Consider the following 55614-nt stretch of genomic DNA (forward strand, 5'->3'; position numbering starts at 1 on the left):
CACCCGCGTGACGGAAAACACCAGCACGAGCGCCAGCGACAACAATGCATAAATGGCGCCGGTCGTGATGCCGTCTTGCGCGAGGATCGCCGCAATCGAGAGATCCATACGTTTCGTGTATCGAGAGAATGCTGCGGAGAAACGAAAGGCGGAAACGGCCGTGGCGCGCGGCGGGCCCCGGCCGTTCCAGGCGGCACGGATGCGGCCGTGACGCGCGCCGCCCTGCCGACGGCATGCGCGGCGCCGTTCGCGCCCCGCGTGCCGGTTTCACGTGATGCTTACTCGCCCTGCAACTTCCACTTGCCGTCGACGATCTGCACCATCACGCGTGCACGCGTATCGAAGCCATTGTGATCGGTCGCCGTCATGTTGATCACGCCGTGCGAGACGGGCAGGTCCTTCACGCTTTCGATCGACGCGCGCAGCGCTTCGCGGAACGCCTCGGTGCCCGGCTGGCCCTTCTTCAGCGCGTCCGGGATCGCCCGCTGCAGCAGCAGACCCGCATCCCACGCATGGCCGCCGAAGGTCGACAGCGAACCCGCGCCGTAAGCCTTCTCGTACGCGGCCTTGTAGCCGAGCGCCGGCTTCTTCACCGGATTCGAATCGGGCAGCTGGTCGGTCACGAGCACGGGGCCGGCCGGCAGGATCTCGCCTTCGCAATCCTTGCCGCACACGCGCAGGAAATCGTTGTTGGCGACGCCGTGCGTCTGGTAGACCTTGCCCTTGTAGCCGCGCTCCTTCAGCGTCTTGGCCGGCAGCGCCGCCGGCGTGCCGGAGCCGGCGATCAGCACCGCATCCGGGTTCGAGCCCAGCAGCTTCAGCACCTGTCCCATCACCGACGCGTCGGTCCGGTTGTAACGTTCGTTCGACACGAGCTTCAGCCCGTTCTTCGCGGCCGCCGCGTCGAACGTCTTGTACCAGCTGTCGCCGTACGCATCGGCGAAGCCGATGAAGCCGACCGTCTTCACGCCGTGCTTCGCCATGTAGCCGGCGATCGCATCGGCCATCAACTGGTCGTTCTGCGGCACCTTGAACATCCATGCGCGCTTCGCGTCCATCGGCGCGATGATCTGCGCGCTCGCCGCGAGCGAGATCGTCGGCGTCTTGCCCTGCGACACCGGATCGAGCATCGCGAGCGAGTTCGGCGTGACGGACGAGCCGATGATCGCGTCGACGTGGTCCTCGTCGATGAGCTTGCGCACGTTCTGCACCGCACGGCTCGTGTCGGACGCGTCGTCCAGCACGATGTATTGCACGCTCTTGCCCGCGATCTCCTTTGGCAGCAGCGCGATCGTGTTCTTTTCCGGAATCCCGAGCGACGCGGCCGGCCCGGTGGCCGACAGCGTCACGCCGATCTTCACCTGCGCCGACGCCGTGGCCGCCGCACACACGAGGCCCGCGGCAAGCAGGGCCTCCATCCATCGATTCATCTTCATTTACGTTGTCTCCAAACGCTGCTCGAAAAAGCCACGGGTCGCTCGGGCGGCTCCCGGTTCCCAAAACAAGTTAATAATTTAACTATCTCGCCTGACCGCGCCTACGCTCGTTTTCCCGCGACACGCCACCATGCGCGGCGCGCCGATTGAAACGGCCGTTCGACCGTCACGATGCGCAGCAGCGGTGTCGTCAGGATGAAGAAAGCGAAGAAATGAGGAAGCGCGCGGAAGCTCGTTGCGCGCGCATCGATGGTCGGCACGCGCGGCAAGCGATGACATATCGGAAAGCCGGCCGCTCATGCGATTGCGCATACGGATGCAGAGACGGACACGAGCGCAACGGCCCGCGATGGCGCCGGGACGCGCATACAGGCCGCGGAACGGCTCGGAAATGCCCCGATGACCCGTCGGGCAACCCATGACCAACGAACGGCGCCCGCCGCGTCTCCTGCCCCGGTCCACCGTGCTGCGCTGCTCATCCAACCGTACTCCCTCTTCTGCATTTTGCTTGTAGGAGAACTGCCGACCGATTTTCCCGACCGCACGGTCGGCGAAAGCCGAGTGTAACGGACGCCTTTCGCGCACGCCAACCGGGTAAGCCCGGAGCGCCTGTGCAGGATTGCGCATCATCTGCGAACGGATCGCGGGAAACGGAACAACAGGAACGCGGCGAAGCGCGGAAAGACGCGGTGCGAATGCAAACGCGGAAGGCAGCCCCATCGGCCGGCATGCGGGCCGATGCACCATCGAGGGAATTCGTGCACGCAAATGAAAAAGCGCTGTTGGATTCCGTCCAACAGCGCTTTGGGGTCCGGGCACTTTGTGCCTCGATTGTCTCCTCGTTCTCCACCTGCAAATTCATTTCGCGGTGCATCAGAACTAGGGTGAATCTTAAAGAGGCTTAAGCACCACGACAACTTAGCATTTACCCCTATGGTGCATTGCCGCACGAAAATGGGGCACCAGCCTGCCGCGCGGCGATGGCCCGAGCCCGCGGCGACGCCCTTCCGACGTGCGCCGGATGGTGCTTCGCATCAACGCGGGCGACGCGCACGGCATGCTCACGACGACGCCCTGAGCGGCTTGATCCTCGCGACCATCTCGCCGACGATGCCGCGCCGGAACGCCAGCACGCATGCGATGAAGATCAGGCCGGTGACGATCGTCGTCGATTCGCCCAGCGAATGAAACCACGCGACGCCGGTCGTCGACGCGAGCCATTCGCCGATGTCGCCGAGCCGGTCTTCCAGCGCGACGATCAGCGCGGCGCCGAGCAGCGGCCCGAACAGCGTGCCCATCCCGCCGACGAGCGTCATCAGCACGACGAGGCCCGACATCGTCCAGTACGCATCCGACAGCGTCTCGAAGCCGAGCACCAGTACCTTCAACGAGCCGGCCAGCCCCGCGAGCGCGGCCGACAGGACGAACGCGAGCAGCTTGAAGCGGTCGGTGTCGTAGCCGAGCGAGATCGCGCGCGCTTCGTTCTCCTTGATGGCGACGAGCACCTGGCCGAACGGCGAATGGACGACCCGCACGATGAACGCGCACGCGGCCACGACCGCCGCCAGCACGACGTAGTACAGCGTGACGTCGTTCGACAGGTCGAGCAGCCCGAACAGGCGGCCGCGCGGCACGCCCTGCAGGCCGTCCTCGCCGTGCGTGAACGGCGCCTGCAGATAGATGAAGTAGACCATCTGCGCGAACGCGAGCGTGATCATCGCGAAGTAGATGCCCTGCCGGCGGATCGCGAACAGCCCGACGACGAGCCCGAGCAGCGTCGCGGCGACGGTGCCGGCCAGCACGCCGAGTTCCGGCGTGAAACCGAGCGTCTGCATCGAATAGCCGGTCGCATAGCCGGCCGTCGCGAGGAACATCGCATGGCCGAACGACAGCAGCCCCGTATAGCCGATCAGCAGGTTGAACGCGGCCGCGAACAGCGCGAACGCGAGCACCTTCATCACGAACACCGGATACGCGCCGATGAACGGCGCGGCGAGCAGTGCGGCGAGCAGTACGCCGTAGAGCACTTTTCTCTGCATCATTTTTCCCTGCCGAAGAGGCCCGCCGGGCGGAACAGCAGCACGATCGCCATGATCACGAACACGACGGTGGCCGACGCTTCGGGATAGAACACGCGCGTGAAGCCCTCGATCACGCCGAGCAGCAGGCCCGTGACGATCGATCCGAGGATCGAGCCCATTCCGCCGATCACCACCACCGCGAACACGGTGATGATCATCGGCTGGCCCATCAGCGGCGACACCTGGATCACCGGCGCCGCCAGCACGCCCGCGAACGCGGCGAGCGCGACGCCGAAGCCGTAGGTGAGCGTGATCATCATCGGCACGTTCACGCCGAACGCCTCGACGAGCTTCGGGTTCTCGGTACCCGCGCGCAGGTACGCGCCGAGGCGCGTCTTCTCGATCACGAACCACGTCGCGAGGCACACCGCGAGCGACGCGATGACGACCCACGCGCGATAGTTCGGCAGGAACATGAAGCCGAGGTTGGTCGCGCCGGACAGCTGCGACGGCACGTCGTACGGCTGGCCGGATGCGCCGTAGATCGAGCGGAACACGCCTTCGACGACGAGCGTCAGGCCGAACGTGAGCAGCAGCCCGTACAGGTGATCGAGCTTGTACAGCCAGCGCAGCATCGAGCGCTCGATCGCGATCCCGAACGCGCCGACGATCAACGGCGCGAGCACGAGCATCGCCCAGTACGGCAGCGCGAAATACGACAGCCCCATCCACGCGAGCATCGCGCCCAGCATGAACAGCGCGCCGTGCGCGAAGTTGATCACGTTGAGCAGCCCGAAGATCACCGCGAGCCCGAGGCTCAGGATCGCGTAGAACGAGCCGTTGACGAGCCCGAGCAGCAACTGGCTCAGCATCGCCGGCAACGGAATGCCAAAGATTTCCATCGACTTAGCCGTCAGAATGAGTTTCGTTGCGTACGCAACTTTGAGCCACCCGCAAGCGGACGGCGCAGCGGGCACATCGCTGCCACCGCCACCGTGCGGCGCGCCGGAGCGCGCCGCTATCCGATGCTTACTTCCACAACGCGCAGCGCGTTTCCTGCTTGGTGCCGAACGCCTGCTCGCCCGGAATCGTCGCGAGCACCTTGTAGTAGTCCCACGGCTCCTTCGATTCCGACGGCTTCTTCACTTCCATCAGGTACATGTCGTGGATCATGCTGCCGTCCTGGCGGATATAGCCCTTTGCATAGAAGTCGCTGATCTTGATCTTCTTCAGCTCGGCCATCACCTTGTCGGAGTCGGTCGTCCCGGCGGCCTGCACGGCCTTCAGGTAGGTCGTCACCGACGAGTAGTCGGCCGCCTGCAGGCTCGACGGCATCTTCTTCATCTTGCCGAAGTAGCGCTGCGCCCACTGGCGCGATGCCGCATCGCGGTTCCAGTACCAGCTGTCGGTCAGCACGAGGCCCTGCGTCGTCTCGAGGCCGAGGCTGTGCACGTCATTGATGAACATCAGCAGCCCGGCGAGCTTCATCGTCTTCGTGATGCCGAATTCCTTCGCGGCCTTGATCGAGTTGATCGTGTCGCCGCCCGCGTTCGCGAGGCCGAGAATCTGCGCCTTCGACGATTGCGCCTGCAGCAGGAACGACGAGAAATCCGACGCGGACAGCGGATGCCGCACCGCCCCCAGCACCTGTCCGCCGCTCGCCTTCACGACATCCGACGTGTTCTTCTCGAGCGCCTTGCCGAACGCGTAGTCCGCGGTCAGGAAGAACCACGTCTTGCCGCCCTGCTTCACCACCGCCGAGCCGGTGCCTTTCGCGAGCGCCATCGTGTCGTACGCATAGTGCACCGTGTACGGCGTGCACTCCTCGTTCGTCAGCGTGTCCGCGCCCGCGCCGATGTTGATGTAGACCTTCTTCTTCTCCGCGGCGAGCTTGGCCATCGCCAGCGCCGTCCCCGAATTCGTGCCGCCGACGAGCAGGTCGAGCCCGCCGCGGTCGATCCATTCGCGCGCCTTCGACGCGGCAATGTCCGCCTTGTTCTGGTGATCCGCGTACACGACCTCGATCGGCTTGCCGAGCACCTTGCCGCCGAAGTCGGCGACCGCCATGCGGATCGCCTCGAGACCGCCCTGGCCGTCGATGTCCGCATAAAGCCCCGACATGTCGGTAACGAAACCGATCTTCACGGTATCCGCGGCGTGCGCGGCGCCGGCGGCGAACGCGGCGGTCGCGAGCGCGACACAGGCCTGTGCGAGGGTCTTCATTTTCATTGACGTCTCCTGTTGTTCTGATGCGTTGTGGTTGTTCGAGGGCCGCCACGGCTAGCGGCAAGGGAAACGACGCGGCGTCACACTCCGAGCAGGTCGTGCAGGGTCGGCATCTTGCCTTCCAGTTCGGATGCGCGGAAATGCTCGACGATGCTGCCGTGCTCCATCACGTAGAAGCGGTCGGCGAGCGGCGCGGCGAAGCGGAAATTCTGTTCGACCATCACGATCGTGTAGCCGCGCGCCTTCAGCGCGACGATCATCCGTGCGAGCGCCTGTACGATCACCGGCGCGAGGCCTTCGGAGATCTCGTCGAGCAGCAGCAGGTTCGCGCCGGTGCGCAAAATTCGCGCGACCGCGAGCATCTGCTGCTCGCCGCCGGACAGCCGCGTGCCCTGGCTCTGCCGGCGCGACGCGAGGTTCGGGAACATCGCGTAGATCTCGTCGAGCGACATCGAATGCTCGCGCGGCCCGATCAGCGGCGGCAGCATCAGGTTCTCCTCGCACGACAGGCTCGAGAAGATCCCGCGCTCCTCCGGGCAATAGCCGATGCCGTAATGCGCGATGCGATGCGTCGCGAGGCCGATCGTCTCGTGCCCGGCGACCTTGATCGACCCGCTGCGGCGGCCCGTGAGGCCCATGATCGCGCGCAGCGTCGTCGTGCGGCCCGCGCCGTTGCGGCCGAGCAGCGTGACGACCTCGCCGCGATGCACGGTCAGGTCGACGCCGTGCAATATGTGGGATTCCCCGTACCAGGCCTCCAGGCCCGTGATTTCCAGCGCAGGCGTACCGCTCTCGACGCCGCTCAATTCGCGTTCCTCCCGTTCGCTGTGCTTCATGCGTGCGCCCCCGCGAGCGCCGCGTCGGCGCTGCCCATGTAGGCTTCGATGACGAGCGGATTCTTCGACACTTCCGCATACGAGCCTTCGGCCAGCACCTCGCCGCGTTGCAGGACGGTGATCGTGTCGGAGATCCCCGCGATCACGTTCATGTTGTGTTCCACCATCAGGATCGTGCGGCCGCTCGCGACCTTCTTGATCAGCGCGGTCACGCGGTCGACGTCCTCGTGGCCCATCCCCTGCGTGGGCTCGTCGAGCAGCATCAGTTCGGGCTCCATCGCCAGCGTCGTCGCGATCTCGAGCGCGCGCTTGCGGCCGTAGGCCAGCTCGACGGTCGGCACGTGCGCGAAATCGGTGAGGCCGACCTGCGTGAGCAGGTCCATCGCGCGATCGTCGAGCCGCTTCAGCGTGCGTTCGCTGCGCCAGAAATGGAATTCGGTGCCGAGCGCGCGTTGCAGGCCGATGCGCACGTTCTGCAGCGCGGTCAGGTGCGGAAACACGGCCGAGATCTGGAACGAGCGGATGATGCCGCGCCGCGCGACCTGCGCGGGCCGCTCGTCGGTAATGTCGATGCCGTTGAAGACGATCTGGCCGGCCGTCGGCGTCAGAAATTTGGTGAGGAGGTTGAAACAGGTGGTCTTGCCCGCGCCGTTCGGCCCGATCAATGCGTGGATCGCGCCGCGACGCACACGCAGGTTGACGCCGTTCACGGCGGTAAAGCCCCTGAATTCCTTCGTCAGTCCGCGTGTTTCCAGAATCGTGTCGCCGAGAATCATGTTCCCTTCCGTACGAAGTCAGGCGAAGCACCGGGAAGCCTGGCGCAAGCGGCCGCGAACAGGTCAGCGGATCAGCGGGCTGCCCCGGGCGCCGTGGTACGCCTCGAGGGTGGTCTCCCGCGCCGACGCGTATGCACATTGCGCAACATTGTCGCGCCGTTGGTGCAGTGCAATCATCGGGATTTGCACTTATAGGGGTCGCCGCCCTATCGGACCCGACGGCGCGCGGTCATTCACCGTGCTTTTTTGATACGTGCATCATCACGCGTTGACTGCTGCATGGCCTGGCACGCGCGCGATGAAAAAAGCCGCGCGACGGCGCGGCTTGCACGGATCTTGCCGTTCGAGCGGACGCGCCGGCAGCTTGTTTCGCATAGCGAATCAGCGGGCATTCGCGTCGCGGCCCGCTGGCGCGCGGGTCAGCGAGCCGTCATGCAGCCGTCGCCGCGGCCTCGGTTCGCACCGACGTCGTTTCGCGCGCCGCACGGCGGTCGGCACGAATCATGTCGCTCGCGCGCTCGGCGATCATCAGCGTCGGCGAATTGGTGTTGCCCGACGTGATGAACGGCATCACCGACGCATCGACGATCCGCAACCCCGCGATGCCGCGCACGCGCAGCCGGCTGTCGACCACCGCGCGTTCATCCTCCGCCTGCCCCATACGGCACGTGCCGACCGGATGGAAGATCGTCGTGCCGACGACGCCGGCCGCGTCGATCAGCTCGGCCTCGGTCCGGTACTGCAGGCCCGGCAGGATTTCCTCGGGGCGATAGCGCGCGAGCGCCGGCGCGGATGCGATCCGGCGCGTGAGGCGCAGCGCGTTCGCGGCGACGTGACGATCGTGATCGGTCGACAGATAGTTCGGCGCGATCGTCGGTGCGCTGCCCGGATCGGCGCTCGTGACGTGCACGCTGCCGCGCGAGGTCGGCCGCAAATGGCAGACCGACGCCGTAAACGCGTTGAAGCCGTGCAGCGGCTCGCCAAAGCGTTCGAGCGACAGCGGCTGCACGTGGTACTGGAGATCGGGGCGCGTGAGCGCGGGATCGTCCGGATCCGATTTCGCGAACGCGCCGAGCTGCGACGGCGCCATCGACATCGGACCGCGCTGCAGCAGCGCATATTCGGCGCCGATCATCAGCTTGCCCCACCAGTGCGCGGACAGGGTGTTGAGCGTGCGCACGCCGTCGACGCGAAACGCCATCCGCAATTGCAGGTGATCCTGCAGGTTCTCGCCGACGCCCGGCAGATCCTGCACGACGTCGATGCCGAGCGCCTGCAGCCGCCGGCCGTCGCCGACACCCGACAGTTCGAGCAGTTGCGGCGAGTTCACCGCGCCCGACGTCAGCAGCACTTCCGAACGTGCCCGCGCGACGTAATCGGCGCCGCCGCCGCGGTACTCGACGCCGACCGCGCGCCGCCCGTCGAAGATCACGCGCTGCGCATGCGCGCCGGTGATCACGGTCAGGTTCGGGCGCGCCATCGCGGGCCGCAGGAACGCCTTCGACGTATTCCAGCGCACGCCGCGCTTCTGGTTCACTTCGAAGTAGCCGACCCCGGCATTGTCGCCGCGGTTGAAATCGTCGGTGGCGGGAATGCCCGTCTGCTGCGCGGCCTGCGCGAACGATTCGAGGATCTCCCAGCGCAGCCGCTGCTTCTCGACGCGCCAGTAGCCGCCCGCGCCGTGCGCATCGCTCGCGCCCGCATGGTGATCCTCGCTGCGCTTGAAGATCGGCAGTACGCTGTCCCACGACCAGCCGGCGTCGCCGGTTTCGTGCGCCCAGTTGTCGTAATCCTCGCGCTGGCCGCGCATGTAGATCATCCCGTTGATCGACGAGCAGCCGCCGAGCACGCGGCCGCGCGGATACGACAGTGCGCGGCCGTTGAGCGCCGCCTCCGGCTGCGTCTTGTACAGCCAGTCGGTGCGCGGGTTGCCGATGCAGTACAGATAGCCGACCGGGATATGGATCCAGTGATAGTCGTCCTTGCCGCCCGCTTCGAGCAGCAGCACGCTGATGTCGGGATCCTCCGTCAGGCGGTTCGCAAGCACGCAGCCCGCGGTGCCCGCGCCGACGATCACATAGTCGAATTCGCCCTCGAGCGTGCGTTGAGTACTCACGGCGTGTCTCCTGATTTGTTGTGTACCGCGCATCGATTCCGCGCGTCGCTTTCAGCATAGTGCGTCGCGGACGACGCGATCGAAGCAGCGTACTCCCGCGCCCGGCCGCCGATCCAATGAGTTATGCTGAACTGCGTTATAAGCCACGCTCATATCACGACGATGGATCTCACCCTGCTTCGCGCGTTCGCGACGGTCGCCCGCGAAGGCAACCTGACGCGCGCCGCCGTGCAGCTGCATCTGACGCAGCCGGCCGTCAGCCTGCAGATCAAGCATCTGCAGGAAACGCTCGGCGTCGTGCTGTTCACGCGCACGTCGCGCGGGCTCGCGCTCACGCGCGACGGGCAGACGCTGCTGCCGCACGCGGAGCGCGCGCTCGCCGCAGCGGCAGACGTGCAGCGGGCCGCTGCCGCGCTGCGGCACGAGGTGCGCGGCCGGCTGCGGATCGGCACGATCCTCGATCCGGGCTTCCTGCGGCTCGGCGGCTTCCTGCGCGCGCTGGTCGAGACCCATCCGCAGATCGAAACGGCGCTGCGCCACGGGATGTCGGGCTGGGTGCTCGAACAGGTGCGCGCGCAGGCGCTCGACGTCGGCTACTACATCGGCCGGCCCGACGACGATTCGCCGCGCGACGGCGCGCTGTTCCACACGGTCACGCTCACGCGCTTCGAATACCGCGTGCTCGCGCCGGCCGGCTGGAAGGAGCGCGTACAGCGCGCGCGCGACTGGCGCGCGCTCGCCGCGCTGCCGTGGATCTGGACGCCACCCGCGTCCGCGCACCACCGGCTGCTGTCGCGCCTCTTCGCGACGGCCGGCGCGCAGCCGGTGAAGGTCGCCGAGGTCGACCAGGAGCAATCGATGCTCGATCTCGTCAAATCGGGGATCGGGTTGACGCTCGCGCGGGATTCGACCGCGCTGGCCGAGGCGCACGCGCATGCGCTGACGATCGTCGAACGCGTGACGGTGCCGACCGAGCTGACGTTCGTGACGCTCGCCGAGCGGCGCGACGAGCCGGCGATCGCGGCCGCGCTGCGGTTGATCGACGCGCAGTGGGCGATATGAGCGTGGCTGATGTCGATGCGGCCGGTTACGCAGCGGATTTCGGCACCTGACGCATACGGCGGATCGCCGTCGGGAGCGGAATCGCGTGCCCCGCGTCGTGTCGCCGCGTCCCGTCCGCGCGTCACGCCACCACCGCAGGCTTTTTGCTAGATTGTGCGTTCGCACACCGCGAGACCCCGATTAAAGGAGACCCGCATGGCCCGCAACATCGAGATCAAAGCCCGCGCCCGCGAATTCGACCGCCTGCGCGAACGGGCGGCCCAGCTCGCGACCGAAGCCCCGCTCTTCTACCGCCAGCAGGATTTCTTCTATGACGTGCCGCGCGGCCGGCTCAAGCTGCGCCGCTTCGAGGACGGCACGCCGGCCGAGCTGATCTTCTACCAGCGCGACGATCGCGACGGCCCGAAGGCGTCGTACTACACGCGCAGCCCGGTGACGAACCCCGACGCGATGCATTCGCTGCTCGCGACCGCGCTGACCACCCGCGGGATCGTGACGAAGGAGCGGCACGTATACCTCGCCGGCCGCACGCGCATCCACCTCGACCGCGTTGACGGCCTCGGCGATTTCATCGAACTCGAAGTCGTGCTCGGCCCCGACGACGATGAAGCGGGCGGCGAAGCCGAAGCGCACGAGGTGTTCGCGAAACTCGGCGTCGCGCAGGACGATCTCGTCGCGGTCGCGTACGTCGATCTGTTGAACGCCGACGCCCAGCCCGAAACGGCCTGATCCGGCCCCGTCGAAGGTGGTACCGCGCGTGCCGCCTTCAGCGCCGATGCCGTGGCCGCCTCCCCGTCACGCGGCGCCCGGCGCCAGATGCGCGAGCGGCAACGCACCGTTGCGCTTGAAGGTCGTCAGTACGATGTTCGAGCGCACGCTGTCGACGCCCGGCACGCGCATCAGCTTCTTCATCACGAACTGCGACAGCGCGTTCAGATCCGGCGCGACGATCCGCAGCAGGTAGTCGGCATCGCCCACCACCGCATGGCATTCGAGCACTTCGGGCAGCACGTCGATCTGCTGCTGGAACTGCTCGATGATCGAATCGCCGTGATGCTTGAGCTTCAGGCTCGTGAACGCGGTCACGCCGAGCCCGAGTTTTTCGGGCCGCAGCATCACGCGGTAGCCTTCGATCACGCCGGCCGCTTCCAGCCGCTGCAGCCGCCGACCGATCTGCGACGGCGACAGCGGCACCTCCTCGCCCAACTGCTGATGCGTCGCGCGACCGAAGCGCTGCAGCACGTCCAGCAGCGCGAGATCGAAGTGATCGAGTTCCAGCATGAGCATTCTCCGCATTGATCCATTATTTGATGCGCAATTATCGCATCACCAAGCAAATTTATGCCAACTATGCGCTCAATCCGCGCGTCGTCCGCTCTACACTTGCATGGTCCCAACCACAGCGTGCCGAGCCTGATCATGTCCACCGTCGTCACCGCGAAACTGCAGGAGCAGTTCGACGCGGGCCTCGAAACCCGCGCCGATATCACCATCGACCAGCCGCTGCAGCGCTACGGCCAGGTCGACCACGCGGTGTGGAAGCAGCTCTATGCGCGCCAGTCGGCGCTGCTGCGCGGCCGCGCGTGCGACGCGTTCGTCGCCGGGCTCGGCAAGATCGAGCTGCCGGCCGATCGCGTGCCGTCGTTCGCCGACGTGAATCGCCAGTTGAAGCCCGCGACCGGCTGGGAAATCGTCGCGGTGCCCGGCCTCGTGCCAGACCGCGTGTTCTTCGCGCATCTCGCGAACCGGCGTTTCCCGGTCACCTGGTGGATGCGCCGTCCCGACCAGCTCGACTACCTGCAGGAACCCGACTGCTTCCACGACCTGTTCGGCCACGTGCCGCTGCTGATCGATCCGGTGTTCGCCGACTACATGCAGGCGTACGGCCGCACCGCGCTCGCGGTCGCCGACGACGAAGCGGCGCTGGCGCGGCTCGCGCGCCTCTATTGGTATACGGTGGAATTCGGGCTGATCCGCGACCCGCGCGGCACGAACGGGCTGTCGATCTACGGCGCCGGGATCGTGTCGAGCAAGGGCGAAAGCCTGTACAGCCTCGAAAGCGCGGCGCCGAACCGGCTCGGGTTCGACCTGGAGCGCGTGATGCGCACGAAGTACCGGATCGACACGTTCCAGAAGACCTACTTCGTGATCGACGATTTCGCGCAGCTGTTCGCGCTCGCCGACGTCGATGGCCGCGCGCTGGCCGACCGGCTCGCGGGGTTGCCCGAATTCGCGGCCGGCGCGGTGCTCGACACCGATCGTGTGCTGCATCGCGGCACGGGCGAAGGGTGGCCCGACGACGCCGACGCGTAACGCGCGGGGCGCCGCGGCACGGGGTGCCGACGACCGTCGGCCGGCCGCCCGTCGCCCTTTCCGCAACTATGGAACAATGAACGATGCCGGCTTCGCCGCGCGGCGCAGCCGCGCGCGAGCGCCGTTACCGAACGAGAGGTGCAAGATGATCCACAAGCTCACATCCGAAGAACGCAAGACCCGGCTCGAAGGCCTGCCGCAGTGGACGGCCGTGCCGGGCCGCGACGCGATCCAGCGCCGCCTGCGCTTCGCCGATTTCAACGAGGCATTCGGCTTCATGACGCGTGTCGCGATCAAGGCGCAGGAGATGAACCACCATCCGGAATGGTTCAACGTGTACAACCGCGTCGACGTCACGCTGTCGACCCACGACGCCGACGGCCTGACCGAACGCGACATCGAACTCGCGCGGTTCATCGACGGCGCCGCCGCGCACGCGCAACCGGGCGCCTGAGTCCCGCCTCCGCCGCCGCGCGCCTTCCGGTGCGCGGCGCGTCAACTTTTCATTTCGCTGAACGTTTTCTAGGATGTACTCAGCGAAAGCCTTCAGCTTTCCAAGCCATCCTTAAGGCGCACGTAAGTCTCGTACGCTTTCCTCGCCTTGGGGTCCAATCCTTCCAGTTGCAGCGCGCTTTCGCGCTGTACAATCAGCAGCGCATACGGCTTGGAGAGCGCGCTGGCCTCTTCGCAGAGTTTGAGTTCGTCGCCGCTCGACGGCGAGCGGGCGCGCCAGAAATTGATCGCGGCTTCGAGGTCGTGGATCGAAATATCGGACATGATTGGATTTAATCGTTCGCTGGCCGCCATGCTTGATGTCAGGCGATGCGGCGTTCCTGTGGAAACGGCTTCGTGCTGTCCGCGTGCCTGAACCGCCAACCCATTGTACTTGAGCGAACTTCATGCGACTCCTTCTGATCGAAGACGACCGCCCCATCGCACGCGGTATCCAGAGCAGCCTCGAGCAGGCTGGCTTCACCGTCGACATGGTGCATGACGGCATCTTTGCCGAACAGGCGCTGGCACAGAACCGCCACGAACTCGTGATCCTCGACCTCGGCCTGCCGGGCATCGACGGCATGACGCTGCTCACGCGCTTTCGCCAGACCAACCGCCACACGCCCGTGATCGTGCTGACCGCCCGCGACGAGTTGAACGACCGGATCCAGGGCCTGAACTCCGGCGCCGACGATTACATGCTCAAGCCGTTCGAGCCGGCCGAGCTCGAGGCGCGCATCCGCGCGGTGATGCGCCGCAGCGGCCCGCACAGCGACATGCCGCGTCCCGAAGTGTCGCTCGGCGGCGTCCGCCTGTCGGGCGTCGACCGCCGCATCTTCAACGACGACAAGCCGCTCGAACTGTCGCCGCGCGAATTCGCGGTGCTGGAAATGCTGCTGCTGCGTCACGGCCGCGTCGTCAGCAAGGCGCAGTTGCAGGATCACCTCACGCACTTCGGCGGCGATCTCGGCGACACCGCGATCGAAGTCTACGTACACCGCGTCCGCAAGAAACTCGAGCAGTGCCGCGTCGAAATCGTCACGGTCCGCGGCTTCGGCTACCTGCTGCAGGAAATCCGCCAGACGGCGAGCGTCTGAGCTGAGCGACGCCGCGCCGGCCGGCCGCGTGCCGCCGGCGCCATGCATGCCGCTTCGCGTTGCCGTTCCCGGCGCACGACCGCGCCGCTCCCCGTGAGCGGCGCTTATCCCTTTGCCCGTCGAAATGTCTTCTGATCCGGCTGTGACCACCAGCCTGCGCCGCTCGCTGCTCCGGCGCCTCGCCGCCCCGCTGTCGATGCTCGCGCTGATGAGCGGCCTGATCGCCTACTGGCTCGCGTGGCAATACACGCAGCACGTGATCGACCGCTCGCTCGCCGACCTCGCGACCGCCATCTCCAAGCAGATCCAGATCGCCGGCCCCGACGCGCCGTTCACGGTGCCGCCGCTCGCGCAGGCGATGTTCTCGGATCCGGCCGAAGCGCTGATCTACCGGATCAGCGACGGCGAGGAGGAACTCGCCGGCGATCCGAAGCTGCCGCTGCAGGGCATCAACGTGCGCCGGATGCATCACGCGTACGTGTTCGAGGCCGAATACGACAACCGCGCGGTGCGGGTCGCGCAGGTGCGCGTCGACAACGTCGAGGGCGGCCGGCCGATGGTCGTCGAAGTCGCGCAGCCGGTGCGGCACCGCTACCGGATCGCGGCCGAATTCCTCGTCGCGATCATGATGCCGCTCCTCTTGCTGCTGCTCGCGGGCTGGGGCATCGTGTGGCGCGTCGTGAACCAGCAGCTGGGCCCGCTCACGCATCTCGCCGATTCGCTGAACCGGCAAACCCACACGTCGCTGGAACCGGTCGACGAAACCGATGTGCCGCTGGAGATCCGGCCGCTGACAAGCGCGATGAACGCGCTGCTCGGCCGCCTGAAAACCGCGCTCGACGCACAGCGCAAGTTCATCGCCGATGCCGCCCACCAGTTGCGCACGCCGCTCACCGCGGTGAAGCTGCATGCCGAGCAGGCGGCCGTCGCGCGCGACCCGCAGCAGACCTTCGCCGCGGTGCGCGAGTTGCGCGCGGCCGCCGACCGCGCGGTACGGTTGTCCAATCAGTTGCTGTCGCTCGCGCGGGCCGAGCCGGGCGAACAGGCCGCGCGCTTCGTCGACGTCGATCTCGCGGCGATGGCGTTCGAGACCGGCGCCGAATGGGTGCCGCGCGCGCTCGCATCGCACGTCGACCTCGGCTTCCAGCGCAGCGACGAGCCGGGCGACGACGAGAAGCTGATCGTGCGCGGCAACCCGGTGCTGCTGCGCGAGGTGATCGCGAACCTGCTCGACAATGCGCTGAAGTACGTGCCGCTCGCGCGGCCGGACGGCGCGCGGATCACGGTGAACGTCGCGCGCGCCGCGCTCGAGGACCGCCAGCCGGCCGCCGAGATCGTCGTCGAGGACAACGGCCCCGGCGTGCCCGCGAACCAGCAGGCCGACCTGTTCAAGCGCTTCTTCCGCGGCGACGCGCAAAGCGGCAACGGTGTCGAAACAGGCGCCGGGCTGGGACTCGCGATCGTGCACGACATCATCGCGATGCACGGCGGCACCGTGTCGTACGAGGATGCACCGGAAGGCGGCTCGCGCTTCGTAGTGCGCGTGCCGCTCGCTACGCGTACGGAAAAGCCGGCCAGCGAAACGCCGGCTGCGGCGCCGACGCACTGAACGGCCACCGACCGAGTCGCGGCGGGCAATCGCTGGCCCGTCGACCCGAGGCGCCCCACCAGAACAGGAACGGAAAGACGGAAAGCGAATGACGGCCGCCACGACGCGGCAGCCGTCGGCTGAGCGACAGCGGCAGCGCGCGATGCGCTGCCGCCTGCATCACTTCTTGTTCTTCTTGTCCTTCGAACCGGACGCAGGCTTGCCGTCCTTCTTGTCCTTCTTCTTTTTCTTCTTCCCGCCTTCGTCGGACGTCGCGAGCAACGTGCCGCGGCACGACGCCGCACCGCAGTGGCACGCGTATTCGCGCTTGAGCTTCTTCGTCAGCTTCGCGTCGATCACGAGGCCGTAGTCGTAGAACAGCTCTTCTTCCGGGCTGATGTCGCGCAGCGCGTGGATGTACACGCGGCCTTTGACCTCCTCGGCCTCGCAGTTCGGCGCGCACGAATGGTTGATCCAGCGCGCGCTGTTGCCGTCGACCTTGCCGTCGATCACGCCGCCTTCGTCGAGTGCGAAGTAGAACGTATGATTCGGCTCGCTCGGGTCGTGCGGATGGCGGCGCAGCGCTTCCTTCCACGAGATTCGCTCGCCCTTGTATTCCACTACGCGTTCGCCGGCCTTGATCGGCGCCACGGCGAACACGCCCTTGCCGTGTACTCCCGAGCGGCGCACCGCGATCCTGCGTGAACTCATCGAACCAATCCTTGTGAAGACGACTTGAACGGAAGCGACCGCGATCGCGGCCGGGCGCCGCGCCAAACGAAAACGCGGCACCGGTCGGTGCCGCGTCGGGTCATGCGGCGAATCATCCGCATCCTACACGTTCAAGATTGCTTCGTTCAACATCGCGCGCAATATTGCGCGATGCGCTCAGCGCTGGCCGAACGAGACGTCGCCGAACAGCGCCTTGTGCTCGCGCGGCTGCGAACGCCAGTACTGCGGCGGCGCCGTCACCTGCGCGCCCAGCTCGGCCGCCGCATGCCACGGCCAGCGCGGGTCGTACAGCATCGCGCGCGCCATCGCGACGAAATCGGCATCGCCGGCCTCGATTAGCCGGTTCGCATGCTCGGGTTCGTTGATCAGGCCGACCGCGATCGTCGGCATGCCGACCGCCCGCTTCACGGCCTGCGCGAACGGCACCTGGTAGCCGGGCGACAACGGAATCTTCTGCAGCGGCGACACGCCGCCGGACGACACGTCGATCCAGTCGCAGCCGCGGCGCTTCAGTTCGTGCGCGAACGCAATCGTATCGTCGAGCTCCCACCCGCCTTCGACCCAGTCGGTCGCGGACACGCGCACGCCGACCGGCCGATCCTCCGGAAACGCGGCGCGCACGATCTCGAAGATCTCGAGCGGAAACCGCATCCGGTTCTCGCGCGAGCCGCCGTATTCGTCGGTGCGCCGGTTCGCGAGCGGCGACAGGAACTGATGCAGCAGGTAGCCGTGCGCCGCGTGCACTTCGATCGCATCGATACCGAGCCGTGCGGCCCGTCGGGCCGACGCCGCGAACGCTTCGCGGATGCGGTTCAGGCCCGCCGCATCGAGCGCGAGCGGCGGCGTCTCGCCGTCCTTGTGCGGCACGGGCGACGGGCCATGCGGCAGCCAGCCGCCGTCGGCAACCGGCACCAGCTGGCCACCCTCCCACGGCGCCGCGCTCGACGCCTTGCGCCCCGCATGCGACAACTGCATCGCGATGCGGATCGGCGAATGCTTGCGGATCGCGGCCAGCACCGGCTTCAGCGCGGCTTCGGTCACGTCGTCCCACAGGCCGAGGTCGCCCTGCGTGATGCGTCCGTCGGGTTCCACCGCGGTCGCTTCGATGCACAGCAGCCCGGCGCCCGACAGCGCGAGATGGCCGAGATGAATCATGTGCCAGTCGGTCGCTTCGCCGCGTTCGGCCGAGTACTGGCACATCGGGGAAATCACGATCCGGTTCGGAAGGGTCACGCCGCGCAGCGTGAACGGAGAAAACAGCGCAGTCATGGAAGCCGCTCGCCAGGAAAGGGAAAGAGCGGACGAGCGTAGCACGCACGCCTGAAGCGTGCAGACGGCGCGCTCGGCAGTAAGCGGATGGTCAGGTATGGCCGGCCGGACTCAGGCGGGGTGTGGAACAAACGAAATGGGCGATGGACGGCGATGCGCCGGCACGCGACGGACGCAGGCAGGCCCGCCTTTGCGGCGGGGCGGGGCCGCCCGCGACGTCAGAGTCCGACGCCGCCGAGCCACTCCGCGAACATGCTCCGGGCGGCCGTCTCGAGCGCGGGGCCGTGCTGCGCGGTATCGGTGCGCAACTGGCGCGCGTCGATACCGGGCGTCGCGGCGATTTCGCCGGCGTTCGCGATCAGCCACGGTTCGAAGCGATCGGTACGGATCTCGGGATGACATTGCAGCGCCAGCACGTGCTGCCCCCATGCGAATGCCTGATGGCGGCAAGCCGGCGTCGACGCGAGATGGATCGCACCGCCCGGCAGGTCGAACGTATCGCCATGCCAGTGCAGCATCGACGTCGTCGCGCCGTCGAGATGGCGCAGCGGCGACGCGCGGCCGGCGTCGGTGAGCGTCAGCGGCGCCCAGCCGAGCTCGTGCCGCGCGGCCGGATAGACGCGCGCGCCGAGGGCCCGCGCGATGAACTGCGCGCCGAGGCAGATGCCGAGGATCGGCAGCCCCGCGTCGATGCGCTGGCGCACGAGCGCCAGGAGCGGCGCGATCGTCGGATACTGCGCGTCGTCGTACACGCTGAGCGGCCCGCCGAGCACGACGAGCAGCGACGGCTCGAGCACGTCGAGGACTTCGACCCGCGACGATCCGACATCGACATAGCGCACCCGTCGACCGCGTTCGCCGAGCACCTGCTCGAAGCTTCCGAGATCCTCGAAATGCACGTGGCGGATCGCCACGACTTCAGCGTTCATCATCGGCCTCCCGGTCGATCGACGGACGTCAGCCTGCGAAAATCTTCCAGGTCTTCTTCTGCGTCGCCGCGTCGGCTTCTTCCTGCACCGAGCAGTCGAGACGCAGATCGCTGTCGGACATCGCGATGTCGAGCACCGCGCAGTGATGCACGGTCTTCTTCGACGGCTTGCCCGGCTGGAAATGCGTGCACGTCAGGCACATGCGCTGCGGCGGCGTCGCGCCGGCCACCTGCAGCTCGCGCAGCGTCTTCAGCAGCGCGCGATACAGCGTGCCCTGCTCGTCCGCGCCGAGCTTGCCGACCGCTTTCGTCAGGAATTCAGGCCATTGCAGCGCCTTCTTCGCGGCCGTGCGGCCACGCGCCGACAGGCGGACGGCCAGTGCCCTGCCGTCGTCCAGCGCACGGCGCTTCTCGACGAGCCCCTTCGTCTCGAGCGTGCTGACCGCATCGCTCGTGGTGGCCGCGGTGAGCTGCGTCTCGCGCGCGATCTCGCCGAGCCGCATCGGACCCTTGCGCTGCAGCAGCAGCACGAGAATCTCGCCTTGCGTCGGCGTGAGGCCAGCGCCTTCCGCCCAATCCCATGCCTCGCTCCGCATGGCCGTGCTCAACCGCAGCAGGCTGTGGGTCACACGTCCCGCAGCCTGGTTCCCGTAAACGCCTTCGCTCATAGTCTTTTCGCTTTGCCGCCGCCCGGATGGCCGAGCGGCCGTAGTGTGGAGATCGAATCTATCTCAAAACAGACGCCCTCTCTCGAGTGCGTCAGCACGGCCGTCGCGAGGCACACGCGGCGGTCGCGTTCGCGGCGACCGGAGAGACACGCATCGTTCCGGTGTCCGCAAAGCCGACATTCTAAGCGAGAGCGGAAAATCGCACAGCTAAGTTATCCCCCGCATGCTGTGGAAAATCGCTGGATAACCGGAATTTTTCGTTGTGCGCGCAATGTCGCGCGCCCGCGAAACGGGGTGTGCCGGTATTTTCCTGTTCGGATCGGCCATCGGCCGCGCGGGAATGATCCACCGGGTTATCCTGCCTGCAGAGCATTGACTTTGCAGCGGAATATCGGGTTATCCACAGATTTCGACGGCGCCTGCCAACGATTTCGGCGCGACAGGGCGCCGATAATCGTTCAGCGAATCGCGACGCGGTCGATCCTGCAATCTGCAAAACATTTTTTCACTCGCGCCAACGTAAGCACTGCTGCCGGACCGTCTCGTTCAGCGATTTTTCCTGTTTGAAAACGGTTCTCAACCACGATGCGTCGTTCACGCGCGCCTTCGCGAGCGCACCGATCTCGTCGAGCGCCGCGCGCGACCCGAGCGCGGCCGCATGCGGCGCGATCCGGTCGAGCGTATCGAGGATGTCCTCCGCGATCGTGCGGCGCTCGCCCGTCTGAGGATTCACGCAGGTACCCTCGAGCCCGAAACGGCACGCTTCGAAACGGTTGAACGTGTAGACCAGGTAATCGTCCTCCGACAGCTTCAGCGGCCGGTCGGTCAGCAGGTAGCGTGCGAGCGTCTGGATGTAGCAGGCGATCGCCGCCGCGCGGTCGACCGACAGCGGCGTGTCCATCACGCGCACCTCGATCGTGCCGTAGCCGGGCTTCGGCCGGATGTCCCAGTAGAAGTCCTTCATCGAGTTGACGACGCCGGTGTTCACCATCTTCGTGAAGTACTCCTCGAACGAGTCCCAGGTCAGCACGAACGGCGCGCGGCCCGACAGCGGGAACGCGAACACCGAATTCAGGCGTGCCGAATGGAAGCCCGTGTCGACGTTCTGCACGAACGGCGACGACGCGGACAGCGCGATGAAGTGCGGAATGAAGCGCGACATCGAGTGCAGCAGGAACAGCGCGCTGTCGGGATCGGGGCAGCCGATGTGCACGTGCTGGCCGAACACGGTGAACTGCTTCGCGAGATAGCCGTACAGCTCGGAGATGTACTGGAAGCGCGGCGCATCGTAGATCTGCCGGTCGCTCCATTGCTGGAACGCATGCGTGCCGCCGCCGGCCAGCCCGACGTTGAGCTGGTCGGCCGCCTTCACGAGCACGTCGCGGATCGCATGCAGTTCGCTAACGGCCTGCTCGTGCGAATGGCAGATGCCGGTCGACAGTTCGATCATGCTTTCGGTGATTTCCGGCGTGATGTTGCCGGGAAAGGTCTCGCCCTGGATCAGGCGCATCAGGTCGGACGCCGCTTTGGTCAGGTCGTAGTTGTGCGTGTTGACGACCTGGATCTCCAGTTCGACGCCGAACGTGAACGGTTCGGAATTGACGAAGGTTTCGAGTGCCATGGCAGGTTCCGGAATCAGTTGCCGTCGCTGCGTTCGCCGACCGCCGACAGGCAGCGATAGACGACGAACGGGGTGACGAGCTGCAGGATCACGATCGAGCACATCACGATCGCGCGCAGGTGCGGGTCGAAATTGGGATAGAGCTGGTAGGTATCGTCGACGAGCAGGTACGACAGCGCGGACATCGGCGTGAGCGCGATGCCGAGCGCGATGCCCTGCTTCATCCCGAGGCCGCTCGGCTTCGCGAACGCGACGACGCCGGCCAGCTTCGCGGCGAGCCGCGTGATGATCAGCACGATCGCGAGCAGCCCGCCGAGCGCGATGTCGCCCCACGTGAACGACGTGAGCGTCAGCACGAACAGCACCACCGTCAGCAGCCAGCCGGCCGTGCCGAAGTGCTCGGGCCACAGCTGCGGCCGCGCTTCGAGGTTCTTCACGATGATGCCGGCGAGCAGCAGCGTGAGCAGCGTCGACAGCTTCAGCGCCTGCGCGACGGCGATCGCGAGCATCACGAGCCCGAACAGCGCGACGAACGAATGCTCGTCGCGCATCGTCGCGGTCATGTGACGGAACAGGTAGTTGCACGAACGCGCGACGAGATACGCGACGATGAACGAACCGGCGAGCAGGTAGAGCGGTTGCAGGATCGTCGCGAAAACGTTGCCGTACGCTTCCTGGTGCAGCCAGCTCGTCACGAGCTTGGTCAGCACGATCGCGTACACGCTGTTGAGCGCGGTGAGCGTGATCAGGCGTTGCGACACCTGCCCTTCCGCGCGCAGTTCGGTCTTGAGCTGGATCACCATCGACGGCGACGTCGCGATCGCAATCGCCGACAGCACCAGCGCGACCATCCCCGATACGCCGAGCGCGAGCATCACGAACAGCACGAGCACGAACGTGAGCGTGGCTTCCGCGAGGCTGGACGCAACGAGCCACGGATTGCGCCGGATCCAGCGCAGGTCGAGGCGACTGCCGAGTTCGAACAGCAGCAGGCCGAGCGCGACGTCCATCAGCAGCCGCGAGGTTTCGTCGGTGCTGGTGTCGATCACGCCGAATCCGAACGAACCGGCGATCAGGCCGATCACGGCATAGCCGGTGATGCGCGGCAGGCGCCACGCGCGATAGCACAGCTCCCCGCACAGGCCGGCTGCGAACAGCGCGAGCCCGGCCCAGAACACGGCATCCGGCGCGAGCGGCCAGTTGGGCAGGAATGAGAACGCCGACTTCATCGTGGTGACTTCTCCTTTGGAAGCAACCGCCAGCGACGCGGGTCAAGCGACAGGAATGGATGCGCGCCGGCTGGGTATTGCCCCGAATGTGATTGTTGTGCTCGACGATGGCGGTACATGGGGTCCGCCTGTTCCGCCACAAGGCGGAACGTCGTTCAGGTTGCCGATCTGGATTGTCGGCCTGGTGTGTGAACGGACTGCGCAGTCTCGAAGATTCAGATTCGAAATCGTGCCGACCGTTCCATTGAAGCATGCCCGGCGCTTGGCCGAACGAACGCGAAGGAAACCGATTGTGCCACAGCTTTTTCGCTCCGGAACCGATTGAATCCACTCGAGGTGCTGTGCGGCACGGCAGGCCTTTGGTTTCAAAGGTTTACTTGTATATATACGTAGTAGAAGTTAACAAAGGGCGCACAGTTCTGTGGATAACTCCGGTTTACGCTGGCAGATCAAGGTGTTGGCGAAACCATAACCGGTTGCACAGGCTGTTCGCGCACAGCGGTTTGAGTTGAGCAACTTTCGGGCCGCATCACAGCCGTGCCGAGTTGCCCAGTTTACGTCCACTGTGATTGCACACGAAGTGCGCGCGGATTCCGCGCGGTTATCCACAGCGTCGCGTGGATAACCTTGCGCGGAACAATCGGGAGACTGTGACGGATGCGCGCGGCCGGTCAGCCGGTCGAACCGACGCGGCGGGCGCGCAGGGCGCGGATCAGGAAGCGGGCGGGATCGACCGCGTCGGCGAGTTCGCGCTCGAGCGGCCACGGCTCGCCTTCGAGTTGCGACGCGATCAGCTCGGCGCCGAGCGCAGCCCATACGAGGCCGCGCGAACCGAAGCCGAATGCGCCGTAGAGGCCCGGCGTGCGCGGCAGGTCGCGCGCCTGCGCACCGCCCAGCGCGCGTGCGTTCGCGGTGGCCTGCGCTTCGTCGGCGAGCGGGCCGACGAGCGGCAGACGGTCGCCGACGACCCAGCGGAACGCCACGCGGCCGCGCAGCGTGGCCGGATCCGGCAGCTCGCCGATCAGGCCCGGCAGCAGGTGCCGCACGCGCTCGAGGTTTTCGGCGTGGCCGGCCGCGCGCATCGCGGGATCAGTGTCGTCGGGTTCGAACGTGGCGCCGATCAGCAGCGTGCCGTCTTCGAGTGGCACCGCGTAACCGTCGCCGATCGCCGGGCACGGCAGCGGCGCCGTCGTGCCCGGCGGCAGCAGCGTGAGCTGGCCGCGTACCGGTTGCAGCGCGACATGCCGCAGCCCGGCAAGACGCGCGGCGTCGCCCGCGTTCGCGAGCACGACGACGGGTGCCTCGGCGAGCGTGGCGCCCGTATCGTCGAGCGCATGCCAGGTGTCGCCCCGCCGTTCGAGCCGTGCGACGCAGGTGGACGCGAGCAGGCGCACGCGCTCGCCGGCCGCCGCATATTGCGCGGCGCACAGCCCGGCCGGCCAGACGGCGCCGCCGTGCGGGAACAGCAGGCCGCCGTGTGCGACCGGCAGATTCAGATGCGCGCGCGCGGCATCGGCATCGAGCAGCGCCACGTAGTCGGACGGCGCGCCGAACGCATCGAAGGCGTCGCGCATTCGCGCGAAATCGTCGGCCGATTCGGCGAGATGGATCATCCCGCGCGTGCTGCGTGCGAATGCATGTCCTGCGTGTTCGAGTGCACGCCAGCGTGCGATCGCGTGCAGGAAGCCGCCGCGCGTGAGCCGGCTCGCGACGTTGTCGTCGCGCGTCATCAGCGGATGGAAAACCCCGGCCGGATTGCCCGACGCTTCGCTCGCGATCCGTTCGTGCCGCTCGATCAGCGTGACGTCCCAGCCGCGCGCGGCCAGACGTTCGACGACCGCGCAGCCGGCGAGGCCCGCGCCGATCACGATCGCGCGGCGCGCTGCAACGGGCAGCGCACGCGGCGGCTCGTGCCGGCGCGCGCGCCAGCGCGGCGCATATTCGCCGGCGAGACGATCGTCGATTTCGCGGAACGTGAAACCTGTGTCGCCGAGCGCGTGCTTCACGTCGTCGGACTTTGCATGTGTCGCAAACGTCGCGTGTTCGCCGGCGAGTTTCGCGAGTGCGCGGATCCCGTCGCTCGATACCGCGGCGCCGTCGAGAAAAAACGCATCGGCGCGCGCGACGAGCTTCTTCAACAGGTCGATCGCATCGCCGAACGCGAGTGTGAGCACCACGCGCCCTTCGTCGAATTCGAGCCGGTGCACGCCCGGTACCCGCATCGGCCATGCGTCGATCAACGCGTCGACGTCTGCCGATATGGTTGTGTCCGCAACCATGTGCGCAACCGCGCGGCGCAGGTCGTCGCGCGAGAACGGATGCGACTCGACCGCGACGACATGCAGCCGCTCGCAGCGCGCGGGATCGTCGCGCCACGCGGCCCACGCCGCAAGGAAGCCGGCGCCCGCGCCGAATTCGGTCGCGACGATCGTGAACGTCCGGCGGCGCTGCCAGCGCGCGGGCAGCCCGTTGCCGGAGACGAACGCGCGATGTGCGTGCGCGAGCGTGCCGGATGCGCCGCGATGAAGCTCGCCGAACTCGGGCGAAACGAGCGTGCCGTCGTCGCGAAGCGCGAGCGTGGCGTAAACAAGTCGGTCGGGCATGCGAAACAAAAAACGTGGCAGCCAAGCCTGGCAAGGGATTGCGGGAGGCCGTCCGGCCGGCCGTTGGAAAAGGGCAACGGGGCGGCGCATGGGCGGACCACGCTGCGTGTCCTGTCCGGTTGGCGCAGGTCAAAAAACGGGCAATCGACGATTCATTCGGCGAAATACCGATGAAAATCTTTGAAACCCTTGTCGTTATTGGGTTTGCGCTGCGCTATCATAGCAACGCCGTACCGCGGGGTGGCCGCCGGCAAGCCGGAGGGCGCGTCGCGCGGGCCAGGATTCGGCGCTGTGTCGTCGGAGTCTGACTCTCGACGGCACGGTTCGCGCACGTATAATCGGCGCGTTCGCGCTGTTCGTGTCAACCTAACCTGATAAAGGAACCTTAATGAACAAACAGGAACTGATCGACGCCGTCGCCGCCCAAACGGGCGCCAGCAAGGCTCAAACCGGCGAAACGCTGGACACGCTGCTCGAAGTCATCAAGAAGGCCGTGTCGAAGGGTGATGCGGTTCAGCTGATCGGCTTCGGCAGCTTCGGTTCGGGCAAGCGCGCAGCACGTACGGGCCGCAACCCGAAGACGGGCGAAACCATCAAGATCCCGGCAGCCAAGACGGTCAAGTTCACGGCTGGCAAGGCGTTCAAGGACGCCGTCAACAAGCGTTAAACCCGCGCCTGTTCCAGAAAAAACCCGCCTCTCGGCGGGTTTTTTGTTGGGCGCGCGCGGCATTTTCGCCACAGTTCGCGCCGCCCTTGCAAAAGTTAACGGTTGTTTTTACAAGCCGTTACCACGCGATCATGCGTGCACGATCTGCGTGTCGCCGTGATCGTCGTCGTCGTGCGAATCGACGTCCCACGCCGGGAACGGATCGTCGAACGCGGCCCATCCCGCTGCGCCGAGCGCGAATTCCGCATCGGTCAGCAGGCATGCATCGAGTTTCGTGCGCCACGCGTCGGCGTCGAGCGCGATGCCGATCAGCACGAGTTCCTGTCGGCGATCGCCGACCGTGCGATCGTCGAGATCGCCGAGCCATTCGGCGCGGATTTCGGCGAGCAGCTCGTCGTCGTCCGGCCATTCCGCGCGGTCCTGCGCCGCCCACCACAAACCCGCCGGCCCGTGCCGGCATACGCCGCCCGCCTGCGACAGCGAACCCGCGATGTCGTTGCGCGTCGCGAGCCAGAAGAACCCCTTGCTGCGCAGCACGCCCGGCCACTCCTGATGCAGCAGCGCCCAGAGACGTGCCGGGTGAAACGGCCGGCGCGCACGGTAAACAAAATTGCCGATCCCGAATTCGTCCGCTTCGCCGTGCACGTGCGCGTGATGGTCGTCATGGCAGTCGGGGTCGTCGCAATGCGTGTGACCGTGGTCGAGCGATGCGAGCCAGCCGGGGGCGTTCGCGGCTTCGTCGAAATCGAAGCGGCCGGTATTCAGCACTTCGTCGAGCGGCACGTTGCCGAACGTCGATACGACCTGGTGCGCGCGCGGATTGAGCCGCGCGAGGATGTGCTGCAGGCGCGCGAGATCGTCCGCGCCGACCAGGTCGGCCTTGTTGATTACCAGCACGTCGCAGAATTCGATCTGCTCGATCAGCAGCTCGACGAGCGTGCGGTCGTCGTCTTCCGACGCGGCGATGCCGCGCGTCGCGAGTGCGTCGTCGGAGCCGTAGTCGCGCAGGAAGTTGTACGCGTCGACCACGGTGACGAGCGTGTCGAGCCGCGCGATCGCCGACAGCGACGCGCCGTCGTCGTCGACGAACGTGAACGTTTCGGCGATCGGCATCGGCTCCGCGATACCGGTCGATTCGATCATGATCGCGTCGAAGCGGCCTTCGGACGCGAGGTTGCGGATCTCGACGAGCAGATCGTCGCGCAGCGTGCAGCAGATGCAGCCGTTCGACATCTCGACGAGGCGTTCCTCGACGTGCGACAGCGCCTGCGCATCGCGCACGAGCGACGCGTCGATGTTGACCGCGGCGAGATCGTTGACGATCACCGCGACTTTCAGGCCCGCGCGGTTCGCGAGCACGTGGTTGAGCAGCGTGGTCTTGCCGGCGCCGAGGAAACCGGACAGCACGGTGACGGGCAACGGCTGTTTCATTGCCGGATTCATGATGATATGCACCAACGGAAAAGATGAAAAAGCGGCCGCGGCGCCCTGCCGGGGCGCGATCGGCCCGCACGCGGGTGAAACGGCGGCGTCAGCCCGCATTGTGCATCAAACGCGCGCCGGCCGGCCCGGCGTCAGCCGGCGACGCGGCGCCGAATCACTGAGCGGCGGCCTGCGTGGCCTGAGTAGCCGGAGCGGCCTGAGCAGTCTGCGCGGGCGGCAGCAGCTTCCATTGCGTCAGGATGCCGGCGATCTGCCGCGCGTATTTGTCGCGCAGCGACGGCGTTTCCGAATGGTAGGCGCCGACCGCCTGCCACGTGTTGCCGTAGCGGTTCATCTTCTGTTTGAGATGCCACGCGGCGATGTACACGTTCTTGCACGGCTCCATCAGCGTGTCGCGGCCGATCCCGTAGCGCGACAGCGTCGGCAGGTGGATCGAATTGATCTGCATCAGGCCGTAGTCGACCGAGCCGTTCGTGTTCTTGTTCAGCGCACCGGGCCGGTTGCGCGACTCCTGCCACGCGATCGCGCGCAGGATCAGCGGATTGACCTGCTGATATTTGGCCGCTTCGTCGAAACAATCCGCGCGTGCGTTGCCGCTGGCGAACCACGCGCCGGCGGCGATCAACGCGAGCGAAGCGAATCGTCTGTTCATCGTGCGGAAACGGAAAGGAATTGCGCGAAGCTCGGGAAAACCCGTGCCTGTTATTAGTGCGACGAGAAACGCGCCGCCCGTATCATACCGGCAGACCGTCCGATTGCGACAGCAGGAATACGGCAGCCCGTTTATACCGCATTTCCGTGTCGATTCATCTCGAAATCGGGGCGACGGCCGGCATGCGCAGGGTTACGCGGATCCTTACATATCGCATACGATTCGCCGGACACATGTCGTATGTGAGACAGTCTTCGGATCAATGTGATATTTCGGACATGAAAAACTGCTAATGTCGCCTCTTTCGGACTTGGATCCCAGCACTACCGCCGGAAGTGGCCTGAGCCGGCATCGACCCATTCATCCATGACAAGAAATCGCTTCGTTATGCGGCGTATCGCCACGACCCTGCTCGTGGCGGGCATCATCGTCTCGCAGGCTGCCTACGCTCAGGTCACGCTCAACTTCGTGAATGCGGACATCGACCAGGTCGCGAAAGCGATCGGCGCCGCGACCGGCAAGACCATCATCGTCGACCCCCGCGTGAAGGGGCAGCTCAATCTCGTCGCCGAACGGCCGGTGCCGGAAGACCAGGCGTTGAAGACGCTGCAGTCCGCGCTGCGCATGCAGGGCTTCGCGCTCGTGCAGGATCACGGCGTGCTGAAGGTCGTGCCGGAAGCCGACGCGAAGCTGCAGGGCGTGCCGACCTACGTCGGCAATGCGCCGCAGGCGCGCGGCGACCAGGTGATCACGCAGGTGTTCGAGTTGCACAACGAATCGGCGAACAACCTGCTGCCCGTGCTGCGGCCGCTGATCTCGCCGAACAACACGGTGACGGCCTACCCGGCGAACAACACGATCGTCGTGACCGACTATGCGGACAACGTGCGCCGCATCGCGCAGATCATCTCGGGCATCGACAGCGCCGCGGGTGCGCAGGTGCAGGTCGTGACGCTGCGCAACGCGAACGCGATCGACCTCGCCGCGCAGATGCAGAAGATGCTCGACCCGGGTGCGATCGGCAACAGCGACGCGACGCTGAAGGTGTCGGTCACGGCCGACCCGCGCACCAACTCGCTGCTGCTGCGCGCATCGAACGGCTCGCGCCTCTCGGCCGCGAAACGCCTCGCGCAGCAGCTCGACGCGCCGAGCGCGGTGCCCGGCAACATGCACGTCGTGCCGCTGCGCAACGCCGATGCGGTGAAGCTCGCGAAGACGCTGCGCGGGATGCTCGGCAAGGGCGGCAACGACAGCGGCTCGTCGGCGTCGTCCAACGATGCGAACAGCTTCAACCAGAACGGCGGCTCGTCGTCGAGCGGCAACTTCTCGACCGGCACGTCGGGCACCCCGCCGCTGCCGTCGGGCGGCCTCGGCGGTTCGTCGTCCTCGTCGGCGTATGGCGGCGGCTCGTCCGGCGGCGGCCTCGGCACGGGCGGCCTGCTCGGCGGCGACAAGGACAAGAGCGGCGACGACAACCAGCCAGGCGGGATGATCCAGGCCGATTCGGCCACCAACTCGCTGATCATCACCGCGTCCGATCCGGTTTACCGGAACCTGCGCTCGGTGATCGACCAGCTCGACGCACGGCGGGCGCAGGTCTATATCGAAGCGCTGATCGTCGAGCTGAACTCGACGACGCAGGGCAACCTCGGCATCCAGTGGCAGGTCGCGAGCGGCCAGTTCCTCGGCGGCACGAACCTGAACCCCGGGCTGGGGTTGGGCAACAGCATCATCAACCTGACGGCGGGCGGCCTGACCAACGCAGCCGGCGGAGTCACCGGCGGCGGGCTGGCCGCCAACCTCGGGCAGTTGTCGCAAGGGCTCAACATCGGCTGGCTGCACAACATGTTCGGCGTGCAGGGGCTTGGCGCGCTGCTGCAATACTTCGCGGGCGTGAGCGACGCGAACGTGCTGTCGACGCCGAACCTGATCACGCTCGACAACGAGGAAGCGAAGATCGTCGTCGGCCAGAACGTGCCGATCGCGACCGGCTCGTATTCGAACCTGACGAGCGGCACGACGAGCAATGCGTTCAATACCTACGATCGTCGCGACGTCGGCCTGACGCTGCACGTGAAGCCGCAGATCACCGACGGCGGGATCCTGAAGCTACAGCTCTATACCGAGGATTCGGCCGTCGTCAGCGGCACCACGAACGCGCAGACCGGCCCGACCTTCACGAAACGCTCGATCCAGTCGACGATCCTGGCCGACAACGGCGAGATCATCGTGCTCGGCGGCTTGATGCAGGACAACTACCAGGTGTCGAACAGCAAGGTGCCGCTGCTCGGCGACATCCCGTGGATCGGCCAGCTGTTCCGTTCGGAATCGAAGCAGCGCGCGAAAACCAACCTGATGGTGTTCCTGCGTCCGGTGATCATTTCCGATCGCAGCACCGCGCAGGAAGTCACCGCGAACCGCTACGACTACATCCAGGGCGTGACGGGCGCGTACAAGTCGGACAACAACGTGATCCGCGACAAGGACGACCCGGTCGTCCCGCCGATGCCGCTGGGTCCGAGCCAGGGCGGCACGCCGGCCGGCAACCTGTTCGATCTCGACAAGATGCGCCGCCAGCAGTTGCAGCGCCAGGTCGCGCCGGTACCGGCCCAGCCGCTGCCCGAGGCGACGCCCGCGCAGCCGCAAAGCGTGCCTCAGCAGGCGGTGCCGCAACAGCCGCTGACCACCGCGCCGGGAGCGTCGCAGTGAGCGACGTGCTCGCGTCCTCCGCCCACGACGGCGCGCCGGGCGAACGCCAGCCGCCGTCGCCGCTCGCCGCGCGTTTGCTGCCGTACGGCTTCGCGAAGAGCGGCCAGGTGCTGATCGCGCACCAGCTCGACGACACGCTCGAGGTGTGGATCAGCGAACGTACGAGCGATGCCGCGCTCGCGGAGATCGCGCGCAACTTCGGCTCGATCGCCGTGCATCGCGTGCCGGCCGACGAGCTCGCGCAGGCGATCAACCAGGCCTACGCGCGCCAGGACGGCAGCGCCGCGCAGGTGGTCGGCGAGGTCGAAGGCGAAGTCGACCTGTCGCGGCTGATGCAGGACATCCCGGAAGTCGAGGATCTGCTCGAATCGGAAGACGACGCGCCGATCATCCGGATGATCAACGCACTGCTCACGCAAGCGGCACGCGAACAGGCGTCGGACATCCACATCGAGCCGTTCGAGAATGCGTCGGTCGTGCGCTTTCGCGTCGACGGCACGCTGCGCGACGTCGTGCGCCCGAAGAAGGCGCTGCACGGCGCGCTGATCTCGCGGATCAAGATCATGGCGCAGCTCGACATCGCCGAGAAGCGGTTGCCGCAGGACGGCCGCATCACGCTGCGCGTCGGCGGCCGGCCGGTCGACGTGCGCGTGTCGACGCTGCCGACCGGGCACGGCGAGCGCGCGGTGCTGCGTCTCCTGGAAAAGGATGCGCAGCGGCTGAACCTCGAAGCGCTCGGGATGGGGCGCGACACGCTCGTCCAGTTCGACAAGCTGATCGGCCGCCCGCACGGCATCGTGCTCGTCACCGGCCCGACCGGTTCGGGCAAGACGACCACGCTGTATGCGTCGATGTCGCGGCTCGAAACCGCGACGACCAACATCATGACCGTCGAGGACCCGATCGAATACGATCTGTCCGGCATCGGCCAGACGCAGGTGAACGAGCGGATCGGGATGACCTTTGCCCGCGCGCTGCGCTCGATCCTGCGCCAGGACCCGGACGTGATCATGATCGGCGAAATCCGCGACCTCGAAACCGCGCAGATCGCGGTGCAGGCGTCGCTGACGGGCCACCTCGTGCTCGCGACGCTGCACACGAACGATGCGGCGTCCGCCGTCACGCGCCTGACCGACATGGGCGTCGAGCCGTACCTGCTCGCGTCGTCGCTGCTCGGCGTGCTCGCGCAGCGCCTCGTGCGCCAGCTCTGCCCCGTCTGCAAGGAAGAGCGGCACGAGGACGGCCGCACCGTATGGCATCCGGTCGGCTGCGCGAAGTGCGGACATTCCGGTTATGCGGGCCGGCGCGGTGTGTACGAGTTGCTGGTGATCGACGATTCGATCCGCTCGCTGATTCACCGCAACGCGGCCGATGCTGAAATTCTCGCCGCCGGCCGAGCGGAAGGGATGCGCACGCTGCGCGACGACGCTGAGCGCTGGCTCGCGTCCGGCGCGACGTCGCTCGAGGAAGTGCTGCGCGTGACGGGAGGCGCATAGCGCGATGCCGGCATTCCGTTTCGAAGCAATCGATTCGGCGGGGCGCGCGCAGAAAGGCGTGATCGATGCCGACAGCGCGCGTGCCGCGCGCGGCCAGCTGCGCACGCAGGGGCTGACGCCGCTCGTCGTCGAGCCGGCCGCCAGCGCGACGCGCGGCGCACGTTCGCAGCGGCTCGCGTTCGGCCGCAAGCTGTCACAGCGCGAGCAGGCGATCCTCACGCGCCAGCTCGCGAGCCTGCTGATCGCGGGGCTGCCGCTCGACGAGGCGCTCGGCGTGCTGACCGAGCAGGCCGAGCGCGACTACATCCGCGAACTGATGGCCGCGATCCGCGCGGAAGTGCTCGGCGGCCATTCGCTCGCGAATGCGCTGGGCCAGCATCCGCGCGATTTTCCGGAAATCTACCGCGCACTCGTTGCCGCGGGCGAGCACACCGGCAAGCTCGGCATCGTGCTGTCGCGCCTGGCCGACTACATCGAGCAGAGCAACGCGCTGAAGCAGAAGATCCTGCTGGCGTTCACGTATCCGGGCATCGTCACGCTGATCGCGTTCGGCATCGTCACGTTCCTGCTGAGCTACGTCGTGCCGCAGGTCGTCAACGTGTTCGCGAGCACGAAGCAGCAGCTGCCGATCCTCACGGTCGTGATGATGGCGCTGTCGGAATTCGTGCGGCACTGGTGGTGGGCGATCCTGATCGCGGTCGCGCTCGTCGTGTGGTTCGTGAAGACGACGCTGTCGCGCGCCGGGCCGAGGCTCGCGTTCGACCGCTGGGTGCTGACCGCCCCGCTCGCCGGCAAGCTCGTGCGTGGCTACAACACGGTGCGCTTCGCGAGCACGCTCGGCATTCTCACCGCGGCCGGCGTGCCGATCCTGCGCGCGTTGCAGGCGGCCGGCGAGACGCTGTCGAACCGCGCGATGCGCGCGAACATCGACGATGCGATCGTGCGCGTGCGCGAAGGCTCCGCGCTGTCGCGCGCGCTGAACAACGTGAAGACGTTTCCGCCGGTGCTCGTGCACCTGATTCGTTCGGGCGAAGCGACGGGCGACGTGACGACGATGCTGGATCGCGCGGCCGAAGGCGAAGCGCGCGAACTCGAGCGCCGCACGATGTTCCTGACGAGCCTGCTGGAGCCGCTGCTGATTCTCGCGATGGGCGGCATCGTGCTCGTGATCGTGCTGGCCGTGATGCTGCCGATCATCGAGCTGAACAACATGGTGCAGTGACGGTGCGGCCCGATTCCGACGGACGGGCCGCTACCGTTCAGCGCATGTAGATCGCGGGGGACGGCGTGTTCGCCGGGAGCTGGATTTCGGCGCGGGCGCCGTTGCGGTCGACGATGATCGAGCGCGGCCGGACTTCGGCGAGCTTCGCGCCGGACGTGACCTCCGCGCCGAGCGACACGGCGCGCGGCGGTTCGCCGCCGACGCCGACGATCGCCGCGCCGCCGTGGTCGAGCGCGAGAATGCCGAACAGGTGGATGTCCTGGACGGGATTCTTGTCGAGCTGACCGCCGAAGAGCGCGGCGGCGTCCTCGGTGCGGATCGGCAGCCGCGCGGCGGCGGCGGGCAGCGGCGCTTCGCGGGCCGACAGCGTGACGACCCAGTAGGTGGCCGTCGCGCACAAACCCGCGAAGAGGGCGAGGGAAAGGATCCGGATCGAGAGCGCGTTCATGCGCGCTATTGTACGGATGTATATGAAATTTGCGTTGGGTGAAAGCCCTCGGCGATGCGCGCCTTACAATGCGTGCTCCGCGCCCGCCGGTCCGGAAGGTTGCTGTCAGGCAATCGTCCGGTGCGCCGGGTGCGTCACTCAATCGACGACATTTTTTGGAAAGAGGTAGTCAGTCATGCAAACGTGGATCACTCGCCGCAACGCGGCCGTGCGTCGTCAGCGCGGTTTCACGCTGATCGAGATCATGGTGGTGGTCGCGATCCTCGGGATCCTGGCGGCGCTGATCGTGCCGAAGATCATGAGCCGCCCCGACGAGGCGCGCCGCATCGCCGCGAAGCAGGACATCGGCACGATCATGCAGGCGCTCAAGCTGTACCGTCTGGACAACGGCCGCTATCCGACCCAGGAGCAGGGCCTGAACGCGCTGATCCAGAAGCCGACCAACGATCCGATCCCGAACAACTGGAAGGACGGCGGCTATCTCGAGCGCCTGCCGAACGACCCGTGGGGCAACGGGTACAAGTACCTGAACCCGGGCGTGCACGGCGAGATCGACGTGTTCAGCTACGGCGCCGACGGCAAGGAAGGCGGCGAAAGCAACGACTCCGACATCGGCTCGTGGCAGTAAGCCGGCGCTGATCGGCCCGACGTTTCATTTCCGTTCTTCATGCTCGCCATTCGCACGACCTCCCGCTGCGGCCGCGATTGCCGGGTGCGTCGCGGTGCGGTGCCGTCCGTACCGGCACGTGCCGATGGCGGCTTGACGAAGCACCGTGCGGCGCGCCGTCGCGCGCGCGGCTTCACGCTGCTCGAAATGCTGGTCGTGCTCGTGATCGCGGGGCTGCTCGTGTCGCTCGCGTCGCTGTCGCTGACGCGTAATCCGCGCACCGACCTGCGCGAGGAAGCGCAGCGCATCGCGCTGCTGTTCGAGACGGCCGGCGACGAAGCGCAGGTGCGCGCGCGGCCGATCGCGTGGCAGCCGACCGCGCACGGCTTCCAGTTCGACGTGAGTTCGCCCGACGGCTGGCGCACGCTGCGCGATGACCTGCTGCGCCCGCGCGACTGGGACGGCGGCGTCACCGGCGCGGACATCGATTACCCGGGGTCGGACACGCGCGCGAACCGCGTCGTGTTCGGCACCGAGAGCATCGACACGCCGGTGCGCGTGACGCTGCATTCGGCCGCCGGCAGCGCGACGATCGTCGGCACCGGCAACGGCCGCTACGAGGTGCAATGACGATGCGTCGTCGCCTGCCCTTCTCCGTTTCCCCTTCCCGCGGCTTCACGATGATCGAGGTGCTGGTCGCGCTCGCGATCATCGCGGTCGCGCTCGCCGCGTCGATCCGCGCGGTCGGCACGATGGCGACCAATGCGTCCGACCTGCATCGCCGCCTGCTCGCCGGCTGGAGCGCCGACAACGCGCTCGCGCAGCTGCGGCTCACGCATGCGTGGCCGGAGGTCGGCGAACAGAGTTTCGACTGCTCGCAAGGCAACGTGCAGCTCGTGTGCACGCAGCGCGTGAGCACCACGCCGAACCCGGTGTTCCGGCGCGTGCGGATTTCGGTGAGCATGCCCGGCCGTGCCGGCGTGCTCGCGCAAATGGTGACGGTGGTCGCGAATGAAACCAGCCGCCCGCTCTGACGCGCCGATGCGACGCCCGTTCGCCCGCTCCGCCCGCGGCTTCACGCTGATCGAGCTGATGATCGCGATCGCGATTCTCGCGGTGGTCGCGATCCTCGCATGGCGCGGGCTCGACCAGATCATGCGCGGTCGCGACAAGGTCGCGGCCGCGATGGAAGACGAGCGCGTGTTCGCGCAGATGTTCGACCAGATGCGCATCGACGCGCGACTCGCCGCGACCGACGACGAGGCCGGCCAGCCGGCGATCGGCGTCGCCGGCAACACGCTGCAGATCGTGCGCGAGCTCGACGTGCCGGGCGTCGCGCCGCGGCTGCAGGTGGTCCGCTACCGGATCGCCGGCGGGCGCGTCGTGCGCTATGCGTCGCCGCCGATCGACGACACGAACCGGCTGCGCACCGTGCTGAAGGACAGCAGCGTCGAAGGCTGGAGCTGGGTCGCGCTGATGGGCGGCGTCGGCGCGATCGACGCGAAGCTGTACGTGCCGCGCGTGGGCTGGACCACCAACCTGCAGACGGCCGACGAAGCGCTCGCGCAGAACAACGACGCGCTGAAGGTGCCGCAGATCGGCAACGCGCCGCCGGCGCGTGCGGTGACCGGGCTGCAGGTCAGCATCGGCGCGACGTCGCTGCGCGTGCCGGTCACGCGCATCTTCCTCGTCGGGGAATGACGATGCGTGCGCGCCCAGCCCGTCGAATGCCTGCCCGCCGCCAGCGCGGCGCCGCGATCATCACCGCGCTGCTCGTGGTCGCGCTGTCGGCGATCCTCGTCTCGGGGATGTTGTGGCGCCAGCAGGTGCAGATCCGCCGCATCGAGAACCAGCGCGTGATCGCGCAGGCGCAGTGGGTCGCGCGCGGCGCGCTCGACTGGACCCGGATGATCCTGCGCTCCGAAGGCGATACGGCGCCCGGCATCACGTATCTCGGCGGGATCTGGGGCGTGCCGATCGCGAAGACGAAGCTGTCGGATTTCCTCGGCCGGATCGGCGCGCCCAACGACACGGACGCCGAAGACACCTATCTGTCCGGCTCGATCGAGGATGCGCAGGCGAAGTTCAACCTGCGCAACCTCGTGTCGTCGCCGGCGCCCGGCGTGCTGCAGCTGAACGTCACGCAGATGCAGGCGTTCCAGCGCCTGCTGACGACGCTCGGCTACGACAGCGCGTTCGCGAAGCGCATCGCGCTGCAGGTGCGCGCGGGGCTGCTGCATTCGGCCACGCGGTTCCAGATGCCGAACCTGCCCGGCGGCGGCGGGACGGCCGCAAACGCCGCGACCGCGCCGGTGACGAGCGGCGACATGCAGGGCAGCGGCTTCACCGACGATCCGGGGATGGCCGGCGGCGACCGTGGGCCCGCGCCGCTGATGATGACGCGCGTCGACAGCCTGCTCGACGTCGACGGCGTGACGCCGGAGATGGTCGCGCGGCTGCGCCCGTTCGTCACCGTGCTGCCGACCACGACGCCCGTGAACATGAACACCGCGCCGGCCGAAGTGATCGCCGCGCTGATACCGGGAATGAGCGTGTCGTCCGCGCAGGCGCTCGTGGCGCGCCGCGAGACGGTGTTTTTCCGGAACGTCGGCGACGTGCAGCTCGCGCTGCGCGGCGCCGGCGCGCCGCCGAACGTGACGATCGACTCGAGCCTCGTCGACGTCAATTCGAGCTATTTCATCGTGCACGGCCGGATTCAGCACGAACGCGCGGAGGTCGACCGCACCTCGCTCGTGTATCGTGATCCGACCACGCACTCGACACGGGTCGTGCGCATCCGCGACCAGCTATAACGACGCCAATCGGGAGAGGAGCTCTTGTGAGCACGTTGATTGTTTCTTTGCCGCCGCGCGAGCCTGCCGTGCCGTTGCAGGAATGGCAGTGGCCCGAGCTGCCGTTCACGCTCGTCGACAAGGCCGGCCACGTGCAGCGCGCGGGCCGCGCCGCGCTCGCGCTGCTGCCGCGCGCGAACGCGACGGTGCTGATCGTCGCCGCGCGCGACGTGCTGCTGCTGGCCGCGACCGTGCCGCCGCTGAAGGGGCCGAAGCTGCGCCAGGCGCTGCCCAACATCGTCGAGGATCAGCTGATCCAGGATCCGCTCGGCTGCCACATCGCGCTCGACCCGGCCCCGCTGCCCGACGGGCGCCGCGTGCTGGCCGTCGTCGATCGCGCGTGGTTCCGCGCGATCTGCGACGCGTTTACCGCGGCCGGCCACCGGCACCTGAGCGCGGTCCCCGCGACCCGCTGCCTGCCGGCGCCGCGTGGGTCGGCCGAGGCCGCATCCACCGTGCCGGCCGACGGCGAGGCGACCGACGCCGCCGCGCTCGTCGCGGACGTCACCGAGCCGGCTGCCCGCCCGGCGACGGTCGCCGCGGTGCTCGGACTCGCGACGGCGGTCGAACCGGTGCTCGTCGAAGCCGGCGCATTGCCGGCCGCGGCCGGTGCGCGGCGCCTCGAGCTGGCGGTCGCGCGCGGCGCGCTTGGCGAAGGTTTCGCGGCGCCCGCGTCGCGCGCGGCCGGCACGCTGGCCGCGCTCGCGGGCGGCGGCGACGTCGAACTGTACGAACTCGGCGAGCCGGGCGCGGAGCCGCGGCTCGCGTCGGTCGGCCGCACCGACGCGCCGCTGCTGCCGGGCGCCGCACCGCTGTCGTTCGATACGTTCGCGCGCCGGGCGCTCGCCGAGAAGTTCGATCTGTGCCAGTTCGAATTCGAGTCGCAGCCGTGGCGCTTCGACCGCGCGACGCTCAAGCGCCTGCGCGTGCCGATCGCGCTCGCCGCGGCGACGCTCGGCGTCGCTGTGATCGGGATGAACGTGCACTGGTGGAAGCTGTCGCGCGAGCGCGATGCGCTGTCCGCGCAGATTACCGAGACGCTGCTGTCTGCGTTCCCGAAGACGACCACCGTGCTCGACCCGCCCGCGCAGATGCAGCGCCAGCTCGACCAGCTGCGCCTCGCGGCCGGCGAACTGTCGCCGAACGATTTCCTCGCGCTGTCGAGCGGCCTGGCGCGCTCGATGGGGGCGCTGCCGCTGAACGGCATCGCGTCGCTCGACTATCACGACCGGCGGCTCGACGTCGGCTTCAAGCCGGAGGTCAAGGTCGATCCCGATTTCACGCAGCGCCTCGCGCGTAACGGACTGTCCGGCGAAGTCGACAGCAACACGGGCAAATGGACGATCCGGAGCCGCTCATGAAAACCGAACAACTGAACCAGACGCTGGCCCAGTTCTGGGGCGAGCGCTCGCCGCGCGAGAAAATGCTGCTCGGCTGGGGCGGCGCCGTGCTGGCGGTCGCGATTGCGTATTCGGTGCTGTGGTCGCCCGCGCAGGAAGGCCGTGCGCGAATCCAGCGCGAGCTGCCGACGATGCGTCACGAACTCGCGCAGATGACCGCGCAGGCGAACGAGGCGAAATCGCTGTCGGCCGCCGCGCAGGGTGTCGCGCCGACCGGCCTCGCGCTGAAGGATGCGCTCACTGCATCGCTGTCCGATCACGGGCTGCAGGGCGCGCAGGTGCAGATCGTCGGCAACGGCGTGCAGGTCCAGATGAAGAACGTGTCGTTCCCGGCATGGACCCAGTGGCTCGACGATGCGCGCCGGCAGTTCAAGGTGCAGGTCGGCGAAGCGCATGCCACGGCCCTGAAGGAAGACGGTCAGGTGGATCTGACGGCCGTGATGCAACCGTCCGTCCAGAAATAGATGACCGCAGTGGATGACGCAAACGAAGGCCGGCCGATGCGGCCATGGGTGAGACGGCTCGTCACCGTGTTGCCGTGGGTGCTGGCGGGCGGCGTGGCGACGGCGGTGACGCTCGTCGCGCTCGCGCCGGCCGCGTGGATCGCGCCGCAGTTCGCGCGCGCGACCGGCGGCCACGTGAATCTCGTCGATCCGGACGGGTCGCTGTGGCACGGCTCGGGCACGCTGATGCTCGCGCCTGGCGCCGACCAGAGCGCGGCGACGCTGCTGCCGGGCCGGGTCGAATGGACCACGCGCTTCTGGCCACTGCTGACCGGGCGCGTGCAGATGCACATGCGGCAGACGGAAGCGATGCCCGATGCGGTCACGCTCGACGCGACGTGGCGCGGCGCGGTGCTGTCGGCGGGGACGATGGCCGTACCCGCGTCGCTGCTCACGGGGCTCGGTACGCCGTTCAACACGCTCGACCTGCAGGGCGACGTGCGGCTCCGCTGGAGCGACTGGCGGCTCATCGGCAACAACGCGTTCGGCCAGCTGACGGTGACGATCGATTCGATGAGTTCGCGCGTGTCGCGCGTGAAGCCGCTCGGTTCGTACCGCGCGGTATTGCAGGCGAAGGGCGCGGGCGCCGATCTCGACCTGTCGACGACGCAGGGCCCGCTGTTCCTCGACGGGCACGGCAGCTTCGGCCCCGGCCAGGGGGCGTTCCGCGGGACCGCGCATGCGGCGCCGGAGCAGCAGGCGAACCTCGCCGGGCTGCTGAACCTGCTCGGCCACCCGATCGGCAACAACCAGGTTTCGCTGATCTTCGGCGACGCGCAGCGCTGATTACGCGCGTCGCCCGCTTTCCTTCCTACTTCTGCGCGAGCGGCGCAGCGACCGACGGCGCGGTGGCCGCGGGCGCGGCCGCACCGGACGCCGGCACAGGCGCCGGCGCCGCCATGTCGCCGTTCTCGCGCGCCATCTCCGACACGTTCCAGCCGCCGCCGAGCGCCTTCACGAGCCCGACCGACGACACCATCCGCTGCCCGGCGATCGTCGCGAGCTTCTGCTGCGCGGTAAACGCGGTGGTTTGCGCGGTCAGCACGTTCAGGTACGCGACCGTGCCCGCCTTGTACTGGTTCGTGACGATCGCGAGCGCGTGCTCGGCGCTGTCGACGGCCTGCCGCTGCACGTCGATTTCCTGCGCGAGGATCCGCTGCGACGCGAGGTTGTCCTCGACGTCCTGGAACGCGGTGAGCACCGCGAGGCGATAGGCGGCGACGTCCTGGTCGTAGGTCGCGCGCGCGGCGTCGGTCTGCGCGGCGCGCAGCCCCGCGTCGAACAGCGTGGCCGCGAGTTGCGGGCCGACCGTCCAGAACCGTGCCGGCAGCGTGAACAGCTGCGACCACACCGAGCTCTGGAAGCCGCCGGTGGCCGACAGCGTCAGCGTGGGGAAAAACGCGGCGATCGCGACGCCGATCTGCTCGTTCGCGGCCGCCGCCCGGCGCTCGGCCGCCGCGATGTCGGGCCGGCGCTCGAGGATTGCGGACGGTACGTCGACCGGCGTGATCGGCGGCTCGGCCGCGAGCGGGTTCGGCGGCAGCGAGAAGGTCGACGCAGGCTCGCCGATCAGCGTCGCGATCGCATGCTCGTACTGCGCGCGGGCGACGCCGTTGTCGATCTGCGCGGCCTGCGCGCTCTGCAGCTGCGTCTGCGCCTGGATCACGTCCGCGCGCGCGGCGACGCCCTGCGCGTACTGGTTCTGCGTGAGCTGCAGCGAGCGTTCGTACGATTTCACGGTGTCGTCGAGCAGCTTTTGCAGCGCATCGGACGTGCGCAACTGGAAATAGGTCTGCGCGAGCAGTGCCTGCTGCGACAGCCGCGCGTTCGCGAGATCGGCCGCCGCGGCCGCTTCGCCGGCGCGCTGCGCGCTGACGGTGCGGCTCACCTTGCCCCACAGGTCGGGTTCCCAGCTGGCGTCGAGGCCGACGCTGTAGCTGTTGTTGATCGACCCGGTCGACCCGCTGCCGAAGCTCGACGACGCGCCCGACGACAGCGACGTGCGCGGCGACCGCGCGCGCGAGCCCGATGCGGTCAGCCCGACGGTCGGGAAATACGCGGCACGCGCCTCGGTGACGAGCGCGCGCGCCTGCCGGTAGGCGGCCGCCGATTGCGCGATGGTCTGGTTCGACGCGTTGAGCTTGCCGATCAGCGCATCGAGCTGCGGATCGTTGTAGACCGTCCACCACGCGCCGCGGTCGGCGCGATCGGCGGGCTGCGCGACTTTCCAGCCGGCCGGCGCTTCCTTGAAGGCGGCGGGAATCGACGTGTCGGGCCGGTGATAGTCGGGCCCGACGGCGCAGCCGGCGAGCAGCACGGCCGTCGCAATGGCGACGGCGGCGCTCAGCGGGCGAACGGCGCGCGGGAGGGGGGCGTACGGCATGGTGGTTTTCCTGTCTGGGCGTGACGGCCGGCGAGCGGCGCCGCGCGATGCGGTCGTCATGCCGCTGGCGGACAAATGGTAACTGACGGCGGGAAAGCTGCGCAGCCCTAAGGGTACGGTGCGCGGCGGCCCGGATGTGTTACCGGCGCAGCTGGCCGGTTTACCGGCCATTACGGCCGGCTTGCGGGAAAACGGACGTGCGAGCGGGCGCGCGACGCCCGCCACGCGTGACGCGGCCGGCGCTCAGGCGGGACGTTCGGGAAAGCGGCAGCGGTGCGGCGTCAGTGGCAGCGCACGGGCACCGGCACCGGGACGGACTCGGCGGCGGCCCGCCATGTCGACGGCTCCGTCACGGACGGGGCCGACTGGCTCGTGCGGCGGGCGCCGCCCTTCGCGTTGCGCTGCCGGCGATGATCGAACCATGCGAACCCGAGCGCCGCGAGCGAGCCGCCAGGCACGACCAGCATCGTCACGTACAGCGCGATCTTCCAGCCGCGGTGCGGCCCGGAAAACACATGATGAGCGGTATCGGTCAGGTTGCGGCGCAGCGCACCGGCGGCATTTTTCAGGAACAGCATCGCGAACATCCTCGGGTGCCCGGCAGCGCGGGCCAATCGGTCAGAACATAGTCTCCGGCAGTGCAACATGCACGTCGTAACTGGTTGACCTAAATAATATTGACTAAGCAATCATTTTTCAAGATACTGGGCGCGTTCAAACCCGAAACGCACTATTGCTGCGCGCGCAATCGCATGACCGGCGGCCTCTACGATCCCGACAACATCGCGCTGGAAACGAGCCTCGGCTATTACCTGTCGAAGGCGAAGCAGGCGCTCGTCGAGCGGATGGATCGTGCGCTCGAGCCGCTCGACCTCACCGCGCAGCAGATCGGCGTGATCCTGCTGCTGTCGCGCGGCTACGCGCGCACGCCGTTCGAACTGTCGCGCAAGATGTCGTACGACAGCGGGTCGATGACGCGCATGCTCGACCGACTCGAACGCAAGGGGTTGATCGCACGTGCGCGCAGCGAGCAGGACCGCCGGATGATCGAGCTGACGCTGACCGAGCGCGGCATCGAAGCCGCCCGCGCGCTGCCGTCGCTGGTCGCGACCGTGCTGAACGCGCAGCTCGAAGGCTTCTCGGCCGACGAACTGGCGACGCTCATCGGCCTGCTGCAGCGCTTCATCGCCAACGGGCCCGGTTCGACCGGCTGCCCGACGCCCGACGAACCCGGCTGCTGATGCGTACGGAGCCTCCATGTCCGGATTTAAACAATCGCTTATTTATCTGTCTGGGCAGAAGATGACAGGGCACGTGCTCCGCTTTTCCCCTTTTTCATTCCACCCGGCCGGGCCGCGCTGCGTCGCGCGCCCGTGCGTTGTGCCGGCGCGTCCCGCGCGCCGCGTCTAGGAGATTCCGATGTCCGCCACCACGGCATCCGCCCCCTCCCCCGCCGCCGAACCGGCGCCGCTGACCGGCGGCGCGCTCGCGCTGCTGACCGTCGGGCTCGCGCTCGGCACCTTCATGGAAGTGCTCGACACGTCGATCGCGAACGTCGCGGTGCCGACCATCTCGGGCAGCCTCGGCGTCGCGACGAGCGAAGGCACATGGGTGATTTCGTCGTACTCGGTCGCGTCCGCGATCGCGGTGCCGTTGACCGGCTGGCTCGCGCGGCGGGTCGGCGAGGTGCGGCTGTTCACGCTGTCGGTGCTCGCGTTCACGATCGCGTCGGCGCTGTGCGGCCTCGCGACCAACTTCGAGACGCTGATCGCGTTCCGGCTGCTGCAAGGCCTCGTGTCGGGGCCGATGGTGCCGCTGTCGCAGACGATCCTGATGCGCAGCTACCCGCCGGCGAAACGCGGGCTCGCGCTCGGGCTATGGGCGATGACGGTGATCGTCGCGCCGATCTTCGGCCCGTTGTTGGGCGGCTGGATCAGCGACAACTACACGTGGCCGTGGATCTTCTACATCAATTTGCCGATCGGCGTGTTCTCGGCGACCTGCGCGTACTTCCTGCTGCGCGGCCGCGAAACGAAGACGTCGAAGCAGCGGATCGACGCGATCGGCCTCGCGCTGCTCGTGATCGGCGTGTCGTGCCTGCAGATGATGCTCGACCTCGGCAAGGACCGCGACTGGTTCAACTCGTCGTTCATCGTCGCGCTCGCGCTGATCGCGGTCGTGTCGCTCGCGTTCATGCTCGTGTGGGAGGCGACCGAGAAGGAGCCGGTGGTCGACCTGTCGCTCTTCAAGGACCGCAACTTCGCGCTCGGCGCGCTGATCATCTCGTTCGGCTTCATGGCGTTCTTCGGCTCGGTCGTGATCTTCCCGCTGTGGTTGCAGACGGTGATGGGCTACACGGCCGGCAAGGCCGGCCTCGCGACCGCGCCGGTCGGGCTGCTCGCGCTCGTGCTGTCGCCGCTGATCGGCCGCAACATGCACCGGCTCGACCTGCGGATGGTCGCGAGCTTCGCGTTCATCGTGTTCGCGGGCGTGTCGCTGTGGAACGCGACGTTTACGCTCGACGTGCCGTTCAACCACGTGATCCTGCCGCGGCTCGTGCAGGGCATCGGCGTCGCGTGCTTCTTCGTGCCGATGACGACGATCACGCTGTCGAGCATCTCCGACGAGCGGCTCGCGAGCGCGTCGGGGCTGTCGAACTTCCTGCGCACGCTGTCCGGCGCGATCGGCACCGCGGCCAGCTCGACGTTCTGGGAGAACGACGCGATCTACCATCATGCGCGGCTGTCGGAATCGGTGAGCGTCTACGCGCAGAACACGACCGACTACCAGGGCGCGCTCGCGCAGCTCGGCATCGTCGGGCAGACGGCCAATGCGCAACTCAACCAGCTCGTCACGCAGCAGGGTTTCATGATGGCGACGAACGACTTCTTCCACCTGTCGGCGGGCGTGTTCATCGCGCTCGCGGCGCTCGTGTGGATCACGAAGCCGAAGAAGGGAGCTGGGCCGGCGATGGGGCATTGATGATCCGACGGGCGGCCATCACGGCCGCCCTTTTCGTTTCACCGTTCGCTTCATCGCCCGGCGGCCCGGCCTTCACCCCCTCGCCCGCAATCCCCCGAACGCCAGATCGTCGCCCGGCGCGAGCGGCAGCGTCGCCCGCGCGACGTCGAGCCACGCGCGCGCCGCGTGCGACAGGTAGCCCTTCTTCAGCCAGCCGAGCGCGATCGCCCACGTGATTTCGGGCTCGACGATCGGCCGGCACGTGAACTGGCCCGCGTCGAGCCGCCGGCAATACGGCTCCGGCAGCAGCGCGATGCCGACGCCCGCATGCACGAGCGCGGCCATGAAATCCCAGTGGCCGCTGCGGCTTACGATCGACGGCGTAAAACCGGCCTGCCGGCATGCATCGAGCACCGCGTCGTGCAGCGCGAGGCTTTCCGCATAGAACACGAACGATTCGCGCGCGAGATCGGCGAGCGGCACGGCCGCATGGTCCTCCCAGCGCGACTCGCGCGGCGCGACGAGCCACAGCGGCGCGCGCACCATCGGCAGCCGCTCGAACGTGCCGGGATCGACCGGCTCCAGCAGCCCGCCGAGTTCCAGCTCGCCCGACGTCAGCGCGGCCTCGATCATCCGCGCGCCCTGCTCGAACAGCTTCAGCTCGATGTTCGGGTAGCGCTGCTTGTACGCGGCGATGATCGGCGTGAACAGCGAACCGCCGAGCGGCGGGATGCCGATCGTCAGCTCGCCGCGTCCGAGCGTGCCGAGATCGTTCAGCTCCGATTGCAACTGCGCCTGCGCGGCGAGCACGTCCTGGCCGCGCTGGAACACGATCCGCCCGGCGTCGGTCAGCACCATCTGCCGGCCGTCGCGCAGCAGCAGCGGCGAACCGATCTCGTCTTCCAGCGCCTTCACCATCTTGCTGATGGTCGGCTGCGTGACGAACAGCTTGTCGGCCGCCGCGGTGAAGCTCTGCTGGCGAACCACCTCGACGAAGTACCGCAGCGCGCGCAATTCCATCGATCACTCCCCAGATTGGTGCAGCTGAATTCAAGCGAATTCCGAATTGGAATGACAAGGATAGAGACAAGTCATTTTATTTATGGTTAGGGGAAACCCTATACTGACGCCATCGACAGAAACATCTGTAGGGAGTCCCGCCATGAACAAGCCGTCCGCCACTGCCGCCGCCCGCCCTGCCGCTTCGGGCAGCCTCGCGCACACGGGCCGGATCGTGCTGCAGGCCGCCGCGCTCGGCGTGCTGTGGATGGCGGTCGACTGGGCCGTGCGCAAGGTCGGGCTGCCGATTCCGTCCGGCGTGATCGGCCTCGCGGTGCTGCTCGTGCTGCTGTTCTCGGGCCGCGTCGCACCGGCGTGGGTGAAGGACGGCGCGAACTGGCTGCTGTCCGACATGCTGCTGTTCTTCGTGCCGGCCGCCGTCGCGGCCGTGCAGTACGGCGGGCTGTTCCGCGAGGACGGCTGGCGCATCGCGCTGGTGATGCTCGCCGGCACCGCGTTCGTGATGGTCGCGGTGGCCGTCGCGGTCGATCTCGCCGCGAAGCTCGAACGCCGGCTCGCCGCGCAGCGCGTATTCGCCGAGCGCCGCCGCGCGCGCCTGAGCGCCGTCGCGCACTGAGCCGGAGCCGCTCATGCTCGCCGCACTAGCGAACCTGCCCGCCGACCGCGTGAATACCGCGATCTCCGTCGGCTGCTTCGTGCTGACGATCGTGCTGTATTTCGCGTCGAAGCGGCTCTATGCGTACAAGAAGACGCTGCTGTTCTCGCCGCTCGTGTTCGTGCCGGGCGTGCTGGTGCTGCTCGTGCTGCTGACCGGCATCCCGTATTCGGTCTACTTCCGCGACACGCGCTGGCTGATGTGGCTGCTCGGCCCGGCGACGATCGCGTTCGCGGTGCCGATCTACGACTATCGCGACCTGATCCGCCGCCACTGGCTGTCGCTGTCGGTCGGCGTTGCGGTCGGGATCGGCGCGGGCGTGTGCGGATCGCTGCTGCTCGCGAAGCTGCTGCACCTGTCGCCCGAGCTGCAGCGCTCGCTGATGACGCGCTCGGTGTCGACGCCGTTCGCGCTCGCCGTGTCGGACAAGATCCACGCGCCGAAGGACCTCACGGCCCTGTTCGTGATCGCGACCGGCATCTGCGGGATGCTGCTCGGCGAACTGGTGCTTGCACTCGTGCCGATGCGCACGCGGCTCGCGCGCGGCGCGCTGTTCGGCGCGGCCGCCCACGGCGTGGGCACCGCGAAGGCGCGCGAGATCGGCAGCGAGGAAGGCGTCGTGTCGAGCCTGACGATGATGATCGCGGGCGTCGCGATGGTGCTGATCGCGCCGCTGCTGTCGCTGCTGCCGATCTGACGATGGATGCGCGGGCGGGCGCCGCTGGCCCCCCCGCCGCGCTGCTTGCCTGAAGGCCCGGTTCCCGCCGGCCGTACTCCGCCCCGCTCCCGCCTGATCGTTTTCCCCCGCCGTTCCTGCCCCGCATCGCGCCGACATCTGGCCGACGCCCGGCCGACAATCGGCTGAGATAGCCGCAAATCCCCCCTCTTTTCCGCCCATCGGCCTCGGCCCGGATGCCGAACAATGCATGCTACGAGACATCACGCACGCATTCACATGGCCACGACTGCAACCCCGACCGCCGACAAGCCGGCTTCCTCCGGCAAGTTCAAGCGCATCGCGCTCATCGCCGTCATCGCGCTGGGCGCGGCCGCCGCCGCCGCCGGCGGCATGTACGTGTTCCTGAGCAAGGCAGGCGTCGGCCATGCGAGCGCACCCGCCGAGCCGGCGCCGCTTGCCGCGCCGGTGTTCTTCGCGCTCGACCCGCTGACCGTGAACCTGCAGTCCGACGACGGCGCGCAGCACTACCTGCGCGTCGGCCTGTCGCTGAAGCTCACCGATCCGAAGGCGCAGGAGCAGCTGACCGCGCGGATGCCGGAAATCCGCAGCCGGATCCTGCTCGCGCTGTCGAACAAGCATCCCGAGGAGCTCGCGACGCCGGACGGCAAACGTTCGCTCGCGAAGGAGCTGCGCGCGCTGATCGAGCAGCCGACCCAGCCGGGCAACCAGCGCGCGAAGGTCGACGAGGTGCTGTTCACCGAATTCGTCGTCCAGTAACGCGGCCGCGAAAGGAGCGCGTATGGGTCACCAGGAGTTCATGTCCCAGGAGGAGGTCGATGCCCTCCTCAAGGGCGTCACGGGCGAAACCGATGCGGTCGACGAGCAGCGCGACACATCGGGCGTCCGCCCCTACAACATCGCGACGCAGGAGCGGATCGTCCGCGGCCGGATGCCCGGCCTCGAGATCATCAACGACCGCTTCGCGCGCCTGCTGCGGATCGGCATCTTCAACTTCATGCGGCGCACGGCGGAAATCTCCGTCAGCCAGGTGAAGGTGCAGAAGTACAGCGAATTCACCCGCAACCTGCCGATCCCGACGAACCTGAACCTGGTGCACGTGAAGCCGCTGCGCGGCACGTCGCTGTTCGTGTTCGACCCGAACCTCGTGTTCTTCGTCGTCGACAACCTGTTCGGCGGCGACGGGCGCTTCCACACGCGCGTCGAGGGCCGCGATTTCACGGCCACCGAGCAGCGGATCATCGGCAAGCTGCTGAACCTCGTGTTCGAGCACTACACGACCGCGTGGAAGAGCGTGCGGCCGCTGCAGTTCGAATTCGTGCGCTCGGAGATGCACACGCAGTTCGCGAACGTCGCGACGCCGAACGAGATCGTGATCGTTACGCAGTTCTCGATCGAGTTCGGGCCGACGGGCGGCACGCTGCACATCTGCATGCCGTACTCGATGGTCGAGCCGATCCGCGACGTGCTCAGCTCGCCGATCCAGGGAGAGGCGCTCGAGGTCGACCGCCGCTGGGTGCGCGTGCTGTCGCAGCAGGTGCAGGCCGCCGAGGTCGAGCTGACCGCGAATCTCGCCGAGATCTCGTCGACGTTCGAGAAGATCCTGAACCTGCGCGCGGGCGACGTGCTGCCGCTCGAGATCGAGGACACGATCACCGCGAAGGTCGACGGCGTGCCGGTGATGGAATGCGGCTACGGAATTTTCAATGGTCAATATGCGTTGCGCGTGCAGAAGATGATCGGCGCGAGCGATTCGATGAAGGAAGGTGGATATGAGTGAGCTGAACCAGACGCCCGACGACGACATGCAGGCGATGGCCGATGCGGCCCTCGCGGCGTCGGCCGCCGACGCGAAGGCGCCGGCCGCGGCCGACGAAGAGCAGGGCCTCGACGACTGGGCGGCCGCGCTCGCCGAGCAGAATCAGCAGCCGGTGCCGGCGGGTGCGACGGGCGCCGGCGTGTTCCAGCCGCTGTCGAAGGCCGCGGCGAGCTCGACGCACAACGACATCGAGATGATCCTCGACATCCCGGTCAAGATGACCGTGGAGCTCGGCCGCACGAAGATCGCGATCCGCAACCTGCTGCAGCTCGCGCAGGGGTCGGTCGTCGAGCTCGACGGCATGGCCGGCGAGCCGATGGACGTGCTCGTGAACGGCTGCCTGATCGCGCAGGGCGAAGTCGTGGTCGTCAACGACAAGTTCGGTATTCGCCTCACCGACATCATCACGCCCGCCGAACGCATCCGGAAGCTGAATCGATGAACGTCGTGAAGCCCGGCCGGCGCGTGTGTCGCGCGATCGCAGCGGCGGCGCTTGCCGTCGCCGCATCGCTCGCGTGCACGCCGGCCGGCGCCGCCGACATGAACGCGGTGAACCACGCCGGTTCGATCGCGTCGAGCGTGACGGTCGGCTCGGCCGTGCCGTCGCTCGGCATCGGCGCGGTGCTGCAGACGCTCGTCGGGCTCGCGGTCGTGATCGGCCTCGTGTTCGCGTGCGCATGGCTCGCGCGCCGCTTCGGCTTTCAGCCCGCGCGACGCGGCGGCCCGCTGAAGGTCGTGTCGAGCGTCGGGCTCGGCGCGAAGGAAAGCGCGACGATCGTCGAGATCGGCGACACCTGGCTCGTGCTCGGCGTCGCGCCGGGCAACGTGCGCCTGCTGCATACGCTGCCGGCCGGTTCGGTGGCGACCGCGGAGTCGACCTCGACCGACGCACCCGCCGGCGGCAATCCGTCCGACGGCGCCCTGCCCGGCACGTTCGGCTCGCGTTTTCGCGACGCGCTCGCGGGCGAAGCCGCGAAACGCCTCGGTCGCGGCAAGGACCGCTGACATGGCGTCGCGCCCTCTTTCAGTCTCCGCATTCCGATGAAACACGCATTCCTGCGTCACGCGGCGCGCGTCGCGCCCGTGCTGATCCTCTGTCTCGCGCCCGCGCTTGCCTGCGCGCAGGCGAACGGCCTGCCCGCGTTCAACGCGAGCCCGGGCCCGCACGGCGGCACCACCTATTCGCTGAGCGTGCAGACGATGCTGCTGCTCACGATGCTGTCGTTCCTGCCGGCGATGCTGCTGATGATGACGAGCTTCACGCGCATCATCATCGTGCTGTCGCTGCTGCGCCAGGCGCTCGGCACCGCGACGACGCCGCCGAACCAGGTGCTCGTCGGGCTCGCGATGTTCCTCACCTTCTTCGTGATGTCGCCGGTGCTCGACCGTGCGTACAACGACGGCTACAAGCCCTTCTCCGACGGCTCGATGCCGATGGAGCAGGCCGTGCAGCGCGGCGTCGCGCCGTTCAAGACCTTCATGCTGAAGCAGACCCGCGAGACCGATCTCGCGCTGTTCGCGAAGATCTCGAAGGCCGCGCCGATGCAGGGCCCCGAGGACGTGCCGCTGTCGCTGCTGGTGCCCGCGTTCGTCACGAGCGAGCTGAAGACCGGCTTCCAGATCGGTTTCACGGTGTTCATCCCGTTCCTGATCATCGACATGGTCGTCGCGAGCGTGCTGATGTCGATGGGGATGATGATGGTGTCGCCGTCCACCGTGTCGCTGCCGTTCAAGCTGATGCTGTTCGTGCTCGTCGACGGCTGGCAACTGCTGATCGGCTCGCTCGCGCAGAGCTTCAGTTAAGCGGAGGAACACGCGCGATGACGCCCGAACAAGTGATGACGCTGGCGCACCAGGCGATGATGGTCGGCCTGCTGCTCGCGGCCCCGCTGCTGCTGGTCGCGCTCGCGGTCGGCCTCGTCGTGAGCCTGTTCCAGGCCGCGACGCAGATCAACGAAGCGACGCTGTCGTTCATCCCGAAGCTGCTCGCGGTCGCCGCGACGCTCGTGATCGCCGGCCCGTGGATGCTGACGACGATGCTCGACTACCTGCGGCAGACGCTGCTGCACGTCGCGACGCTCGGCGCCGGCTGAGCGGCGCGCACCGCCCCGCGGCGATGTTCTCGGTCACCTACGCGCAGCTCAACGGCTGGCTCACGGCGTTCCTGTGGCCGTTCGTGCGGATGCTCGCGCTCGTCGCGACGGCGCCCATGGTCGGCCACGCGGCGGTGCCGGTGCGCGTGAAGATCGGCGTCGCCGCGTTCATGGCGCTGGTCGTCGCGCCGACGCTCGGGGCGATGCCGGACGTCACCGTGTTTTCCGCGCAGGGTATCTGGATCCTCGTCACGCAGTTCCTGATCGGCGTCGCGATGGGTTTCACGATGCAGCTCGTATTCGCGGCCGTCGAAGCGGCCGGCGACTTCATCGGGCTGTCGATGGGGCTCGGCTTCGCGACCTTCTTCGATCCGCATTCGAATGGCGCGACACCCGCGATGGGTCGGTTCCTGAACGCGGTCGCGATGCTCGCGTTCCTCGCCGTGGACGGCCACCTGCAGGTATTCGCGGCGCTCGCCGCGTCGTTCCAGTCGCTGCCGGTGTCGGGCGACCTGCTGCACGCACCGGGCTGGCGCACGCTTGCCGCGTTCGGCGCGACCGTGTTCGAGATGGGGCTGCTGCTGTCGCTGCCGGTGGTCGTGGCGCTGCTGATCGCGAACCTCGCGCTTGGCATCCTGAACCGCGCGGCGCCGCAGATCGGCATGTACCAGATCGGCTTTCCCGTCACGCTGATCGTCGGGTTGCTGCTCGTGCAACTGATGATCCCGAACCTCGTGCCGTTCGTGTCGCATCTGTTCGACATGGGGCTCGATGCGATGGGGCGGGTGTTGATCGGGTGGCGGTAGGCGCCCTGCCGACGCCCATAGATCTTCTTCTGCCTCATGCGGGCCGCACTTTCCTTCCGCGATTCGCCCTGCGGGCACCCCGGCATTTGATTCCGACCGTGCCCTTTTTTTCGTCCTTTCCGCAGCCGCGGCGCGCCCGCCCCATGCGACAACCGGCCCGAATCCGCTTCCAGCCCGTCCGGCGGGCGATCGCGGCCGATGCGCGCGCGTTCGTCCCACATCGGCGCTTGACCTGCGCCGACCGACTCGCTAGCGTTTCGGGTTTGCCCGGGCGGCCATTGCCGCCGGTGCCGTGAGCGCGCCCGACGTCCTGGCGCGCGCGGCCGGGCTCCGATGGAAAAGACGATGCAGAAACTCGATGCGGCCAGCCCGCAGGCGATGTCGACGGATTTCACCGCCGACAACGTCGCGCGCCTGAAGGCGCTGTTCCCCGAACTCGTGACCGAAGGCCCGCACGGCGCGTCGGTCGACGTCGACGTGCTGAAGGCGCTGGTCGGCGAACGCACGGTCGGCGACGCCGACGAGCGCTACGGCTTTCACTGGCACGGCAAGCGCGCCGCGCGCCAGGCCGCGCTCACGCCGTCGACGGGCACGCTGCGGCCCTGCCCCGACGACAGCGTCGCGTGGGACGACACGCGCCATCTGATGATCGAGGGCGACAACCTCGACGTGATGAAACTGCTGCACAAGAGCTACGCCGGCAAGGTGAAGCTCGTCTACATCGACCCGCCGTACAACACCGGCAGCGATTTCGTCTATCCGGACGACTTCAGCGACAGCATCCGCCACTACCTGGCGATGACGGGCCAGACCGAAGCCGGCGTGAAGCGCAGCACCAACACCGAGGCGAACGGCCGGTTCCACACCGACTGGCTGAACATGATGTACCCGCGCCTGAAGCTCGCGCACGCGCTGCTGTCCGACGAGGGGCTGATCGCGGTGCACATCGACGAGCACGAAGTGCATGCGCTGGTCCTGATGCTGCGCGAGATCTTCGGCGAGGAAAACGAGCTCGGCGTGGCCGTGTGGGACAAGCGCAACCCGAAGGGCGACGCGCGCGGCGTCGCGTACCAGCACGAATCGCTGGTGCTGTTCGCGCGCAACGCCGAGACGCTGCTCGAACGCGCGCCGCTCAAGCGCCCGAAGCGCAACGCGCAGCGCATGCTCGACGCCGCGCACGACGCGGTGTACCGCAGCGGCAACCCGAAGGACGCGCAAAAGGCGTACCGCGCGTGGATGAAGGCGCAGACCAACCTGTCCGGCGGCGAGGTGATGTACGACCGGCTGTCGGCGGAAGGCCGCGTGTACCGCCTCGTGTCGATGGCGTGGCCGAACAAGAAGAAGGCGCCGGACGAATATTTCACGCCGCTGATCCACCCGGTCACCGGCAAGCCGTGCGCGATGCCGGCGCGCGGCTGGCGCAACCCGCCCGCGACGATGCAGGCGCTGCTCGAGCGCGGCCAGATCGAATTCGGCCCGGATGAAACCACGCAGCCGCAGCGGATCTACTACCTCGACGAGAACATGTACGAGAACGTGCCGTCCGTGCTGCCGTTCGCCGGCTCCGACGATGCGCTGCTGAAGACGCTCGGCATCCCGTTCGACCTGCCGAAGCCGGTCGACTTCGCGGCGGCCGTGATCGGCTGGTGCACGCGCGGCGACGACATCGTGCTCGACTGCTTCGCCGGCTCCGGCTCGACCGGCCACGCGGTGATGCAGGTGAACGCGACCGACGGCGGCGCGCGCCGCTATATCCTCGTGCAGTTGCCCGAGGCGCTCGATCGCCGCGACAAGACGCAGACGGCAGCCGCCGATTTCTGCGCGAAGCTGAAGAAGCCGCTGACGCTCGCCGAAATCACGAAGGAACGCCTGCGCCGCGCCGCGCAGCAGGTCGCGCGCGACTATCCGGAAAGCTATGGCGACCTCGGTTTTCGCGTGTACCGGCTCGACACGACCAACGTGATCGAGTGGGACCCGCGCCGCGACGATTTCGACCATGCGCTGTTCGCGTCCGTCGAACACGTGAAGACCGGCCGCACCGAGGACGACCTGCTCGCCGAGCTGACGCTCAAGCTCGGCCTCGACCTGTGCACGCCGGTCGAGCATCACCAGGTGGGCGGCAAGACGGTGCACCTGATCGGCCGCGCGATCGTCGCGTGCTTCGATGCGCGCATCTCGCGCGACGACGCGGGCCCGCTCGCCGACGGCATCGTCGACCTGCTGGATGCGACCGGCGCGTCGCGCGACGTCACGTGCCTGTTCCGCGACAGCGGCTTCGTCGACGACGTCGCGAAGCTCAATCTCGCCGCGCTGCTCGAACAGCACGGCGTGAAGCGCGTGCGGAGCCTGTGATGCGGCTGCATTTCGAAGCGGATCTCGACTACCAGCGCGAGGCGATCGACGCCGTTTGCGACCTGTTTCGCGGCCAGGAATCGTATCGCGGCGACTTCAGCGTACTCGCGAACGCCGCGCCCGGCACGACGGCCGCCGCGCAAGGTTCGCTCGGCTTCGCGGTGTCGGAGCAAGGCGTCGGCAACCGGCTGTCGCTGACCGACGACGCGCTCGCGCGCAATCTCGCCGACGTGCAGTTGCGCGGCGGGCTGCCGCCGTCCGGCCTGCCCGGCTCGCGCGACTTCACCGTCGAGATGGAGACAGGCACCGGCAAGACCTACGTGTACCTGCGCACGATCTTCGAGCTGAACCGCCGCTACGGCTTCACGAAATTCGTGATCGTCGTGCCGTCGATCGCGATCAAGGAAGGCGTGCACAAGACGCTGTCGATCACCGAGGATCATTTCCGCGCGCTGTACGCGGGCGTGCCGTACGACTACTTCCTGTACGACTCCGCGAAGCTCGGCCAGGTGCGCCACTTCGCGGCGAGCGCGGCGATCCAGATCATGGTGATGACGGTTGCCGCGATCAACAAGAAAGAGATCAACAATCTCTACAAGGACAGCGAGAAGACCGGCGGCGAGAAGCCGATCGACCTGATCCGCGCGACGCGGCCGATCGTGATCGTCGACGAACCGCAGAGCGTCGACGGCGGGCTCGAAGGGCGCGGGCGCGAAGCGCTCGCCGCGATGGCGCCGCTCTGCACGCTGCGCTATTCGGCCACGCACGTCGACCGGCACCACATGGTGTACCGGCTCGACGCGGTCGACGCGTACGAGCGCAAGCTCGTCAAGCAGATCGAGATCGCGTCGGCGATCGTCGAGGATGCGCACAACAAGCCGTACGTGCGGCTCGTCGGCGTGTCGAACCGGCGCGGCGCGATCAGTGCGCGCGTCGAGCTCGACGTCGCGACGGCGGCCGGCGTGAAGCGCCAGATCGTGTCGGCCACCGACGGCGACGATCTCGAGCGGCTGACGAAACGCGCGCTGTACGCGGGGCTGCGGATCGGCGAAGTGCACGCGGTCAAGGGCGCCGAATACGTCGAGCTGCGCCATCCGGAAGGCGAGGCGTTCCTGTCGCTCGGCGAGGCGTTCGGCGACATCGACACGCTCGCCGTGCAGCGCGAGATGATCCGCCGCACGATCCGCGAGCATCTCGACAAGGAATTGCGCCTCGCGGAGCGCGGCGTGAAGGTGCTGTCGCTGTTCTTCGTCGATTCGGTCGAACGCTATCGCCGCTACGACGAGAACGGCGTGCCGGTAAAGGGCGACTACGCGCTGATCTTCGAAGAGGAATATGCGCGCGCGGCGCGCGTGCCGGCCTACCGTGCGCTGTTCGACGGCGTGGACGTCGCCAAGGAAGTCGAGCGCGCACACAACGGCTACTTCTCGATCGACCGCAAGGGCGGCTGGACCGACACGAGCGAAAGCAGCGCGGCGGCCCGCGAGAACGCGGAGCGCGCGTACGGCCTGATCATGCGCGAGAAGGAAGCGCTGCTGTCGTTCGACACGCCGCTGAAGTTCATCTTCTCGCACTCGGCGCTGAAGGAAGGCTGGGACAACCCGAACGTGTTCCAGATCTGCACGCTGCGCGACATCCAGACCGAGCGCGAGCGCCGCCAGACGCTCGGCCGCGGGCTGCGCCTCGCGGTCGACCAGGACGGCGAACGCGTGCGCGACCCGGGCGTGAACACGCTGACCGTGATCGCAACCGAGCGCTACGAGTCGTTCGCGGAAAACCTGCAGAAGGAAATCGAGGCCGATACGGGCATCCG

General features: G+C 67.6%; 54 protein-coding genes (2 of these 54 only partly in view). 31 read left to right on the forward strand and 23 right to left on the reverse strand.

Annotated features, from left to right (window positions below; genetic code table 11):
- The 8 genes from A9Z05_RS15090 to A9Z05_RS15125 form a co-directional block, all read right to left on the reverse strand.
- Positions 1-108 carry the beginning of a branched-chain amino acid ABC transporter permease gene (locus A9Z05_RS15090; RefSeq protein WP_069618786.1) on the reverse strand. It extends 948 nt beyond the left edge of the window, so 108 of the gene's 1056 nt are visible here — the first part of the coding sequence; its start codon is at positions 106-108; its stop codon lies off the left edge, out of view.
- Positions 109-278: 170 nt separating this feature from the next.
- Positions 279-1436 carry an ABC transporter substrate-binding protein gene (locus A9Z05_RS15095; protein ID WP_069618787.1) on the reverse strand — a complete coding sequence of 386 codons (1158 nt, stop codon included), beginning with the start codon at positions 1434-1436 and terminating at the stop codon, positions 279-281.
- A gap of 1061 nt (positions 1437-2497) precedes the next feature.
- The gene (locus A9Z05_RS15100; protein WP_069618788.1) at positions 2498-3475 is read right to left on the reverse strand and encodes a branched-chain amino acid ABC transporter permease; all 978 of its coding nucleotides are present in this window, start codon (positions 3473-3475) and stop codon (positions 2498-2500) included.
- Positions 3475-4359 (reverse strand): branched-chain amino acid ABC transporter permease, encoded by an 885-nt coding sequence (locus tag A9Z05_RS15105; protein WP_069618789.1) that lies wholly within the window; start codon positions 4357-4359, stop codon positions 3475-3477. Before A9Z05_RS15105 ends, A9Z05_RS15100 begins: the two co-directional genes overlap by 1 nt.
- A gap of 127 nt (positions 4360-4486) precedes the next feature.
- The gene (locus A9Z05_RS15110) at positions 4487-5686 is read right to left on the reverse strand and encodes an ABC transporter substrate-binding protein (protein ID WP_069618790.1); all 1200 of its coding nucleotides are present in this window, start codon (positions 5684-5686) and stop codon (positions 4487-4489) included.
- A gap of 77 nt (positions 5687-5763) precedes the next feature.
- A complete protein-coding gene (locus A9Z05_RS15115; RefSeq protein ID WP_050015804.1) occupies positions 5764-6519 on the reverse strand; it encodes an ABC transporter ATP-binding protein in 756 nt (251 codons plus the stop codon).
- Entirely contained in the window at positions 6516-7295 is a 780-nt protein-coding gene (locus tag A9Z05_RS15120) for an ABC transporter ATP-binding protein (RefSeq protein WP_006477266.1), read from the reverse strand. Before A9Z05_RS15120 ends, A9Z05_RS15115 begins: the two co-directional genes overlap by 4 nt.
- A 430-nt stretch (positions 7296-7725) precedes the next feature.
- Entirely contained in the window at positions 7726-9411 is a 1686-nt protein-coding gene (locus tag A9Z05_RS15125; RefSeq protein WP_069618791.1) for a GMC family oxidoreductase, read from the reverse strand.
- A 162-nt stretch (positions 9412-9573) separates the two neighbouring features.
- On the opposite strand from A9Z05_RS15125, the gene A9Z05_RS15130 reads away from it, so the two are divergent.
- Positions 9574-10473, forward strand: a complete 900-nt coding sequence (locus A9Z05_RS15130; RefSeq protein WP_069618792.1) for a LysR family transcriptional regulator — start codon at positions 9574-9576, stop codon at positions 10471-10473.
- 195 nt (positions 10474-10668) lie between these two features.
- Positions 10669-11202 carry a class IV adenylate cyclase gene (locus A9Z05_RS15135; RefSeq protein ID WP_069618793.1) on the forward strand — a complete coding sequence of 178 codons (534 nt, stop codon included), beginning with the start codon at positions 10669-10671 and terminating at the stop codon, positions 11200-11202.
- Positions 11203-11268: 66 nt separating this feature from the next.
- Here A9Z05_RS15135 and A9Z05_RS15140 read toward each other — a convergent pair whose 3' ends face one another.
- On the reverse strand, positions 11269-11754 hold the full coding sequence (locus A9Z05_RS15140) for an Lrp/AsnC family transcriptional regulator (RefSeq protein WP_006408082.1): 486 nt from the start codon (positions 11752-11754) through the stop codon (positions 11269-11271).
- 138 nt (positions 11755-11892) lie between these two features.
- On the opposite strand from A9Z05_RS15140, the gene phhA reads away from it, so the two are divergent.
- Together phhA and A9Z05_RS15150 are read left to right on the forward strand one after the other, a co-directional pair.
- The gene (gene phhA / locus A9Z05_RS15145; RefSeq protein ID WP_069618794.1) at positions 11893-12786 is read left to right on the forward strand and encodes a phenylalanine 4-monooxygenase; all 894 of its coding nucleotides are present in this window, start codon (positions 11893-11895) and stop codon (positions 12784-12786) included.
- Positions 12787-12862: 76 nt separating this feature from the next.
- The gene (locus A9Z05_RS15150) at positions 12863-13240 is read left to right on the forward strand and encodes a 4a-hydroxytetrahydrobiopterin dehydratase (protein WP_256122001.1); all 378 of its coding nucleotides are present in this window, start codon (positions 12863-12865) and stop codon (positions 13238-13240) included.
- 92 nt (positions 13241-13332) lie between these two features.
- Here the strand turns inward: A9Z05_RS15150 and A9Z05_RS15155 are convergent, their stop codons facing one another.
- Complete coding sequence (locus A9Z05_RS15155) at positions 13333-13563, reverse strand: DUF3717 domain-containing protein (RefSeq protein ID WP_006401493.1); 231 nt, start codon at positions 13561-13563, stop codon at positions 13333-13335.
- 122 nt (positions 13564-13685) lie between these two features.
- Here A9Z05_RS15155 and A9Z05_RS15160 point away from each other — a divergent pair, with 122 nt between their 5' ends.
- Both A9Z05_RS15160 and A9Z05_RS15165 read left to right on the forward strand, forming a co-directional pair.
- A complete protein-coding gene (locus A9Z05_RS15160; protein ID WP_006401494.1) occupies positions 13686-14378 on the forward strand; it encodes a response regulator transcription factor in 693 nt (230 codons plus the stop codon).
- Positions 14379-14502: 124 nt separating this feature from the next.
- Positions 14503-15987 (forward strand): sensor histidine kinase, encoded by a 1485-nt coding sequence (locus A9Z05_RS15165; RefSeq protein ID WP_069618841.1) that lies wholly within the window; start codon positions 14503-14505, stop codon positions 15985-15987.
- Between the two features lie 159 nt (positions 15988-16146).
- Here A9Z05_RS15165 and A9Z05_RS15170 read toward each other — a convergent pair whose 3' ends face one another.
- The 7 genes from A9Z05_RS15170 to mnmC form a co-directional block, all read right to left on the reverse strand.
- On the reverse strand, positions 16147-16677 hold the full coding sequence (locus A9Z05_RS15170) for an SET domain-containing protein (protein ID WP_069618795.1): 531 nt from the start codon (positions 16675-16677) through the stop codon (positions 16147-16149).
- Positions 16678-16854: 177 nt separating this feature from the next.
- Positions 16855-17967 carry an NADH:flavin oxidoreductase/NADH oxidase gene (locus A9Z05_RS15175; RefSeq protein WP_069618796.1) on the reverse strand — a complete coding sequence of 371 codons (1113 nt, stop codon included), beginning with the start codon at positions 17965-17967 and terminating at the stop codon, positions 16855-16857.
- Positions 17968-18185: 218 nt separating this feature from the next.
- Positions 18186-18896, reverse strand: a complete 711-nt coding sequence (locus tag A9Z05_RS15180) for a glutamine amidotransferase (RefSeq protein ID WP_069618842.1) — start codon at positions 18894-18896, stop codon at positions 18186-18188.
- 28 nt (positions 18897-18924) lie between these two features.
- Positions 18925-19563 carry a MarR family winged helix-turn-helix transcriptional regulator gene (locus A9Z05_RS15185; RefSeq protein ID WP_043887672.1) on the reverse strand — a complete coding sequence of 213 codons (639 nt, stop codon included), beginning with the start codon at positions 19561-19563 and terminating at the stop codon, positions 18925-18927.
- A 505-nt stretch (positions 19564-20068) separates the two neighbouring features.
- The gene (locus A9Z05_RS15190) at positions 20069-21184 is read right to left on the reverse strand and encodes a YbdK family carboxylate-amine ligase (RefSeq protein ID WP_006490006.1); all 1116 of its coding nucleotides are present in this window, start codon (positions 21182-21184) and stop codon (positions 20069-20071) included.
- A gap of 14 nt (positions 21185-21198) precedes the next feature.
- Positions 21199-22413: a cation:proton antiporter gene (locus A9Z05_RS15195; RefSeq protein WP_069618797.1), complete on the reverse strand. Its 1215-nt coding sequence runs from the start codon at positions 22411-22413 to the stop codon at positions 21199-21201.
- Between the two features lie 671 nt (positions 22414-23084).
- A complete protein-coding gene (gene mnmC, locus A9Z05_RS15200; RefSeq protein WP_069618798.1) occupies positions 23085-25016 on the reverse strand; it encodes a bifunctional tRNA (5-methylaminomethyl-2-thiouridine)(34)-methyltransferase MnmD/FAD-dependent 5-carboxymethylaminomethyl-2-thiouridine(34) oxidoreductase MnmC in 1932 nt (643 codons plus the stop codon).
- Between the two features lie 388 nt (positions 25017-25404).
- Here mnmC and A9Z05_RS15205 point away from each other — a divergent pair, with 388 nt between their 5' ends.
- Entirely contained in the window at positions 25405-25683 is a 279-nt protein-coding gene (locus A9Z05_RS15205) for an HU family DNA-binding protein (protein WP_006401505.1), read from the forward strand.
- Between the two features lie 129 nt (positions 25684-25812).
- Here the strand turns inward: A9Z05_RS15205 and A9Z05_RS15210 are convergent, their stop codons facing one another.
- Both A9Z05_RS15210 and A9Z05_RS15215 read right to left on the reverse strand, forming a co-directional pair.
- Positions 25813-27126, reverse strand: a complete 1314-nt coding sequence (locus A9Z05_RS15210) for a GTP-binding protein (RefSeq protein WP_069618843.1) — start codon at positions 27124-27126, stop codon at positions 25813-25815.
- Positions 27127-27280: 154 nt separating this feature from the next.
- Entirely contained in the window at positions 27281-27778 is a 498-nt protein-coding gene (locus A9Z05_RS15215; RefSeq protein WP_069618799.1) for a lytic transglycosylase domain-containing protein, read from the reverse strand.
- 366 nt (positions 27779-28144) lie between these two features.
- On the opposite strand from A9Z05_RS15215, the gene gspD reads away from it, so the two are divergent.
- Genes gspD through gspF form a run of 3 tightly spaced genes read left to right on the forward strand, consistent with a single transcriptional unit; the run spans position 28145 to position 33205 of the window.
- Positions 28145-30487 carry a type II secretion system secretin GspD gene (gene gspD, locus A9Z05_RS15220; RefSeq protein WP_069618800.1) on the forward strand — a complete coding sequence of 781 codons (2343 nt, stop codon included), beginning with the start codon at positions 28145-28147 and terminating at the stop codon, positions 30485-30487.
- A 5-nt stretch (positions 30488-30492) separates the two neighbouring features.
- Positions 30493-31983: a type II secretion system ATPase GspE gene (gene gspE, locus A9Z05_RS15225; protein ID WP_012492991.1), complete on the forward strand. Its 1491-nt coding sequence runs from the start codon at positions 30493-30495 to the stop codon at positions 31981-31983.
- 4 nt (positions 31984-31987) lie between these two features.
- Positions 31988-33205 carry a type II secretion system inner membrane protein GspF gene (gene gspF / locus A9Z05_RS15230; protein ID WP_069618801.1) on the forward strand — a complete coding sequence of 406 codons (1218 nt, stop codon included), beginning with the start codon at positions 31988-31990 and terminating at the stop codon, positions 33203-33205.
- 37 nt (positions 33206-33242) lie between these two features.
- On the opposite strand, the gene A9Z05_RS15235 is transcribed toward gspF, so the two are convergent.
- Positions 33243-33653 (reverse strand): type II secretion system protein N, encoded by a 411-nt coding sequence (locus A9Z05_RS15235; protein ID WP_006477247.1) that lies wholly within the window; start codon positions 33651-33653, stop codon positions 33243-33245.
- 175 nt (positions 33654-33828) lie between these two features.
- On the opposite strand from A9Z05_RS15235, the gene gspG reads away from it, so the two are divergent.
- The 8 genes from gspG to A9Z05_RS15275 are packed head-to-tail and all read left to right on the forward strand — an operon-like array spanning position 33829 to position 39801.
- A complete protein-coding gene (gene gspG, locus A9Z05_RS15240) occupies positions 33829-34281 on the forward strand; it encodes a type II secretion system major pseudopilin GspG (protein ID WP_012492990.1) in 453 nt (150 codons plus the stop codon).
- A gap of 39 nt (positions 34282-34320) precedes the next feature.
- Positions 34321-34890 carry a GspH/FimT family pseudopilin gene (locus tag A9Z05_RS15245; protein ID WP_069618802.1) on the forward strand — a complete coding sequence of 190 codons (570 nt, stop codon included), beginning with the start codon at positions 34321-34323 and terminating at the stop codon, positions 34888-34890.
- Positions 34891-34892: 2 nt separating this feature from the next.
- Positions 34893-35294, forward strand: a complete 402-nt coding sequence (gene gspI / locus A9Z05_RS15250; protein ID WP_089434422.1) for a type II secretion system minor pseudopilin GspI — start codon at positions 34893-34895, stop codon at positions 35292-35294.
- A complete protein-coding gene (locus A9Z05_RS15255) occupies positions 35272-35961 on the forward strand; it encodes a type II secretion system protein J (protein WP_084044270.1) in 690 nt (229 codons plus the stop codon). Before gspI ends, A9Z05_RS15255 begins: the two co-directional genes overlap by 23 nt.
- 2 nt (positions 35962-35963) lie before the next feature.
- On the forward strand, positions 35964-37073 hold the full coding sequence (gspK, locus tag A9Z05_RS15260) for a type II secretion system minor pseudopilin GspK (RefSeq protein WP_069618844.1): 1110 nt from the start codon (positions 35964-35966) through the stop codon (positions 37071-37073).
- Positions 37074-37099: 26 nt separating this feature from the next.
- On the forward strand, positions 37100-38473 hold the full coding sequence (gene gspL, locus A9Z05_RS15265) for a type II secretion system protein GspL (protein ID WP_069618805.1): 1374 nt from the start codon (positions 37100-37102) through the stop codon (positions 38471-38473).
- Positions 38470-38976 (forward strand): type II secretion system protein GspM, encoded by a 507-nt coding sequence (gspM, locus tag A9Z05_RS15270; RefSeq protein WP_069618845.1) that lies wholly within the window; start codon positions 38470-38472, stop codon positions 38974-38976. The genes gspL and gspM overlap by 4 nt, the downstream gene beginning before the upstream one ends.
- A gap of 36 nt (positions 38977-39012) precedes the next feature.
- The gene (locus tag A9Z05_RS15275; protein WP_069618806.1) at positions 39013-39801 is read left to right on the forward strand and encodes a type II secretion system protein N; all 789 of its coding nucleotides are present in this window, start codon (positions 39013-39015) and stop codon (positions 39799-39801) included.
- 25 nt (positions 39802-39826) lie between these two features.
- On the opposite strand, the gene A9Z05_RS15280 is transcribed toward A9Z05_RS15275, so the two are convergent.
- Positions 39827-41398: an efflux transporter outer membrane subunit gene (locus A9Z05_RS15280; protein WP_069618807.1), complete on the reverse strand. Its 1572-nt coding sequence runs from the start codon at positions 41396-41398 to the stop codon at positions 39827-39829.
- Between the two features lie 281 nt (positions 41399-41679).
- A complete protein-coding gene (locus tag A9Z05_RS15285) occupies positions 41680-41976 on the reverse strand; it encodes a multidrug ABC transporter ATPase (RefSeq protein WP_084044274.1) in 297 nt (98 codons plus the stop codon).
- A gap of 174 nt (positions 41977-42150) precedes the next feature.
- Here A9Z05_RS15285 and A9Z05_RS15290 point away from each other — a divergent pair, with 174 nt between their 5' ends.
- On the forward strand, positions 42151-42639 hold the full coding sequence (locus tag A9Z05_RS15290) for a MarR family winged helix-turn-helix transcriptional regulator (protein ID WP_069618809.1): 489 nt from the start codon (positions 42151-42153) through the stop codon (positions 42637-42639).
- A 178-nt stretch (positions 42640-42817) separates the two neighbouring features.
- Entirely contained in the window at positions 42818-44380 is a 1563-nt protein-coding gene (locus A9Z05_RS15295; RefSeq protein ID WP_006491289.1) for a DHA2 family efflux MFS transporter permease subunit, read from the forward strand.
- 72 nt (positions 44381-44452) lie between these two features.
- Here the strand turns inward: A9Z05_RS15295 and A9Z05_RS15300 are convergent, their stop codons facing one another.
- Positions 44453-45379, reverse strand: a complete 927-nt coding sequence (locus A9Z05_RS15300) for a LysR family transcriptional regulator (protein WP_069618810.1) — start codon at positions 45377-45379, stop codon at positions 44453-44455.
- Positions 45380-45521: 142 nt separating this feature from the next.
- Between A9Z05_RS15300 and A9Z05_RS15305 the strand changes: the two genes are divergently transcribed.
- From A9Z05_RS15305 to A9Z05_RS15355, 11 genes are all read left to right on the forward strand, one after another.
- Positions 45522-45995 carry a CidA/LrgA family protein gene (locus A9Z05_RS15305; RefSeq protein ID WP_069618811.1) on the forward strand — a complete coding sequence of 158 codons (474 nt, stop codon included), beginning with the start codon at positions 45522-45524 and terminating at the stop codon, positions 45993-45995.
- A gap of 13 nt (positions 45996-46008) precedes the next feature.
- The gene (locus tag A9Z05_RS15310) at positions 46009-46731 is read left to right on the forward strand and encodes an LrgB family protein (RefSeq protein ID WP_069618812.1); all 723 of its coding nucleotides are present in this window, start codon (positions 46009-46011) and stop codon (positions 46729-46731) included.
- A 258-nt stretch (positions 46732-46989) separates the two neighbouring features.
- The gene (fliL, locus tag A9Z05_RS15315) at positions 46990-47490 is read left to right on the forward strand and encodes a flagellar basal body-associated protein FliL (protein WP_176730209.1); all 501 of its coding nucleotides are present in this window, start codon (positions 46990-46992) and stop codon (positions 47488-47490) included.
- A gap of 22 nt (positions 47491-47512) precedes the next feature.
- A complete protein-coding gene (gene fliM, locus A9Z05_RS15320) occupies positions 47513-48511 on the forward strand; it encodes a flagellar motor switch protein FliM (RefSeq protein WP_069618814.1) in 999 nt (332 codons plus the stop codon).
- Positions 48504-48992, forward strand: coding sequence for a flagellar motor switch protein FliN (fliN, locus tag A9Z05_RS15325; protein ID WP_069618815.1), 489 nt, complete (start codon positions 48504-48506; stop codon positions 48990-48992). Before fliM ends, fliN begins: the two co-directional genes overlap by 8 nt.
- On the forward strand, positions 48989-49555 hold the full coding sequence (fliO, locus tag A9Z05_RS15330) for a flagellar biosynthetic protein FliO (protein WP_069618816.1): 567 nt from the start codon (positions 48989-48991) through the stop codon (positions 49553-49555). The genes fliN and fliO overlap by 4 nt, the downstream gene beginning before the upstream one ends.
- Positions 49556-49591: 36 nt before the next feature.
- Positions 49592-50353: a flagellar type III secretion system pore protein FliP gene (gene fliP / locus A9Z05_RS15335; protein ID WP_069618817.1), complete on the forward strand. Its 762-nt coding sequence runs from the start codon at positions 49592-49594 to the stop codon at positions 50351-50353.
- Between the two features lie 17 nt (positions 50354-50370).
- Positions 50371-50643 (forward strand): flagellar biosynthesis protein FliQ, encoded by a 273-nt coding sequence (fliQ, locus tag A9Z05_RS15340; protein ID WP_006401718.1) that lies wholly within the window; start codon positions 50371-50373, stop codon positions 50641-50643.
- 23 nt (positions 50644-50666) lie between these two features.
- Positions 50667-51449, forward strand: a complete 783-nt coding sequence (gene fliR, locus A9Z05_RS15345) for a flagellar biosynthetic protein FliR (RefSeq protein ID WP_069618818.1) — start codon at positions 50667-50669, stop codon at positions 51447-51449.
- A 333-nt stretch (positions 51450-51782) separates the two neighbouring features.
- The gene (locus tag A9Z05_RS15350; RefSeq protein WP_069618819.1) at positions 51783-53801 is read left to right on the forward strand and encodes a site-specific DNA-methyltransferase; all 2019 of its coding nucleotides are present in this window, start codon (positions 51783-51785) and stop codon (positions 53799-53801) included.
- Positions 53801-55614, forward strand: partial view of a type III restriction-modification system endonuclease gene (locus A9Z05_RS15355; protein WP_069618820.1) — the 5' portion only. The gene runs 1213 nt beyond the window's last position; the window shows 1814 of its 3027 coding nt (coding positions 1-1814); its start codon is at positions 53801-53803; the stop codon falls past the right edge of the window. Before A9Z05_RS15350 ends, A9Z05_RS15355 begins: the two co-directional genes overlap by 1 nt.

Source organism: Burkholderia sp. A2 (assembly GCF_001729305.1).
Classification (GTDB): Bacteria; Pseudomonadota; Gammaproteobacteria; order Burkholderiales; family Burkholderiaceae; genus Burkholderia; species Burkholderia sola.

What these genes read in the sequence shown, in the direction of transcription:
- A9Z05_RS15095 (WP_069618787.1), bottom strand. Translation starts at nt 1,436, where the DNA reads ATGAAGATGAATCGATGGATGGAGGCCCTGCTTGCCGCGGGCCTCGTG.
- A9Z05_RS15100 (WP_069618788.1), bottom strand. Translation starts at nt 3,475, where the DNA reads ATGCAGAGAAAAGTGCTCTACGGCGTACTGCTCGCCGCACTGCTCGCC.
- A9Z05_RS15105 (WP_069618789.1), bottom strand. Translation starts at nt 4,359, where the DNA reads ATGGAAATCTTTGGCATTCCGTTGCCGGCGATGCTGAGCCAGTTGCTG.
- A9Z05_RS15110 (WP_069618790.1), bottom strand. Translation starts at nt 5,686, where the DNA reads ATGAAAATGAAGACCCTCGCACAGGCCTGTGTCGCGCTCGCGACCGCC.
- A9Z05_RS15115 (WP_050015804.1), bottom strand. Translation starts at nt 6,519, where the DNA reads ATGAAGCACAGCGAACGGGAGGAACGCGAATTGAGCGGCGTCGAGAGC.
- A9Z05_RS15120 (WP_006477266.1), bottom strand. Translation starts at nt 7,295, where the DNA reads ATGATTCTCGGCGACACGATTCTGGAAACACGCGGACTGACGAAGGAA.
- A9Z05_RS15130 (WP_069618792.1), top strand. Translation starts at nt 9,574, where the DNA reads ATGGATCTCACCCTGCTTCGCGCGTTCGCGACGGTCGCCCGCGAAGGC.
- A9Z05_RS15135 (WP_069618793.1), top strand. Translation starts at nt 10,669, where the DNA reads ATGGCCCGCAACATCGAGATCAAAGCCCGCGCCCGCGAATTCGACCGC.
- A9Z05_RS15140 (WP_006408082.1), bottom strand. Translation starts at nt 11,754, where the DNA reads ATGCTGGAACTCGATCACTTCGATCTCGCGCTGCTGGACGTGCTGCAG.
- phhA (WP_069618794.1), top strand. Translation starts at nt 11,893, where the DNA reads ATGTCCACCGTCGTCACCGCGAAACTGCAGGAGCAGTTCGACGCGGGC.
- A9Z05_RS15150 (WP_256122001.1), top strand. Translation starts at nt 12,863, where the DNA reads ATGAACGATGCCGGCTTCGCCGCGCGGCGCAGCCGCGCGCGAGCGCCG.
- A9Z05_RS15155 (WP_006401493.1), bottom strand. Translation starts at nt 13,563, where the DNA reads ATGTCCGATATTTCGATCCACGACCTCGAAGCCGCGATCAATTTCTGG.
- A9Z05_RS15160 (WP_006401494.1), top strand. Translation starts at nt 13,686, where the DNA reads ATGCGACTCCTTCTGATCGAAGACGACCGCCCCATCGCACGCGGTATC.
- A9Z05_RS15165 (WP_069618841.1), top strand. Translation starts at nt 14,503, where the DNA reads ATGTCTTCTGATCCGGCTGTGACCACCAGCCTGCGCCGCTCGCTGCTC.
- A9Z05_RS15170 (WP_069618795.1), bottom strand. Translation starts at nt 16,677, where the DNA reads ATGAGTTCACGCAGGATCGCGGTGCGCCGCTCGGGAGTACACGGCAAG.
- A9Z05_RS15175 (WP_069618796.1), bottom strand. Translation starts at nt 17,967, where the DNA reads ATGACTGCGCTGTTTTCTCCGTTCACGCTGCGCGGCGTGACCCTTCCG.
- A9Z05_RS15180 (WP_069618842.1), bottom strand. Translation starts at nt 18,896, where the DNA reads ATGAACGCTGAAGTCGTGGCGATCCGCCACGTGCATTTCGAGGATCTC.
- A9Z05_RS15185 (WP_043887672.1), bottom strand. Translation starts at nt 19,563, where the DNA reads ATGAGCGAAGGCGTTTACGGGAACCAGGCTGCGGGACGTGTGACCCAC.
- A9Z05_RS15190 (WP_006490006.1), bottom strand. Translation starts at nt 21,184, where the DNA reads ATGGCACTCGAAACCTTCGTCAATTCCGAACCGTTCACGTTCGGCGTC.
- A9Z05_RS15195 (WP_069618797.1), bottom strand. Translation starts at nt 22,413, where the DNA reads ATGAAGTCGGCGTTCTCATTCCTGCCCAACTGGCCGCTCGCGCCGGAT.
- mnmC (WP_069618798.1), bottom strand. Translation starts at nt 25,016, where the DNA reads ATGCCCGACCGACTTGTTTACGCCACGCTCGCGCTTCGCGACGACGGC.
- A9Z05_RS15205 (WP_006401505.1), top strand. Translation starts at nt 25,405, where the DNA reads ATGAACAAACAGGAACTGATCGACGCCGTCGCCGCCCAAACGGGCGCC.
- A9Z05_RS15210 (WP_069618843.1), bottom strand. Translation starts at nt 27,126, where the DNA reads ATGAATCCGGCAATGAAACAGCCGTTGCCCGTCACCGTGCTGTCCGGT.
- A9Z05_RS15215 (WP_069618799.1), bottom strand. Translation starts at nt 27,778, where the DNA reads ATGAACAGACGATTCGCTTCGCTCGCGTTGATCGCCGCCGGCGCGTGG.
- gspD (WP_069618800.1), top strand. Translation starts at nt 28,145, where the DNA reads ATGACAAGAAATCGCTTCGTTATGCGGCGTATCGCCACGACCCTGCTC.
- gspF (WP_069618801.1), top strand. Translation starts at nt 31,988, where the DNA reads ATGCCGGCATTCCGTTTCGAAGCAATCGATTCGGCGGGGCGCGCGCAG.
- A9Z05_RS15235 (WP_006477247.1), bottom strand. Translation starts at nt 33,653, where the DNA reads ATGAACGCGCTCTCGATCCGGATCCTTTCCCTCGCCCTCTTCGCGGGT.
- gspG (WP_012492990.1), top strand. Translation starts at nt 33,829, where the DNA reads ATGCAAACGTGGATCACTCGCCGCAACGCGGCCGTGCGTCGTCAGCGC.
- A9Z05_RS15245 (WP_069618802.1), top strand. Translation starts at nt 34,321, where the DNA reads ATGCTCGCCATTCGCACGACCTCCCGCTGCGGCCGCGATTGCCGGGTG.
- gspI (WP_089434422.1), top strand. Translation starts at nt 34,893, where the DNA reads ATGCGTCGTCGCCTGCCCTTCTCCGTTTCCCCTTCCCGCGGCTTCACG.
- A9Z05_RS15255 (WP_084044270.1), top strand. Translation starts at nt 35,272, where the DNA reads ATGAAACCAGCCGCCCGCTCTGACGCGCCGATGCGACGCCCGTTCGCC.
- gspK (WP_069618844.1), top strand. Translation starts at nt 35,964, where the DNA reads ATGCGTGCGCGCCCAGCCCGTCGAATGCCTGCCCGCCGCCAGCGCGGC.
- gspM (WP_069618845.1), top strand. Translation starts at nt 38,470, where the DNA reads ATGAAAACCGAACAACTGAACCAGACGCTGGCCCAGTTCTGGGGCGAG.
- A9Z05_RS15275 (WP_069618806.1), top strand. Translation starts at nt 39,013, where the DNA reads ATGCGGCCATGGGTGAGACGGCTCGTCACCGTGTTGCCGTGGGTGCTG.
- A9Z05_RS15280 (WP_069618807.1), bottom strand. Translation starts at nt 41,398, where the DNA reads ATGCCGTACGCCCCCCTCCCGCGCGCCGTTCGCCCGCTGAGCGCCGCC.
- A9Z05_RS15285 (WP_084044274.1), bottom strand. Translation starts at nt 41,976, where the DNA reads ATGCTGTTCCTGAAAAATGCCGCCGGTGCGCTGCGCCGCAACCTGACC.
- A9Z05_RS15290 (WP_069618809.1), top strand. Translation starts at nt 42,151, where the DNA reads ATGACCGGCGGCCTCTACGATCCCGACAACATCGCGCTGGAAACGAGC.
- A9Z05_RS15295 (WP_006491289.1), top strand. Translation starts at nt 42,818, where the DNA reads ATGTCCGCCACCACGGCATCCGCCCCCTCCCCCGCCGCCGAACCGGCG.
- A9Z05_RS15300 (WP_069618810.1), bottom strand. Translation starts at nt 45,379, where the DNA reads ATGGAATTGCGCGCGCTGCGGTACTTCGTCGAGGTGGTTCGCCAGCAG.
- A9Z05_RS15305 (WP_069618811.1), top strand. Translation starts at nt 45,522, where the DNA reads ATGAACAAGCCGTCCGCCACTGCCGCCGCCCGCCCTGCCGCTTCGGGC.
- A9Z05_RS15310 (WP_069618812.1), top strand. Translation starts at nt 46,009, where the DNA reads ATGCTCGCCGCACTAGCGAACCTGCCCGCCGACCGCGTGAATACCGCG.
- fliL (WP_176730209.1), top strand. Translation starts at nt 46,990, where the DNA reads ATGGCCACGACTGCAACCCCGACCGCCGACAAGCCGGCTTCCTCCGGC.
- fliM (WP_069618814.1), top strand. Translation starts at nt 47,513, where the DNA reads ATGGGTCACCAGGAGTTCATGTCCCAGGAGGAGGTCGATGCCCTCCTC.
- fliN (WP_069618815.1), top strand. Translation starts at nt 48,504, where the DNA reads ATGAGTGAGCTGAACCAGACGCCCGACGACGACATGCAGGCGATGGCC.
- fliO (WP_069618816.1), top strand. Translation starts at nt 48,989, where the DNA reads ATGAACGTCGTGAAGCCCGGCCGGCGCGTGTGTCGCGCGATCGCAGCG.
- fliP (WP_069618817.1), top strand. Translation starts at nt 49,592, where the DNA reads ATGAAACACGCATTCCTGCGTCACGCGGCGCGCGTCGCGCCCGTGCTG.
- fliQ (WP_006401718.1), top strand. Translation starts at nt 50,371, where the DNA reads ATGACGCCCGAACAAGTGATGACGCTGGCGCACCAGGCGATGATGGTC.
- fliR (WP_069618818.1), top strand. Translation starts at nt 50,667, where the DNA reads ATGTTCTCGGTCACCTACGCGCAGCTCAACGGCTGGCTCACGGCGTTC.
- A9Z05_RS15350 (WP_069618819.1), top strand. Translation starts at nt 51,783, where the DNA reads ATGGAAAAGACGATGCAGAAACTCGATGCGGCCAGCCCGCAGGCGATG.